Origin of the sequence: Frankia sp. AgB32 (assembly GCF_023243045.1) — a bacterium.
Classification (GTDB): domain Bacteria; phylum Actinomycetota; class Actinomycetes; order Frankiales; family Frankiaceae; genus Frankia.
This window is the reverse complement of sequence record NZ_JALKFX010000004.1, coordinates 57,672-115,342: the sequence shown is the minus strand read 5'-3', so window position 1 is coordinate 115,342 and position 57,671 is coordinate 57,672. Positions and strand designations below refer to the sequence as shown.

Annotated in this window: 36 protein-coding genes (2 of these 36 cut by a window edge); 22 read left to right on the top strand and 14 right to left on the bottom strand. The window is 71.1% G+C overall.

Annotated elements, in window-relative coordinates; translation table 11 throughout:
• From MXD60_RS02545 to MXD60_RS02530, 4 genes are all read left to right on the top strand, one after another.
• Positions 1-695, top strand: partial view of an AMP-binding protein gene (locus MXD60_RS02545; protein ID WP_283097642.1) — the 3' portion only. Its footprint begins 265 nt before the window's first position; only the last 695 of its 960 coding nucleotides appear in the window; the start codon falls outside the window, past its left edge; the stop codon is at positions 693-695.
• Between the two features lie 50 nt (positions 696-745).
• The gene (locus MXD60_RS28470) at positions 746-1,459 is read left to right on the top strand and encodes a class I adenylate-forming enzyme family protein (RefSeq protein ID WP_283097641.1); all 714 of its coding nucleotides are present in this window, start codon (positions 746-748) and stop codon (positions 1,457-1,459) included.
• A 128-nt stretch (positions 1,460-1,587) separates the two neighbouring features.
• Positions 1,588-2,067, top strand: a complete 480-nt coding sequence (locus MXD60_RS02535) for an LLM class flavin-dependent oxidoreductase (protein WP_248817251.1) — start codon at positions 1,588-1,590, stop codon at positions 2,065-2,067.
• The gene (locus MXD60_RS02530) at positions 2,064-2,447 is read left to right on the top strand and encodes an LLM class oxidoreductase (RefSeq protein WP_248817249.1); all 384 of its coding nucleotides are present in this window, start codon (positions 2,064-2,066) and stop codon (positions 2,445-2,447) included. The genes MXD60_RS02535 and MXD60_RS02530 overlap by 4 nt, the downstream gene beginning before the upstream one ends.
• 28 nt (positions 2,448-2,475) lie before the next feature.
• Here MXD60_RS02530 and MXD60_RS02525 read toward each other — a convergent pair whose 3' ends face one another.
• From MXD60_RS02525 to MXD60_RS02515, 3 genes are all read right to left on the bottom strand, one after another.
• Positions 2,476-3,192, bottom strand: coding sequence for a TetR/AcrR family transcriptional regulator (locus MXD60_RS02525; protein WP_248817247.1), 717 nt, complete (start codon positions 3,190-3,192; stop codon positions 2,476-2,478).
• Positions 3,193-3,407: 215 nt separating this feature from the next.
• On the bottom strand, positions 3,408-4,634 hold the full coding sequence (locus tag MXD60_RS02520; RefSeq protein ID WP_248817245.1) for an acetyl-CoA C-acetyltransferase: 1,227 nt from the start codon (positions 4,632-4,634) through the stop codon (positions 3,408-3,410).
• Between the two features lies 1 nt (position 4,635).
• On the bottom strand, positions 4,636-5,529 hold the full coding sequence (locus tag MXD60_RS02515; protein WP_248817243.1) for an SDR family oxidoreductase: 894 nt from the start codon (positions 5,527-5,529) through the stop codon (positions 4,636-4,638).
• Positions 5,530-5,585: 56 nt separating this feature from the next.
• Between MXD60_RS02515 and MXD60_RS02510 the strand changes: the two genes are divergently transcribed.
• Positions 5,586-6,881 (top strand): acyl-CoA dehydrogenase family protein, encoded by a 1,296-nt coding sequence (locus MXD60_RS02510; protein ID WP_248817241.1) that lies wholly within the window; start codon positions 5,586-5,588, stop codon positions 6,879-6,881.
• An 11-nt stretch (positions 6,882-6,892) separates the two neighbouring features.
• On the opposite strand, the gene MXD60_RS02505 is transcribed toward MXD60_RS02510, so the two are convergent.
• From MXD60_RS02505 to MXD60_RS02485, 5 genes are all read right to left on the bottom strand, one after another.
• Positions 6,893-7,873 (bottom strand): phosphotransferase family protein, encoded by a 981-nt coding sequence (locus MXD60_RS02505; RefSeq protein ID WP_248817240.1) that lies wholly within the window; start codon positions 7,871-7,873, stop codon positions 6,893-6,895.
• 199 nt (positions 7,874-8,072) lie between these two features.
• Positions 8,073-8,351, bottom strand: coding sequence for a hypothetical protein (locus tag MXD60_RS02500; RefSeq protein WP_248817238.1), 279 nt, complete (start codon positions 8,349-8,351; stop codon positions 8,073-8,075).
• Positions 8,330-9,457 (bottom strand): NAD(P)-dependent alcohol dehydrogenase, encoded by a 1,128-nt coding sequence (locus tag MXD60_RS02495; protein ID WP_248817236.1) that lies wholly within the window; start codon positions 9,455-9,457, stop codon positions 8,330-8,332. The genes MXD60_RS02500 and MXD60_RS02495 overlap by 22 nt, the downstream gene beginning before the upstream one ends.
• Before the next feature lie 132 nt (positions 9,458-9,589).
• Positions 9,590-11,038 (bottom strand): aldehyde dehydrogenase, encoded by a 1,449-nt coding sequence (locus tag MXD60_RS02490; RefSeq protein WP_248817234.1) that lies wholly within the window; start codon positions 11,036-11,038, stop codon positions 9,590-9,592.
• Between the two features lie 134 nt (positions 11,039-11,172).
• Positions 11,173-11,910, bottom strand: a complete 738-nt coding sequence (locus MXD60_RS02485; protein WP_248817232.1) for an SRPBCC family protein — start codon at positions 11,908-11,910, stop codon at positions 11,173-11,175.
• A 438-nt stretch (positions 11,911-12,348) separates the two neighbouring features.
• On the opposite strand from MXD60_RS02485, the gene MXD60_RS02480 reads away from it, so the two are divergent.
• The 3 genes from MXD60_RS02480 (at position 12,349) to MXD60_RS02470 (ending at position 16,042) form a co-directional block, all read left to right on the top strand.
• Positions 12,349-12,708 carry a N,N-dimethylformamidase alpha subunit family protein gene (locus MXD60_RS02480; protein WP_248817230.1) on the top strand — a complete coding sequence of 120 codons (360 nt, stop codon included), beginning with the start codon at positions 12,349-12,351 and terminating at the stop codon, positions 12,706-12,708.
• Between the two features lie 62 nt (positions 12,709-12,770).
• Positions 12,771-14,978 carry a N,N-dimethylformamidase beta subunit family domain-containing protein gene (locus MXD60_RS02475; RefSeq protein WP_248817227.1) on the top strand — a complete coding sequence of 736 codons (2,208 nt, stop codon included), beginning with the start codon at positions 12,771-12,773 and terminating at the stop codon, positions 14,976-14,978.
• A 353-nt stretch (positions 14,979-15,331) separates the two neighbouring features.
• Positions 15,332-16,042, top strand: coding sequence for a hypothetical protein (locus MXD60_RS02470; protein WP_248817226.1), 711 nt, complete (start codon positions 15,332-15,334; stop codon positions 16,040-16,042).
• A gap of 228 nt (positions 16,043-16,270) precedes the next feature.
• On the opposite strand, the gene MXD60_RS02465 is transcribed toward MXD60_RS02470, so the two are convergent.
• Both MXD60_RS02465 and MXD60_RS02460 read right to left on the bottom strand, forming a co-directional pair.
• The gene (locus MXD60_RS02465; RefSeq protein WP_248817224.1) at positions 16,271-16,984 is read right to left on the bottom strand and encodes a class I SAM-dependent methyltransferase; all 714 of its coding nucleotides are present in this window, start codon (positions 16,982-16,984) and stop codon (positions 16,271-16,273) included.
• 43 nt (positions 16,985-17,027) lie between these two features.
• On the bottom strand, positions 17,028-19,226 hold the full coding sequence (locus tag MXD60_RS02460; protein ID WP_248817222.1) for an MMPL family transporter: 2,199 nt from the start codon (positions 19,224-19,226) through the stop codon (positions 17,028-17,030).
• Between the two features lie 207 nt (positions 19,227-19,433).
• Here MXD60_RS02460 and MXD60_RS02455 point away from each other — a divergent pair, with 207 nt between their 5' ends.
• Both MXD60_RS02455 and MXD60_RS02450 read left to right on the top strand, forming a co-directional pair.
• Entirely contained in the window at positions 19,434-20,588 is a 1,155-nt protein-coding gene (locus MXD60_RS02455; protein WP_248817220.1) for a sensor histidine kinase, read from the top strand.
• A complete protein-coding gene (locus MXD60_RS02450; protein ID WP_308222341.1) occupies positions 20,585-21,286 on the top strand; it encodes a response regulator transcription factor in 702 nt (233 codons plus the stop codon). Before MXD60_RS02455 ends, MXD60_RS02450 begins: the two co-directional genes overlap by 4 nt.
• Positions 21,287-21,355: 69 nt before the next feature.
• Here MXD60_RS02450 and MXD60_RS02445 read toward each other — a convergent pair whose 3' ends face one another.
• Together MXD60_RS02445 and MXD60_RS02440 are read right to left on the bottom strand one after the other, a co-directional pair.
• Complete coding sequence (locus MXD60_RS02445; protein ID WP_248817218.1) at positions 21,356-22,051, bottom strand: class I SAM-dependent methyltransferase; 696 nt, start codon at positions 22,049-22,051, stop codon at positions 21,356-21,358.
• A gap of 13 nt (positions 22,052-22,064) precedes the next feature.
• Positions 22,065-24,140, bottom strand: coding sequence for an acyl-CoA dehydrogenase family protein (locus MXD60_RS02440; RefSeq protein ID WP_248817216.1), 2,076 nt, complete (start codon positions 24,138-24,140; stop codon positions 22,065-22,067).
• Positions 24,141-24,557: 417 nt separating this feature from the next.
• Here MXD60_RS02440 and MXD60_RS02435 point away from each other — a divergent pair, with 417 nt between their 5' ends.
• The 4 genes from MXD60_RS02435 to MXD60_RS02420 are packed head-to-tail and all read left to right on the top strand — an operon-like array spanning position 24,558 to position 28,839.
• The gene (locus tag MXD60_RS02435; protein WP_248817215.1) at positions 24,558-25,694 is read left to right on the top strand and encodes an acyl-CoA dehydrogenase family protein; all 1,137 of its coding nucleotides are present in this window, start codon (positions 24,558-24,560) and stop codon (positions 25,692-25,694) included.
• Positions 25,691-27,184, top strand: coding sequence for an amino acid adenylation domain-containing protein (locus MXD60_RS02430; protein WP_248817213.1), 1,494 nt, complete (start codon positions 25,691-25,693; stop codon positions 27,182-27,184). The genes MXD60_RS02435 and MXD60_RS02430 overlap by 4 nt, the downstream gene beginning before the upstream one ends.
• Positions 27,185-27,214: 30 nt before the next feature.
• The gene (locus tag MXD60_RS02425) at positions 27,215-27,487 is read left to right on the top strand and encodes a hypothetical protein (protein WP_248817212.1); all 273 of its coding nucleotides are present in this window, start codon (positions 27,215-27,217) and stop codon (positions 27,485-27,487) included.
• Between the two features lie 5 nt (positions 27,488-27,492).
• On the top strand, positions 27,493-28,839 hold the full coding sequence (locus tag MXD60_RS02420; RefSeq protein ID WP_248817210.1) for an NAD(P)/FAD-dependent oxidoreductase: 1,347 nt from the start codon (positions 27,493-27,495) through the stop codon (positions 28,837-28,839).
• A gap of 39 nt (positions 28,840-28,878) precedes the next feature.
• Here MXD60_RS02420 and MXD60_RS02415 read toward each other — a convergent pair whose 3' ends face one another.
• Positions 28,879-29,553 (bottom strand): 4'-phosphopantetheinyl transferase family protein, encoded by a 675-nt coding sequence (locus tag MXD60_RS02415; RefSeq protein WP_248817209.1) that lies wholly within the window; start codon positions 29,551-29,553, stop codon positions 28,879-28,881.
• 76 nt (positions 29,554-29,629) lie between these two features.
• On the opposite strand from MXD60_RS02415, the gene MXD60_RS28465 reads away from it, so the two are divergent.
• The 8 genes from MXD60_RS28465 (at position 29,630) to MXD60_RS02370 (ending at position 57,455) form a co-directional block, all read left to right on the top strand.
• On the top strand, positions 29,630-44,617 hold the full coding sequence (locus tag MXD60_RS28465; RefSeq protein ID WP_283097639.1) for a type I polyketide synthase: 14,988 nt from the start codon (positions 29,630-29,632) through the stop codon (positions 44,615-44,617).
• 8 nt (positions 44,618-44,625) lie between these two features.
• Positions 44,626-51,249, top strand: a complete 6,624-nt coding sequence (locus MXD60_RS02400) for a type I polyketide synthase (protein ID WP_248817207.1) — start codon at positions 44,626-44,628, stop codon at positions 51,247-51,249.
• Between the two features lie 215 nt (positions 51,250-51,464).
• Positions 51,465-52,412, top strand: a complete 948-nt coding sequence (locus tag MXD60_RS02395) for a chlorinating enzyme (RefSeq protein WP_248817205.1) — start codon at positions 51,465-51,467, stop codon at positions 52,410-52,412.
• A 12-nt stretch (positions 52,413-52,424) separates the two neighbouring features.
• Positions 52,425-52,700 carry a phosphopantetheine-binding protein gene (locus MXD60_RS02390; protein WP_248817203.1) on the top strand — a complete coding sequence of 92 codons (276 nt, stop codon included), beginning with the start codon at positions 52,425-52,427 and terminating at the stop codon, positions 52,698-52,700.
• A 10-nt stretch (positions 52,701-52,710) separates the two neighbouring features.
• Entirely contained in the window at positions 52,711-53,520 is an 810-nt protein-coding gene (locus tag MXD60_RS02385; protein ID WP_248817201.1) for a thioesterase II family protein, read from the top strand.
• Positions 53,459-55,039 (top strand): amino acid adenylation domain-containing protein, encoded by a 1,581-nt coding sequence (locus MXD60_RS02380; RefSeq protein WP_248817199.1) that lies wholly within the window; start codon positions 53,459-53,461, stop codon positions 55,037-55,039. The genes MXD60_RS02385 and MXD60_RS02380 overlap by 62 nt, the downstream gene beginning before the upstream one ends.
• Positions 55,040-55,120: 81 nt before the next feature.
• Positions 55,121-56,125 carry a ketoacyl-ACP synthase III family protein gene (locus MXD60_RS02375; RefSeq protein WP_248817198.1) on the top strand — a complete coding sequence of 335 codons (1,005 nt, stop codon included), beginning with the start codon at positions 55,121-55,123 and terminating at the stop codon, positions 56,123-56,125.
• A gap of 121 nt (positions 56,126-56,246) precedes the next feature.
• Positions 56,247-57,455 carry an aminotransferase family protein gene (locus MXD60_RS02370; RefSeq protein ID WP_248817196.1) on the top strand — a complete coding sequence of 403 codons (1,209 nt, stop codon included), beginning with the start codon at positions 56,247-56,249 and terminating at the stop codon, positions 57,453-57,455.
• Here MXD60_RS02370 and MXD60_RS02365 read toward each other — a convergent pair.
• Positions 57,435-57,671 carry the final stretch of a TetR/AcrR family transcriptional regulator gene (locus tag MXD60_RS02365; protein WP_248817194.1) on the bottom strand. Its footprint extends 390 nt past the window's final position, so 237 of the gene's 627 nt are visible here — the last part of the coding sequence; its start codon lies off the right edge, out of view — the gene reads right to left on this strand; it ends in the stop codon at positions 57,435-57,437. The genes MXD60_RS02370 and MXD60_RS02365 overlap by 21 nt on opposite strands.

The window sequence follows — 57,671 nt, the reverse complement described above, 5'->3', positions numbered from 1 at the left end:
GCGTCGCGATCGTGGCCGCCAACGACGCTGAGTACGCGATCCTGATGTGGGCGGTGGTCACCGTCGGCGCCGTCGTGACCAGCCTGAACGGGTGGTGGACCGCGCCGGAACTCGACTACGGCATCGCGCTCACCACGCCGAAGCTCGTCGCCGGCGACGCCCGCCGGCTCGCCCGCCTGGACGGCGCCTCGCTGCCGCAGGGGCTGCCGGTCAGGCTGTTCGGCGAGCTTCGCGCGGAGGCTGACGAGTACCGCGGTAGGACTCCCGCGCCGGTGGACCTCCCCGAGGACACCCCGGCCGTCATCGTGTTCACGAGCGGTACCACCGGGCGTGCCAAGGGCGCCACGTTGTCGCACCGCAACATCCTCAACCTCACTCTCGTGTCCCGGTTCCGCGCCGCGGCCGCCGCGGCGGCGGCAGTCCCCGCCACGGGCAGCCCCGGCACAGGCAGTCCCGTCGCTCAGCCGCAGGACGGCATGCTCGTCTCCAGCCCGCTGTTCCACGTCTCGGGTGTGGCCGGTGTGTTCGTCACCGCCGCCGCCACCAGCTCGAAACTGGTGTTTCCGCCGGCCGGTCCGTGGGATCCCGCCGTGACGATGCGGCTGACGGCCGAGCACCGGATCACGGCCTGGTCCGGCGTGCCCACCCAGTTCTGGTCCAGTGTCAAGAAACTCGTCGCCAACAACAGCAAATAAAGGAAACAGAATCACGCGACACTAGGATCGACTCCTACGATCTGGGATCGTTGCGGTCCGTCGGCTCCGGCGGGGCGGTCTTCGCACCGGAGTTGGTCCGTGCGCTCCACACCCGGTTCCCCGCCATCCAGCTGGGCAACGGCTACGGCATGAGCGAGACCATGGGCCTGGGGATCCAGATCGGCGGCGAGCTTTTCGTCCAGGTGCCCGAGTCCGTCGGCCCCGCCCAGCTCACGACGCGGATCGAGATCCGGGGCGATGACGGCGCGGTGCTGCCGGAAGGCGACATCGGCGAGATCTACCTGCACTCACCCTCTGTCTTTCTCGGCTACTGGGACGACCTGGCGGCGACCGCGGCCGCGCTGGACGAGGACCGCTGGTACCGCACTGGCGACTTCGGCTGGGTCTCGGCCGGAATGCTCTACTTGGAGAGCCGGCGCCGGGATCTGATTCGTCGGGGCGGCGAGAACATCTACCCCATCGAGATCGAGAATCGCCCCGTCGAGCATCCGGACATCGCCGACGCGGCGGTCGTCGGCGTCGACCATGCTGAGCTTGGGCAGGAGCCCAAGGCGTTCGTCGTCGTGCGCGACGGCGCTGTCCTGACGGCCGATCAGGTGCGTGCCTGGTGCACAGCGGCCCTCGCGTCCTTCAAGGTCCCGGCCTTTGTCGAGTTCCGGGAGGCGTTGCCCTACACGCGGACCGGCAAGCTCCTGAAAAGCGAACTGGAGCGCGCGGCGCGGGTCGACCGCCCCGGTCCGTGAGCGACGGCGGCGACGTCCGCGCGGTGGCGGCCGCGGCCGTTGCCGTTCGCCCCGGCGGAGGTTGTCCTGTCGGATCGGCTCGCGTCGCTCCTTGTCCCGCCGTGACGACTCTGGAAATCGGAGGAACTGTGCGGATCGATGCGTTCGGCGGCGGCTCGACCGTGGCCGGCATGAAGACCAGATCGCGCGGCGCCGAGGCCGCAGGGTTCGACGGGCTCTGGATACCCGAGGGCAGCGCGTCGGCGTTCTCCCTGGGCGCCGTGGCCGCCGCGACGACGGATCATCTCGCGCTCGGCACGGGAATAGCCGTGGCCTTCGGTCGCAGCCCGATGGTTACGGCGCAGGACGCCTGGATGCTGGCGGAGGCCACCGGGGGCAACTTTCACCTCGGCCTGGGTACGCAGGTGAAGGCTCATGTCGAACGCCGTTACTCCGCCGCCTTCCAGCCGCCCGGACCGCGAATCAAGGAATACGTGCTCGCGCTGCGCGAGATCTTCGCCGCGTTCGGCCGCCGCAAGAAGCTGTCTTTCCAGGGGTACTACTACTCGTTCTCGCTGCTGACGGACACCTGGAGCCCGCCGCCGCTGCTGTTCCCCGACCCGGGATGACGGCGGTCAGCGACGATGAGAGGTCGCTCGCGCGGCAACGGGAGCAGCTGCGCCAGCGCCTCGCGTTCTACGGGTCCACGCCGGGCTATGGCGTCGTGTTCGACAGCTCCGGCTGGCCCGGTGTCGGTGAGCGGCTGAACGAGCACATGCGCGCCGGTGAGGTCAACCGGATGTCCGAGCTCATCAGCGAGGAGATGCTGGACGCCTTCACGGTTACGGCGACCTGGTCGGGCCTGCCCAAGGCATTGGCGGAGAAGTACGGCGCCACGGCCTCCCGGATCGTCTGTTATTCGACGCTCGAGCAGTGGAGCCAGGAGCCGGAGTCCGTCGACCGGTGGACGGATGTCGTCACCGAGTTCAAGCGTCTGGTCGCGGGCTGATCCCTCGAACGCCCGTGATCCCCCCGACCTAGCGTCTGCCAGCCTGCTTCGGCGGCGGTGGCTCCTCACGGAGACCCAGCGCGTTCGCCCAGAGTATGGTCAGTTGTTCGACCGCTTCGTCGAACTCGTAGTTCCGGAAGTTCTGGACGAGCCACAGTTCGGCGAAGCGGGCGGTCATGGCGCCGAGGGCTTCGGCGGCGAACAGCGGGTCGATCCGCGGGTCGGCCGCGCCCGCCTTCTGCAGCCGCAGGATCGCGTGCTCGGCGCGGGTGACGAAATGCTTCATCGTGGCCATGCGGGCGGCGTTGACCGGCGGGTCGTACCGCGAGACCTGCTCGATCACGCCCATGATCGCCGCCTCGTCGCGGTAGCGAGCGAGGTAGAGGCGGTTGGACCGCCGAATGCGCTGCCAGATCGAATCGATGGCCGCGGCGTCGGTCGCCTCGGGGCCGGGCGGTGCGGTGAGTCGTTCCTCCTGGGCGCGGGCCACTTCGCGGAAGATCTCTTCCTTGGACTCGAAGTAGTGGTAGAAGGTGCCGGGCGCGATCCGAGCGGTCTCGGCGATATCGGTGATCCGCGCCTCCAGGAACCCGTCCCGTTCGAAGACGGACTTCGCCGCGTCGATCAGGCGCGCCCGCGTCCGCAGGCCCTTGGGGGAGAGCACGCGCAGCGAGGCGGCATCCGGGGCATTGGTCTCGGACGCTGGCTGCTCCGCGAGCGGTGCCCGCGGTACCAAGGAGGTCACGCGGCTCTCTCCTGACGGTCCACGTTTTCGAGGTCGACGTCGAATTCTACTTCAGTGCGCCGCAGCTCGGCTGCGGAAGACGTGGATGCGGATGCTACCCAGTCGGAAGGTTCGCGCCTGTCGACGGTAGACGGGATCGTACGGAAAGTGGCCGGAGTCGAGGCGCGCCGACAACACTGGTCGTGCCGACCCCGGTCCGCACGGCCAGCGTCGGGTCAGACTCGCTCGATCACGGTGGCGGTGCCCATGCCGCCGCCGGTGCACATGGTCACGAGACCGGTCGTCAGGTCCTGGCGTTCCAGCTCGTCGATGACCGTACCGAGCAGCATGGCCCCGGTCGCGCCGATCGGGTGGCCGAGGGCGATCGCACCGCCGTTGACGTTCACCCGGTCCGAGTCGAGGGCGAGGTCGGCGATCGTCGTCAGCGCGACCGCGGCGAACGCCTCGTTGATCTCCCACAGGTCGATGTCGCCGACCGCCATCCCGGCCTTCGCCAGGCAGCGCCGCGCGGCGGGCGCGGGCGCGGTGAGCATGATGATCGGCTCGGAACCGACGGCTGCGGTAGAGCGGATCCGGGCCCGCGGTGTGACCCCGTTCGCCTTCACCCATCCGTCGGACGCCACCAGCACGGCGGCGGCACCGTCAACGACCCCGGAGGAGTTGCCGGCGTGGTGGACGTGCTCGACGTGGTCGACGCTCGGGTAGCGCGACAGGGCGAGCTCGTCATAGGAGCGCGACTCGCCGTCCGCCCGGGCCGCGCCGGCGGCCGCGAAGGCCGGCCGCAGCCGGGCGAGCCCGTCCACGGTCGTTCCGGGCCGAGGGTGCTCGTCCTGCGCCAGGAGCACCTCGCCTGCCGCGTCGGTGACCGGGATGATGCTCCGGTCGAAACGCCCTTCGCTCGCGGCCCGGGCGGCACGCTCCTGGCTGGTGACGGCGAACGCGTCGACGTCCGCGCGCCCCAGTTTGGCGAGGGAGGCGATGAGGTCGGCCGAGACGCCCTGCGGCACGGTGGTAAACCGTTCGCGCAGCGCCGGGTTCTGGCCGTCGATGGTGACCGAGCCGGCGGCGAGGCCCCAGCGCGACATCGACTCGACCCCGCCGGCGACCACGAGGTCCTGGGCGCCGCTCGCGACGCCGGTCGCGGCGATGGTGACGGCCTGCTGGCCGGAGCCGCAGAAGCGGTTGAGTGTCAGGCCGGGCACCGACTCCGGCCAGCCGGCGAGCAGGACCGCCATCCGTGCGATGCAGTCGCCGTGGTCGCCGGTGAAGATGCCGTTGCCGGCGACGACGTCCTCAACCTCGACGGGGTCAAAGCCGACCCGGGCGGGCAGCGCACGCAGGCACTGCGCCAGCAGCTCCTGCGGGTGGACGTGGTGCAGCGCGCCGTCGGGCCGGCCCTTGCCGCGCGGGGTCCGCACGGCGTCGACGATCCAGGCGTCCACGTCAGCTCACCTCGTGGAACAGGGTGCGCGGGCGGGCGTCGGCGAGCAGCTCGCGGACCTTCTCGCCGACTTCGGTGGCGGTGGTGACGGGGGCGACGCTGGGGCCGCGATGCCAGCCCTCGGCGATGGCCAGCACGAGGCCGGACGACTCGATCACCTGGCCGGTCACGTCGCGGGAGTCGCCCGACGCGAGCCAGGCGACGACCGGGGCGACGGCGGCCGGCGAGAACGAGGTCCGCAGCTCGTCGGTCATCTCCAGGTTCTCGGTGAGGCGGGTGAGCGCGCCCGGTGCGACCGCGTTGACGGTCACGCCGTAGCGGCCCAGCTCCTGCGCCGCGATCTGGGTGAACGCGGCGATCCCGGCCTTCGCCGAGCCGTAGTTGCTCTGGCCGGGGTTGGCGTAGAGGCCCGAGACCGACGTAGTGTTGATGATGCGGGCGTCGTTGCTCTGGCCGGCCTTCGCACGCTCGCGCCAGTACGCGGCGGCGTGCCGGCTCGGGGCGAACGTACCTTTGAGGTGGACGGCGATGACCGCGTCCCACTCCTGCTCCGACATCGAGAACAGCATCCGGTCGCGCAGGATGCCGGCGTTGTTGACCAGCACGTCGAGGCCGCCGAACGTGTCGATCGCCTGCTGGACGAGCCGGGCGGCGCCGTCCCAGCTGCTGACGTCGTCGGAGTTCGCGACGGCCCGGCCGCCCTTGGCGACGATCTCGTCGACGACCTCGGTGGCGGGCCCATTGCTGACGCCCGTCCCGAACCTATCGCCACCGACGTCGTTGACGACGACGTTCGCGCCGTGCTCGGCCAGCAGGAGGGCGTACTCCCGGCCGAGACCGCGCCCGGCTCCGGTCACGATGCAGGTCCTGTCAGCACACGTGGTGGGTTCGCTCATGGTAGACAGTCAATATCGACGTCGATTTCGACGCAAGAGGTGAAGGGTAGGCGGACATGGCGTGGGACTTCTCGACCGATCCGGAGTACGCCGAGCTGCTGACCTGGGCCGATGCCTTCGTGCGCGCCGAGTGCGAGCCGCTGGACCTGGTCGTGCGCGAGTCCCACGATCTCGGTGACCCGGTGCGCCAGGCGCTGATCCCCCCGCTGCAGGCGGTGGTCAAGAAGAAGGGCCTGTGGGCGACCCACCTCGGCCCCGAGCTGGGCGGCCCGGGATACGGGCAGGTGAAGCTGGCCCTGCTCAACGAGATTATCGGCCGGTCGGTCTGCGCGCCCATCGTCTTCGGCTCGCAGGCGCCTGACTCGGGTAACAGCGAGATCCTCGCCCGCTTCGGCACACCGGAGCTCAAGAAGCGCTACCTGGAGCCGTTGCTCGACAACCGCATCGTGTCGTCGTTCTCGATGACCGAGCCGCAGGGCGGCGCTGACCCGAAGGTCTTCACCACAAAGGCCACGCTCGACGGCGACGAGTGGGTCATCAACGGCGAGAAGTGGTTCACGTCGTACGCCGCGCTCGCGTCCTTCCTGATCGTGATGACGGTGACCGATCCCGACGCGCCGACCTACCAGCAGCAGTCGATGTTCGTCGTCCCGGCGGACACGCCGGGCGTGCACATCCTGCGCACCGTCGGCATGGGCTACCAGCCGGTGGGCGAGGGGATCGAGGGCTACGTCCGGTACGAGAACGTCCGCGTCCCGGTCGAGAACATGCTGGGCCCGCGCGGCGGCGCCTTCATGGTCGCCCAGACCCGGCTGGGCGGCGGCCGCATCCACCACGCGATGCGCACGGTCGGGCTGGTCCGGCGGATCTTCGACATGATCTGCGAGCGCGCCGTGTCCCGGTTCACCCAGGGCGAGGTGCTGGCCCGCAAGCAGCTCGTCCAGGAGATGGTCGCCGACTCGTGGATGGAGATCGAGGCGTTCCGCCTCCTGACGCTGCAGACCGCCTGGAAGATCGACAAGCTCCAGGACTACAAGGCTGTCCGCGCGGACATCTCGGCGGTCAAGGCGATGATGCAGAAGGTGCTGCACGACGTGAGCTACCGGGCGTTGCAGCTGCACGGCTCGCTGGGGACGACCCACGAGATGCCCTTCGTCCACTACCTCGTGGAGTCGTTCGTGCTCGGCCTCGCCGACGGGCCGACCGAGGTCCACAAGGTGACCCTCGCGCGGGAGCTGCTGAAGGACTACCCACCCGCTGAGGGCCTGTTCCCGTCGGGCCACCTGGTCAGCCTGCGCGCCGAGGCCGAGGCGAAGTTCGCCGACCAACTCACCGGCATCCCACGGACCTGATCGCGCGGCTGTCAGCGCAACAGGTCCGCGGCCTGGGCGAGCAGCGCGGGCAGCAGGCCGGCCATCTCCTCGGCCAGCGGATCCGAGGTCGGCCGGCCTCGGGCGTGTTTGACGATGAGCGACCAGGTCGCCGCGGACTTGAAACAGGCGAGCGCCTGGAACCACTCCAGTGCCGCCACCGGTTGACCCAGGTGCGCGGAATAGGTCGCCGCGAGGTCGGGCGGCGAGGGGATCGCGTCGGCATAGCGGATCTCGCGGCGGTAGGTCGCGGGGTTCGCGTTGATGAGGAACCAGCCGAGGTCGACGCGTGGGTCGCCGAGCGACCAGATCTCCCAGTCGATGACCGCCGTCACGGTGGGTCCTTCGGCCAGCAGGTTGCCGAGGCGGAAGTCGCCGTGCACGACGGCGGGGGGCAGCGCCGCAGGCTCGGTGGCGAGCAGGGCCCGTGTCACGGTCTCCCAACCCGGCACGAGCGCCGCGTCGACCGTTCCCAGCGCCCGTTCCCAGCGGCGCACCTCGTCGGCCAGGCCAACCCGCGGCTCGTCGGCCAGCCCGAGTCCGGCCGGGTCGAGCCGGTGCAGCGTGGCGAGCGCCTGGGCCGCGGCCCGCATGCGCGCGGCCACGATGGCCGGCGGGTCCTCGCCGTCTCGGTCGAACAGTGGCTCGTAGGACGAGCCCGGCACGAATGCCATCACGAAGACCGGGGGCACGCCTGGCGGGTCGCCGGGGTCGTCCCACAGCACCTCTGGAACAGGCACCCCGGTCGGCGCCAACCGGCGCAGCAGCGCCGCCTGGCGCAGGACATCACGGTTGCGCACCGGTGCGAGGCCCGGGGGCGCCGCCTTCACGACGACCGGACGCGTCGTCCCCGCTATGGTCGCCATCGCGGCGTAGGACAGGCTGGACGCGCCGCCCGAAAGCCGGCGCAGGTCGGTCACCTCGATGCTCGCGAGCCGTGCGGCGAGCTCGCCCAGATCGATCTCTCGTCCCATCAGTCACCCGTCCTCGGGCCGGTCTCAACTCCTCCGGGTCGCCGCCTGGCGTCCACTCCGAGGTATCGAAACCGGCGTCGGATTCGATACTCTGCCGGCGGATGTCCGTCACCGCCCGTTACGGCGGCGAGGAATTCCTGGTCGCCATGCCGCGCACCGGCCGGGACGCCGCGGTCCGCACCGCGCGCGTGGGCGGCCCTCACGCGGAGGTCCGCCGTCCCGCGGCGATCTCCGGCCCGGCGGCCCTCCCCGCCGCACCTGGCGAGGTGGGCAGGCTGGATCTCGCCGAAAGCTCGCCGGCACCCGGGCCCACCCCGGCCCCGCGCAGCAGGCGGGCCGCCCGGTCGGCTCGCGCGTCCAGCTCCGCGTAGGTCAGGCGCACGTCCCCGGCCACGAGAAAAAGCTGCTCGGGCACCGCATCGGCAACGGACTCGAGGATGTCCGCGAAGTTGACCGTCAGGTCCTCGGTAGCGCCCATGATCCACTCGGGTGGTCGTGCATCAGCAGAACGGGCTTGATGGCGACACCGGCCGCGGCGTCCGCCTCGGCCTGGTTGATCTCGGCGAGCGGGTAGGTACGGATCAGCCGGTCGAACGGGAACAGACCGCGCTGCCACAGGTCGACGAGCCGCGGGATGAAGATCGACGGGATGCTTCCCCCTTCGAAGCCGTAGGTCACCGACCGGCCCGACAGGACCGTCGGATGCACCGTCAGCGTGTCGCGCCCGGCGCCCAGCAGCACGCAGGAACCCGGCCGATCCAGCACGTTCACGGCGGTGGCCATGACCGTGCCGACCCCGGTGGTGTCCAGGCTCGCGTCGAAGCGGCCCTGGGTGACGAGCAGGCGGGCGAGATCGGGGTCGGCGCCGTCGACGGCCCGGGTCGCACCGAGATCGAGGGCGAGCTCGCGGCGGGCCGGACTGAGGTCCACGGCGACGATCTCGCCGGCACCAGACAGCCGGGCGGCAAGCACCGCCGACAGGCCCACCGCCCCCACGCCGAAGATGACGACGGACTCGCCAGCTGCCAGGCGAAGCTGGTTCAGCACCGCGCCGGCACCGGTCTGCACGCCACACCCCAGCGGCCCGAGCAGCTCCAGCGGGGCACCCTTGTCGACCTTGGCCACGTTGCGGGCGGTCGCGAGGGCGAACTCGCTGAATGACGACTGCCCGAACCAGCGGCTTGTCAGCGGGTTCCCGTCGGCGTCCCGGGCACTGCCGGTACCGTCCGCGCGGGTCCCGGTCAGGTTGAGCAGCTCGAACGACGCGCAGCTGGTCGGCAGACCGCGCGCGCAGGCGCGGCACTGGCCGCACGAGTCGAAGCTCAGCACGACGTGGTCGCCGGGGACTACGGCGGTCACTGCCGAGCCGACCTGCTCGACCACGCCGGCGCCCTCGTGGCCGAGGATCGCGGGGAGGAACTTTGGGCCGAACATTCCCTTGCGGGCGAGCAGCTCGGTGTGGCAGAGGCCGGTCGCCACCACCCGGACCAGGACCTCGTCCGGGCGGGGAGCGTTGATCTCCACCGTCTCCAGAACGTAGGGCTGGTCGGCCCCGCGCAGAACCGCGCCGCGCGAACTCGTCATGGTCGGGCTCACATCCTGTCTGGACAGGTCGGCTCGGGCAGGCCAAGGCGCTCGGCCAGCATCACCACGACCGGGCCGACGTGGATCCAGAAGGCCCCGCTGATCCCGAAACCTGAGGGCATCATCGGCAACTCAGCCTACCGGCGGAATGATGGTCTGGGTCTCGAGAAACGCCTCGAGGCCCTCGCGGCCGAGCTCGCGGCCGAGCCCCGACTGCTTGAAACCGCCGAACGGGTTCAGGAGGTCGATGACCGCCCCCGAGTTGATCGCGAAGGTTCCGGTACGGATGCGCCTGCCCAGCGCGATGCCGTGCTCCAGGTCACCGGTCCAGACCGAGCCGGACAGCCCGTAGTCCGAGTCGTTGGCGATGCGGACGGCGTCGTCCTCACCGTCGTAGGGCAGCACGGCCAGCACCGGGCCGAACACCTCCTCGCGGGCGATGCGCATCTGGTTGTCGACGTCCGCGAACAGCGTCGGCTCGACATACCAGCCCCGCGGCAGGTTGGCCGGCCGGCCGCCGCCGCGGACCAAACGGGCACCCTCGCCGACGCCGGCCTCGATGAGGCCTTCCACCCGGGTGCGCTGCCGGTCGGCGACGAGCGGTCCGACAAACGTCTCCGGATCCGCGGGATCGCCGACCTTGAGGGTGGCGATCGCCGCTTCGAGAGCCGCCACCACCTCGTCGTGCCGGCGGCGGGGCACCAGCACCCGGGTCTGTGCGACGCACGCCTGCCCGCTGTTCATGAACGCGGCCGGCAGCAGGCCGGGGATGGCCGTGGCCAGGTCGGCGTCCTCGAGCAGGATCGATGCCGACTTGCCACCGAGCTCGAGCGTGCACCGCTTGAGCTGCTCGCCGCAGATGGCGCCGATCCGGCGGCCGACGGCGGTGCTGCCCGTGAACGACACCTTGTCGATCCCGGGGTGGCGGACCAGGACCTCGCTCGCCTCACGATCGGCGGTGATCACGCTGACGACCCCGGGAGGCAGACCGACCGAGTCGAGGATCTCGGCCAGGAGATAGCCGGTGAGCGGCGACTCGGGCGCCGATTTGATGACCATGGTGGCGCCGGCGGCCAGCGCGGCGCCGAGCTTCATCGCGACGATGAACAGCGGCACGTTCCACGGTGCGATGGCGGCCGTCACGCCGACCGGCTGCTTCAGCACGTGACAGATCCGTCCGCCGAAGCCCGGCCGTTCCTCCTCGAACGCGAAGTCGTCAAGCAGGGTGGCGAACCCGTCCAGCACGAGCGCGGAGGCGTACGCGTTGCCCGACAGGGCGAAGCTGCGCGGTGCCCCCATCTCGGCGGTCGTCGTGTCGGCGATCTCCTGCGCCCGCGCCTTGATGGCAGCGCTGACGGCGCGGATCACCTCGGCGCGGTCCTTGGGCGACGTGTGGGGCCACGGGCCCTCGTCGAAGGCCCGGCGGGCGGCGGCGACCGCGCGATCGACATCGCCGCTGTCGGCTTCCGGCACCGTGGCGAAAAGCTCCTCGGTATGCGGAGAAATGACATTGATCGTGCTGGAACCATGGGGTTTCACCCATTCGCCGCCGATATACAGAGTGTCTTTCGTGATGGTCATGCGTCCTCCTTCACCGAGCGCGTCGACGCCGACGCCGACGGTACGGTCGTCGAGGCCAGCGGGCCTCCACCCGTTGTGCCGTGCGGTCACGCCCGCCGTGACGGCGGGCCACTCACTCCTACCAGAGGGGCCGCCTACGCGAGAGCGGACTGGATCTGCCGGTGGATGTGCTGGCATCCCGGCTCGTTGCGGCCCAGCAGTGCGAACTCATGCGCCGCATCGCTGATGCCGCCACCCGAGGACGTGATCGCGGGCCCGTCCTCGTCGCGGATGATCGCCCTGATTGCCTTGAGGTACTCCTCGTTGGTGTGCGCGGCGACCAGCGCGGGGTCGATCTTGCTGAGGAAGGTGTGCCGGAGCACCGAACGACCCGGCGAGCCGGCGGGCCCGGCCTCGATCAGCTCACAGCCGAGCACGGTGTTCGCGATGACCAGGTTCGGGTAGACGAAGTAGAGGACGCTCATGTGCATGTCCGCGGGGACGGTGTCCTCCGCGAGGTTCTGCATCAGCACACCGGGTACGCCGAGCCGGGCGTGGGGACCGAAGGCGTCGAACGACACGATGTTTCCGATCGAGCCCTTCCCCACCATTGACGTGCCGTGCACGAACGGGAAGTGGTACGTCTCGAAGAACGCCTCGAGCAGGCACTTCCAGTTGGCCGGCAGCTCCACTTCCATCGCCGGGTTGGCCTCGAAGGAGGCGTAGTCGTAGCTCGCGAGCGGCTCGGCGAAACTGCCCAGGTGCGCCGTGACTCCTGGCGAGCCGGCCGGTACCAGCCAGATGAAGCCGAAGCTTTTCAGTGGGCCCGTGGCAACCCGCCTGATCGGCCGACGGCCACTGATCACGTTCGTGACCTTCGGTGAGCTCACCACGTGGACCGACCTGCGAGACTGGGGCAGTCGCCGACGTCAGGAACTCGCCGACTGGCTCTCCGGAATCCCTGTGCTGCCCGGCGACGAAGCAGTCGCCGCCACCTGGGGCAAACTTTCCGCGGCCGCCACCCGGGCCGGACAGCCCCGCCCAGGCGTGTCTGTGGGCGGTACGTTCGACCGACGGCCCAGTTGCCGACGTCAGCACAGAGCGGCCTCAGGCGGAGCACGGCTCCACGATCGCGGTCAACAGTGGCCGGACCTGGGAGCCTGTGGGGCCGCCACGGATGCCGCATCACGGCGGAAAGGGAGGCTCCCAGCAGCCGCGCGACCCGCCGGGTGCGAACCTGAGGACGACCACGCTGTAGCCGACCCACAAGCTCGTCGGGCCGCAGCGCCGGAGCCGGTTGGCCCGGAAGTCCTGACGGCGGGAGGAATCCGGTGCCACTGTCCAGCCAGGAGGCGCTCGACGGCGTGGTCGCCGCGCGCTTTCACGACCGCAGGCGCACCGACCTGCGACCCACCTTGACACCGGAGTTGATCGCCGAACATGAGCGCCAGCCGTTCGGCCAACACAGCGACGCGCTCCGCCGCGTACTGACCTATCTTGGGTCGTTCAGCATCGAAGGAAAGCTGGTCGTCGAGTACGACGGCGACGAGGGGTGGTACGTCTCCCGATTCACGACCACCCGGGCGGGTCTGCGCACCGAACGTGTCGCCGGTCCTCACCCGACCGTGGGCGCGGCGGCGCATGCGGTTTTCCTGAGCAGGGTTCGGCTGGTGTTCGGTGTGGCTGCGTGAGCACGGAAGGCTGTTCTGCAACGCCGCCGGTCTGGGCTCTCGGATACGCTGACGAAATCATTGTGCGGCCCGGGCAGGACCTGACCTTCCGGGTCAGCGGGCAGGGGGTCGACACGTTTCACGCCCACCTTGTCCGGTTGCGCCACGGCGACACCACTCCGGGTGGCCCGGGATTTCGCGAGACCGAGCTCGACTCCGAGGTCAACGGAGTTTATCCGCTGTTGGACCAGCCAGCGCAGGTCGGGTCGTTCGGCCGGATTCCCGGCGCCCGCGACATCCTGCGCTCGCCGGCCGGTTCACTGACCCTCTTCGCCTTCGTTCAGCCCACCGCCGACGGCACCCGGCAGCCGGTGCTCTCCGGCTGGGACGACGCGACCTCGACAGGCGTCGCGCTGGTTCTGACCGATGGTCTGCGTCCCGCTCTCGTGTTCGGCGCGGGCCAGGACTCCGCCTGCCTCACCGCGCCCACCGGCCTGCGGGCCGGCACCTGGTACGCGCTGGCGGCAAGCTGGGACGGCACGACCGGTCAGGCCAGTGTGACCGCGGTGCCAGTGGTGAACGCGTACAACAGCCGGTTCGGACGGGTGGTGCCCAACCCCGTGGTGGAGGTCACCGGCGCCCTTGCTGGCCCACCCGAGATCCCGGCCGTCGATCTGCTCCTCGGCGCTCTGGACACGACCGACGGCACTGTCGTACGAGGGGGATACAACGGCAAGATCGCGCTTCCAGCGGTCTACCGGCGGCCTCTGACCGGCGACGAGGTGCGCCAGTTGGCCGGCAGCGGTAAGGCGCCGGCGGTGATCGAAGGGCTCGGAGCCTGGTGGGACCTGTCCACCGGAATCGAGGGCACCGAGATCGCGCCCGGCGACCGCGGTGAAGGTGAACGCGTCGCCGGCAGTCTGGTGAACATGCCCACTCGCGCCGTGACCGCCCACAACTGGGACGGTTCCTCATACAACTGGACGGCCCATCCCGAGCTGTACGGCGCGGTGCACTTTCACACCGACGACGTCGACGACACCGGCTGGGCGCCGACCTGCACGCTGTCGGTGGGCGCCGAAATGCCATCGGGCGTATACGCACTGCGGCTACGGGCGGGCGGCTTCGAGGACCACGTGCCGTTCCTGGTCGGCGCCGCTCAGGGCGCGGAGAAATCGATCGCCCTGCTGCTGCCGACTGCGAGTTACCAGGCCTACGCCAACGAGCATCTGGGCAGTGGTTCACCGATCGGGCAGGCGGTCGGCGGGCACACGCCCCTGGTGCAGCCGCTGGACGTGCTCAAGCTCGAACACGGCGAGTTCGGACGCTCGACCTACGACCTGCATGTCGACGGCAGCGGCGTTGCCTACACCTCGCGGCGCCGGCCGATCCTGAACATGCGCCCGCGGTACCGGTTCACGCATCTGGGCACCTGGCAGTTCCCCGCGGACCTTTATCTCGTCGACTGGCTGACCGAGAAGGGATACGAGTTCGACGTCCTCTGCGACGAGGATGTCCACCGACGTGGCGTGGACGCGATGCGGCCCTATCGGGTGGTCATGACCGGCACCCATCCCGAATACACCTCAGAACGGATGCTCGATGCCTTCGAGGACTACGTCGTCGATGGCGGGCGCGTGATGTACATGGGTGGCAACGGATTCTACTGGGTCGCGTCCTTCCATCCGGAGAAGCCCTGGGTCATGGAGGTCCGCAAGGGTGAGGCTGGTTCGCGGGCCTGGCAGGCCGCGCCCGGGGAGACCCTCCACTCCACCACCGGCGAGAAGGGCGGCCTGTGGCGAAACCGTGGCCGCGCTCCGCAGAAGGTCTTCGGCACCGGGTTCACGGCGGAGGGGTTCAACGGGTCCTCGTACTACCGGCGGATGCCGGACAGCGCCGAGGCAGCGGTGTCCTGGGTCTTCTCCGGTGTCGGCGAGGAGGAACTGATCGGTGACTTCGGCCTGGAGGGCGCCGGCGCCGCCGGCCAGGAACTGGACCGCGCCGACGTCCGGCTGGGCACCCCACCGGGCACCTACCTGCTCGCCTCCTCGGAGTACCACGACGACTCCTACCTGCTGGTGGTGGAAGAGATCGGTTTCATGTACCCGGGGCTCGGCGGCAGCGAGCACCGAGACGTCCGCGCGGACATGACCCTGCTCGAGACCGAATCGGGCGGCGCTGTCTTTTCGACCTCGTCGATCGCCTGGGCGGGAAGCCTCTCTCACAACGACTACGACAACAACGTCGCGCGCATCACCGCCAACGTTCTCGATCGCTTCTCGACGCTGTGATCCCGACGGATCCCGACGGATCCAGACGGCACTCCTGGCGTCGAAGCATGCAGCCGCCAACCGAGACGGCGGGGTAGAACGACGTCGCGGTCCGCGTCGTGCACAGATCGATGACAGCGACACCGATGACAGCGACACGTCCATCCGGACTGGCCAGAGCAGACCATCGTCGGGCCGGGCGGCTCCAGCTGGTGGGTTTCCCGCGACTGAACCGCGGACAGTCCAGATCCCGGACGAGGTGGACTGCCCGGCGCATCGCGGAGACCGATGCCGCCGGGCAGCGGACTACCTTTGTGGCCACCGGACCAGTGGGCCAGGCCCGCCTCGACAGCTCGGAAGCCAGGTAGCCCGTCATGAGTAACGACAGCGACATCGACGCCACCTTCGTCCAGACCCGCGCGGCGTTGCACGCCGTCGCCGAGCACGTCCTCGCCGCCGCTCGCTACCAGTCCACCGGCCGCATCGGCCTGATCGTCACGCCCGGCGGGTTCGCCACGCCTGCGTTCGGCGACGACGCCCGAACCGTCGCCGTCGAGGGCACCGACCTCGTCGTGCGCGTCGGGACGGACGGCTCGGCGTCCGGCGAGGCGGTGACGCGCGCGCCACTGCGCACACTGCGCGCCGCCGCGACCCTGGCCGGCCTGAGCGCGCCGGGCGGCCCGACCGCAGTCTACCACCTGAACACGCCCTGCGACTCCGACGCCGCACTGGCCCTCGACGCCGAGGCTGCCCGGCGCATCGCCGACTGGTACGCGCTCGGCAGCACGGCACTGCACGAATGGCGAGCCGAGATCCCCGGGGACGACCCGAGTGAGGTCACCCTCTGGCCCGAACACGCTGACGTCGCCCTCCGGGCCGGCGACATCAACTACGGCGCGTCGCCCGGCGACGAGCAGATTTCGCAGCCCTACCTCTACGTCGGTCCCCCGTCACCGCCGCCGCCATCGTCGGACGGCTTCTGGAACGCGTCTTTCGGCGCCTACGTCACCTGGGACAACGTTCCCTCGGCCGCGGACGCCCTCGACTTCTTCCGCCGGGGCCGCCGGCAGGCTCACGGCGGATGATTCCGCGGTGATGTCGGCGCACGCGATCGAAGGAGCCGGCCAAGGGTCCTCGATTCCGATGCGGCGCAGTGGGCGGTCGGCGCCCGCGGCGCGGTGGGCGGTCGGCGCCGGCACCGGATCTCCACTCGGCCGCGTTCCTCGACTGGCGCCAGAGCACCGTGCCGTCTCACGGTGCTCTGGCAGCTTCTCTGTAGGTCCAGAGCGCGCTCTGGACCTACAGGTCTCCGGTCAGTTCTCCTTGACGGCGTGCAGCATCGTGACGCCGAGCCAGGGGCCGCCGTACCAGTACCCGGGCCCGAGCGGGCGCAGCGTGCCCTGGCCGATGTGCGCGGCGTACTTCCTGGCCATGGGCCAGGGATCGGCGATGACCAGCTGCCCGCCCGGGCGCAGCACCCGCATGGCCTCATCCACCGCGCGGTAGCGCCCCACCGGCGATGGGATGTTGTGGATCGCCAGCGCGCTCGTCACGATGTCGAAGGAGCTGTCCGCGAACGGCAGCGCGGTCATGTCGGCCGTGTGCACTTCCACCCGGTCGGCGACCCCGGCCGCCGCGGCGTTGGCGAGCGTGGCCGTGGGGGTGTTCCCGCTCTGATCCTTCGTCCACAGGTCCGCTCCGACGGCACGCCCTTTCGGTAGCCGCCTGGCCGCCGCGATCAGCACCGCGCCGCGGCCACAGCCCAGGTCCAGCAGTTGTTCGTCGCCCCGCAGGCCGGCGCGGTCCAGTTCCCGCTCCCAGATGCGCATCTTGCCGCGGAGTGTGGTGTGCAGGAAGAAGCCGGCCTTGGCCAGCAGTACCGATCCGGCCGCCGCCGTCGCGATCCGGCCTGGCCGCCGCTGGGCGGCGGTCAGCCAGCACGCCACCCCGGCGGCGCCGAGAACCGCCGGGATCGCCGGGGCGTCAACGCCGTAACGAGGCGATGGAAGGGCCGGAAGACGTGACATGTTCGGCTCCTTGAACATGAGGGATTCCTCTCCTGGCGTTGAGCTAGACGAGGGCGGGCCGGGGTTCCTGGGCGGGCTCCTCCTCCGCCGGCGGCTCGATGGCGAGGTGCGGGAGGCGGCGGTCCAGCCATCCGGGCAGCCACCAGTTGGCCCGGCCGCACAGGTGCATCACGGCCGGCACGAGCACCGTGCGCAGGACGAAGGCGTCGAGCGCCACGGCGGAGGCCAGTCCGATGCCGAACTGCGCGATGTTGACCTCGCCGACCAGCGCGAAGGTGAGGAACACGGCAATCATGATTGCTGCCGCAGCGGTGATCACCCGGGCCGTGTCGGTCTGGCCCACGAGCACCGCCCTCGCGTTGTCACGGGTGCGTGACCATTCCTCGGCCATCCTGCTGACCAGGAACACCTGGTAGTCCATGGACAGGCCGAACAAGATGGCCAGAACTATCCCAGGCAGGTAGCCCTCGACCGGCACGGACTCGCCGAGGCCGAAGGCCTTCATTCCCCAGCCCCACTGGAAGAAGGCGGTGAGCACGCCGAAGGTGGCGGCCGCCGACAGCAGGTTCAGTACCGCCGTGACCGCGGGAATCAGCAGGCTGCGGAAGGCGAGCATGAGGAGCACGAAGCTGAAGCCCGCTATCGCGGCGAGGAACCAGGGCAGCTTGGCGTCTGTCGACGCTGCGAAATCGACGAAGGTGGCCGTTACGCCGCCTACGTAGACCCGCAGGGTGGTGTTCTGCGTGTAACGCGGTATGACCGTGTTCCGCACCTGGCTGATCAGGGTGGCGGTGGCCCGGGCCTGCGGCGCCGTGGTGGGGAGGATCTGGGTGACCTCGATCGTCGGCCCGGCGGACGGCGTCGCCTGCGCGGGCCCGGTCTGCACGGCGGCCACCCCCGGGACGGCGGTGAGCGCGCGGTCGAGCCGGTCGAGCGCGGCGCGGTCGGCGGCGGAACTGACCTGGGAGACCAGGAGCAGCGGACCGTTGAAGCCCGGCCCGAAGCCGGCGGCGAGCATCTCGTACGCCTTGTAGCTGGTGCTGGACTTCGAGTCATTGGAATCGTCGGCGAAGCCGAGCCGCAGGGACAGCGCGGGAAGGGAGATCACGATGATCACCACGAGCCCCGCCGCGGCGAGCGGGACGGGGAAGCGGGGTATGACCCGCGACCAACGTGCCCACACGCCACTGGCGCTGTCCTCATGCTGCGGCCCGTCGGCCTGGAGCCTGCGGCGCTGCCGCCTGCTCAGCACGCGCAGGCGGAGCACCCCGAACAGCGCGGGCAGCAGCGTGATGGCCGCGAGCACGGTGCACGCCACGGTGATCACCGCCGCGTACGCCAGCCCGTTGAGGAAGCCCTGACCGAGGGTGAGCAGGCCGAGCAGGGCGACGCACACCGTGCCCCCCGCGAAGAGGACCGCGCGGCCCGACGTGTTGAGTGCGCGGACGGCCGACTCCTGTGGGTCCAGTCCCGACAGCAGGCCGTGGCGGTACCTGGTCACGATGAACAGGGCGTAGTCGACGCCGACGCCCAGGCCGATGAGTGCGCCGAGGATAGGGGCCAGTCCGGTCACGCTGGTCAGGTGGCTGAGCGGGGCCATGAGCATCAGACCGCTGCCGACGCCGGCCAACGCGGCCGCGATCGGCAGCGCCATCGCGAACAGCGATCCGAACGCGAAGAACAGGATGACCGCGGCGACGGCGATGCTGATCGCCGACATGTAGGACAGCGGCGCCTGCTGGGCGTGCGAGATGGCCTGCCCGCCGAGCTCGATCGAGAGACCCGGCTCCCGGGCGGCGCGCGCCACCGAGATGACCCGCTTGATGTTGGCCGAGTCCAGGTTGTCGGACGACTTGGTGAAGGTCACGGTGGCGTACGCGGTGCGCCCGTCCGGGCTTGTCTGGACCTTGCCGCCCGGCTGGTAGGGGCTGACCACGGAGCCCACCTCGGGCACGTCCGACACCCGCGCGAGCATGGGCAATATTCGCTGCTTGACGGCGGGATCGGTGACGCTGCCATTGCTCACCCGCCAGACGATCTGATCGGAGTCGCCCGCCTGGCCCGGCGCCGCCCGCTGGAGCAGTTCCTGGGCGGAGCCCGACCCGCTGCCGGTCAGCGTGAACGAGTTGTCATATGACGACTTCACCACCTGCGATATCACCGTCAGGCCGATGAGCAGGCCTATCCAGGCGGTGATCACCACGAAGCGGTGCCGATAGCACCAGCGTGCAAGAACTGACATGATCCTCCATTCCTTCCGGTTCGGCTCGTCATCGTCCGGCACCCGGCCCGCCCTGGTCGTCGGCCAGCCGCAGTGATTGCCCAGCCGCGACCGCGCCATCCGGCGCAGATTACGGTTTTGCCTACTGCGTTCGCAGTAGTTCCCTCGTGGATGGCGAGGTCGGGTGTTTACAGTTCAGCTATGTGGGCGAGTGCCTGGAGCAGGCTGATGGCCGGACAGCTCCTGCTGCTTTCGGCGATCACGTCGATGGTGCTGTTCGCGGTGGTGACGATCCCCGCGGACGTGCGCCAGGCACCGAGTTCCCACCAGCCGCTGAGCTGGGCGGTCTCCGCCGTGGTCTACGCGGTCCTGGTGGCGGCTCGGCGGTCTCCGATCGGCATCGTGGCGTGCGCCGTCGTCGGATCGGCGGTTCTGATGGCGGACGGGATGGCCTACCCGCTGACCCTGCCGGCGGTCTTCTACGCGCTGTACCTGGTCGCGCGGGGGGCCGGCCAGGGCCGGACGCTCGCGGTCGGCGTCGTCGTCAAGGCGGCGCTGCTCACCACTTCGCTCATCACCCATCCAGGCATCACGGGCTTCGTCATCCTGCTGTGGGCGGCCCTGGCGGTGACCACCGGCACGGCCACCCGCAGCCACCGCGCCTTCGTCGCCGAGGTCGAGGACCGCGCCAGGCGCGCCGAGCAGGCCAAGGAGGACGAGGCGAGCCGCCGCGTCGCCGATGAACGGCTGCGGATCGCCCGGGAGCTGCACGATGCCGTCGGGCACCACGTTGCCCTGATCAACGTGCAGGCCGGCGCGCTGGCCTGCCTGCTCGACGACGAGAACCTCACCCAGGCCAGGGAGTCGGTCGCGCACATCCAGCACGCGAGCGAGGAGGCCCTGGAGGAGCTACGGCTGACCGTCGGCCTGCTGCGCGAACCCGGTGCGTTCACCCCGGCGGAGCCGACGGAGCCAGTCCCGGGACTCGACCAGCTCGAGGAGTTGCTCTGCGCGTTCGCCGGTGCGGGCCTGCGGGTCACCCGCGAGGTGCGGGGCCAGGCCCGGCCGTTGCCCGAGGCGATGGAACTGACCGCCTACCGGGTCATTCAGGAGTCGCTGACCAACACCCGCAAGCACGCCGGCTGCGACACCGCCGTGGTGCGGCTCGGGTACGCCCCCGGTGCGTTCAGCCTGGCGGTCGAGGACGAGGGCGAGTTCGCGACCCAGGGCAGCCACATGACGTCAGAGGGACACGGCATCATGGGTATGCGAGAGCGGGTGGCCGCGTTGGGCGGACGGCTGTCGGCCGGGCCGCGGCCCGAGGGGGGGTACCGCGTCATCGCCGAGCTTCCGCTGCGAGTGGCCCGGACCGAGGGCTCGTGACCGGGACCGCGCCCGCCGCGGCGCCGACCCGCGTCGTTCTCGCCGACGACCAGGACCTGGTTCGCGCCGGCCTGCGGCTGATGATCGACCGCGCGCCGGGGCTGACGGTGGTGGGCGACGCGGCCAACGGCCACGACGCGGTCCGCCTCGCCCGCGAAGCACGGGCCGATGTCGTCCTGATGGACATCCGGATGCCGGGTCTGGATGGGCTGGCGGCGACGCGCCGGATCGCCGCTGATGACGGCCTCGCCGGGGTACGGGTGCTGATCCTGACGACGTTCGAGGTCGATGAGTACGTCTTCGAGGCGCTGCGGTCGGGGGCCAGCGGATTCCTCGGCAAGGGCGCGCGCCCGGACACCCTGATCGACGCGATCCGCACCGTCGCCCGCGGCGACGCGCTGCTTTCGCCGGCCGCCACCCGGGGCCTCATCGCCAGGTTCCTGACGCTGCACGACAGCGAGCCGGTCCGTGCGTCACCGTCTATTTCCACCCTCACCGACCGCGAGTGCGAGGTGACCACGCTGGTCGCCGACGGGATGTCCAACGCGGAGATCGCCGCTCAGCTCATGCTCAGCCCGCTGACCGTCAAGACCCACGTCAACCACGCAATGACCAAGATCGGTGCACGCGACCGCGCGCAGCTCGTCGTGCTCGCCTACCAGACCGGCCTGGCGCGGGTGCCACGTCCCCGGCCGTGAGTCCGTGCGGCGCCGCCGCGGGGACGATCCCCGCCGCGACCGCCGCGAGCGCGCTGGGTGCCGTGGCACCTAGGCGAGCAGAAGCAGGGTCGTTCCGCTGCGGGCGGGTGCGTGGGGATCCGCGGCACGCAGTCGTGCCAGGCCGCGTTCGTACTGGTCGTCGGTGAGGGCGCGGAGCTTGGAATCCGACGCGCGGTCCAGCCGGGTGGCGTACTCGGCCAGGGTCGGCGCCGCGGTGTGGTGGATCGTGCGCAGGTCCAGCCGGCTGAAGCCGGCGCCGGCGAAGGCATCCTCGACCTGGCGGACGGTCGGGTAGGCGTCGATGCACGCCGCGGTCTCGGGGAACCAGCGGACGCGGATGTCGGTGCCGCTGTGGCCGGGGAAGGCGTTGCGGAAGGCGACGCGGGCGCCCGGGCGCAGTGCCCGCCGGGTTTCGTGGGCGGCCGCCGCCAGGTCGTCGAGGTGGTGCAGGACGGAGCCGAACCACGCGAGGTCCGCGCACCCGTCCGGGACGGGGAGGTGCTCGGCCGTGCCGTCCAGGGCCAGGATCGCGGGTGGGATCAGCGCGCGGCGGGAGGCGTCCGGCTCGATCGCGAGGACACGCGCGCCGAACCAGCCGGTGAACGCCGCGGCGAAGCCGCCCGTTCCAGCTCCGACATCCAGGATCGTCGGGCGCTCCGGGAGATGCGGGGTCAGCGCGTCTCGCCAGCGCGTCAGGCTCTCGGGCGGCAGGTCTCGCGCGGCGCGGTACCTTTCGGCATCCACCGGAGTTGCCCGGTCAGCCAAGGCCGAGGCCGCGGGCGATCAGTCCGCGCTGCACGTCGTTGGTCCCACCGCCGAGGAAGGCAAGGATCGACAGGCGCAGACCCTGCTCGAAGATGCCGCCGCCGGGAATGTCCGGCCCGGCCAGGGCCGAGATGGGGCCGAGGATCTCCAGCGCGTCGCGGCTGACCAGCTCCGCCACCTCGGCGGCCAGCACGCCGGCCATCGAGGAGATGAGGCGCGCGGTGTGCGCGATGCCGGACTCGGTTCCCTCGGCCGCCTCGGCGAGCAGCAGGTTCACCGCCTGGACCTGGACGGCCAGGTCACTCAGCCTGGCTCGGCGGGCCGATCCGGCCGGGCCGGCCGTACCGTCCGGATCGGCGCGGACGGCCGCCAGCAGCTCGTCGAACTGCCGGCGGGACATGCCGGCGACCTCGCCGGCCAGCAGCAGTCGTTCGCCGGTGAGGGTGTCGGTGATGACCCGCCAGCCGCGGTTGACCGGGCCGACGCGCGCGGAGTCGCTCACCCTGACGTCGTCGAAGGTCACCGTGCAGCAGGTCTGCCCGGACAGGGCCCGGTGCGGCTCGGTCCTGATCCCCGCGGCCGCCATCGGCACCATGAACATGCTGATCCCGGCCAGCGGCAGCTTCGCGGTCGGGTCCGTGCGTACGGCGAGCCAGATGTACTCCGCGGCATGGGCGTTGCCGATCCAGGACTTCGTCCCGTTGATCACCCAGTCGTCGCCGTCCCGGACAGCACTCGTGGTCAGCGACGCGAGATCGGAGCCCGCTTCGGGCTCGCTGTAGCCCAGGCAGAAGTTCAGCTCGCCGGCCAGGATCCGGGGCAGGTACCGGGCCTTCTGCTCGGCCGTCCCGTACTTGACGAGGGGAGCGCCGACGACCGAGACGGCGGCCATCGCGATGGCGACCGGCAGTTGGTGGTAGGCGGTCTCGTCCTGCACCACGAGCTGCTCGGCGAGGGTGGCATCGCGGCCGCCGTCGGCGACGGGCCAGGACATGCCGAACCAGTTTCGCGCTGCCACCGCCGCCACCAGCGCGGGGTCGTCGCCCTTGGCGAACAGTCGCACCGGGCTGCGATGCTCGGAGCAGAAGGAGCGGGCCTGCGCCCGCATCGTGGCCGTCCGCGCGGTGGAATCCACGGCGGGCAGGCCGACCGCGCTCCTGATCAGGAGGTCGGCGACGGTCCCGCCCGGGGGCGGGCAGGTCGGCAGCAGCGCGAGGTCGGCATGGACCTGGCGGAAGAGCCAGGGGGCGTCATGCTCCTCGAAGTACCCGCCGGCACCGAGGTTGTGGTGCGCACTGGTCTGGACGCGCGACGCGCAGGCCGCCGCGTGGGACACCGCGAGCTCGGTGGCGAGGATCCGGTCCGGTGCGTCGGCGCCGTGTGTGCGGATGGCCTCCTCGATGAGGAGCTCACCCGCGACGAGTTCGATTTCTCGGGCCGCCGCGCGCTGCTGTACCGCGCCGAACCCACCGATCGCCCGGCCGAACTGCCGGCGGACCTTCGCGTGAGCGATGGACTGGTCGTGAGTCCGCCGCGCGGCCGCCATCACCCGTACCGCCAGGCCCAGCCTGAGCAGGGACAGCGCCTGGTCGGCCCGCTCCGGATCGATATCGACGACCGCCTCCGGTCCACCGAGGTGGAGCCGGGCCCAGGCGGGCGACGCCAGCCCGGGCCGCGGGACGGCGAACTCCACGGGTCGTACCGACGCGCGTCCGCCCGCCGGCGGCAGGACCAGGACGTGCGAGGCGGCCATCCCGCCGGCCATGAACGGCACCGTCTCGGTCGCCGGATCGGTCGCACACACCAGGATCCGGACGTCGCCGGCCGCGATGCCGGTCGTGATCCGCGGGGCCTTCGCCAGCAGCCCCGCGGCGACGAAGCCGTCCATGACGGGCAGTGGGCAGGCGGCCGCGCCCGTGGCTCGGACCAGCGCGAGGGCGGCGTCGAGGTCGGTGGAGTCGAACCAGCCCTGGGCGGCGGCCAGTCCCCACAGCCGAGCCAGAGCGGCCTCGTCAGCCAGGTCGGGGAAACGCCAGTTCCGGGTCAGTAGTTCGGTGACTTCATCCATTCCGAGCATTTCACCCGTCCCGCCCGCAGTGTCCGGTGTCACGCCGTTGATCCGAGCGTAGGGGGTGGTGTCAAAACCCGACAAGGTGGGTTCGAGGAAATAGGGGGCTGATAGGGGTTCGTTGCATCAGGGTGGCGGATGAGGTCGATTTCCGTCGGGTAATGGGATGGGTCGTGCGGCGCATTGGATATTTTCGACGCGCGTGATTCCTCTTGGTATTTCTGGGTGGCCTCTCGGGCGGACGGTACCTGCCATGCGCCCTGTCCGTCACCCCTGCCGTACCCCTAGTTGCGCATAAGGGTGCGGTAAGGGTTGGGGTCGGCTGGTCGGGAGCCTATTCTTGATGAATGTGCCAGGCTTGACCATTCGAGGTGAGATTGAAGTGCCAGCGCTCGAACGTGCATCGGGAAACAACTGATGGAATTCGATTGGTCGTCGAACCAGCGTGAGCTCTACGCAGGCATGAGTGCGGCCGTTGCCGAGCGATTCGCCGATTACGAGACCAGCGCCGACCCGGAACTGGTGCGGCTGGCCTGGAAGGACGCGGCCAGCATTGGCCTGACGGGGCTGTGCCTGCCCGCGGAGCACGGCGGGGCCGGTCTGGGGGCGCTGGACACAGCGCTGGGCCTCGAGGCGTTCGGCCACTCCTGTTCCGACATGGGGCTGGTGTTCGGCGTCGCGGCGCACCTGCTGTCGTGCGCCGTGCCCGTGGGGGAGTTCGGGACGGACGAGGCCAGGGAACTGCTGGCGGGCATGGCGGCGGGCGACCTGATCGCCGGCAACGCCATGACGGAGGACGAGGCGGGCTCGGATGTCGGGCGGATCCGGACCACCGCCACGCCCTCGGGCGAGGGATACCTGCTCAACGGGGAGAAGTCCTTCGTCAGTAATGCCCCGATCGCGGACGTCTTCGTGACCTATGCGGTCACGGATCCCACCGCAGGTTTTCTGGGCATTTCCGCGTTCGTCGTGCCGCGGGAGCTGGCCGGCGTCGTCGTGGGTCCGCCGCTGCCGAAGATGGGACTGAACGGCTGCCTGGCCGCGCGGGTGCGGTTCGAGGACTGCCTCGTACCGGCCGGGTACCGGCTCGGCGCCGAGGGCAGTGGCGGGGCGATCTTTCAGCATTCCATGGGGTGGGAACGCGGCTGCCTGTTCGCCGCCTACCTGGGCCTGATGGAGCGACAGCTCACCGAGTGCGTGGACCGGGTCGTCGGCAGGCGTCAGTTCGGGCGGAAGATCTCCGGGTTCCAGGCCGTCTCGCACCGGATCGCCCGCATGCGGCAGCGGCTGGAGGGCGCGCGGCTGCTTCTCTACCGCGCCTGCTGGCTGCTCGACCAGGGCCAGCCGGACGTCACCGCGATCGCCCTGGCGAAGACCGCGGTGTCCGAGGCCGCGATCGCCAACAGTCTCGACGCCATGCAGCTGTTCGGCTCGGCCGGCTACCTGGCCGGCACCGGGATCGAGGAGCAGCTGCGTGACTGCCTGCCCACCACCATCTTCTCCGGGACGACCGAGATCCAGCTGGAGCTCATCGCCAGGGGAGAAGGGTTGTGAGCCTGCACCAGCTCGTCATCGACGCCGCCGCGCGCCGGCCCGACGCGTTGGCCGCCAGCGGTCCGGCGGGCTCGCTCACCTACGGCGAGCTCGATGCCGCGGCTGACGCGATCGCGGCCACGCTCGGGCGCCAGGGCGTGCGGCGCGGAGATCGGGTTGTGGTCTGGGCGGCCAAGAGCCCGGAGACGGTGGCGGCGATGCAGGCCGTCCTGCGGCTCGGCGCCGCCTATGTGCCCGTCGACGGCGGCAGCCCGGTGGCCCGGGTCGCAGCCATCGCCCGGGACTGCGCGGCCCGCGTCGTCGTGACGGACCGCGCCCGGATTCCGCGGATCTCTGGCGAGCTGGGCCCGGACGTCCGCTGCGAGGAGCTCGACGCTCCCCGCGATCCGGCGCCGGCCGTCCATGTCGCCACGGCTCCCGACGATCTGGCGTACATCCTCTACACCTCGGGGTCGACCGGCGCGCCCAAGGGGGTGTGCCTGACCCACGAGAACGCGCGGGCGTTCGTCGACTGGGCACACGACCTGCTGATGCCGGGGGAGGACGACCGGTTCGCCAACCACGCGCCGTTCGCTTTCGACCTGTCGGTACTCGACCTGTACGTGGCCTTCCGCGCCGGAGCGTCGGTGCATCTCATCCCGCCGGAACTGTCCTTCGCGCCAGCGCGACTCGTCGAGTTCCTCCACGCCGAGCGGATCAGTATCTGGTACTCGGTGCCGTCCGCCCTCGCGGTCATGATGCGCTACGGCGGGCTCCTCGACCGTCCGGCGCCGCAGACGCTGCACACCGTGCTGTTCGCGGGTGAGCCGTTCCCCATCGCGGGGCTGCGGGACCTGGCCGGCTGGACAGGCGCGCGGATGATGAACCTCTACGGCCCGACCGAGACCAACGTGTGCACGTTCCACGAGGTCACGAAGGTGGACCTGGAACGCGACCGGCCGGTGCCGATCGGGATCGCGGCCAGCGGCGACCGGGTCTGGGCGCTGCGGGACGGCGGCGGGATCGCGGCCTCGGGTGAGGTGGGCGAACTCGTCGTGGACGGCCCCACGGTGATGCCCGGCTACTGGGGTCATCCGCCGCAGCGCGGTCCGTATCACACCGGCGACCTGGTTCGGGTCCTTCCCGACGGCGCGTTCGACTACCTCGGGCGCCGCGACCAGATGGTGAAGATCCGCGGCCACCGGGTCGAACTCGGTGAGGTCGAGGCCATCCTCGAGAACCACGTCGATGTCGCGGAGGCGGCCGCGGTGGCGGTGGGCGAAGGAGCCGACACCCGGCTGGTGGCGTTCGTTGCTCCGCGATCCGGCCGCGATCTCGGCGTCCTGGCCGTTCGCCGACACCTCGTTGCGCACCTGCCGCGCTACATGGTGGCGGACGAGGTGCGAATCGTCTCCCCGCTGCCCAGGAACGGCAACGGCAAGATCGACCGCCTGGCGTTGAAGGCGTGCGCCGACGGTGTGGAACGAACAGTCCACGAACCGGGTTCGTGACATCCACCTCCCGACGGAAAGGGCGGCGCAATGCCCCTCGAAGAGGTCACACCGCGGATCAGGACCTTCATCAGCGAGAGCTTTCTTGACGGTGATCCAGGAGGTGAGCTCACCGAGTCCACCCCGCTGCTCGAATGGGAGGTCCTCAACTCGATGAACAGTGCGCTCCTCCTGAACTTCCTGCGGGAGGAGCTGCGGGTCGACGTGCCGTTGTCGTCGATCACCGCGGCGAACTTTCGGGACATCGCCGCCATCAGCAAGCTCGTCTCCAGCCTGATGACCGTTCCTGCGGAAGGTGTCTGAGAACGATGAGTGTCGACTATGACGTCGTGATCGTCGGCGGTGGCCCGGCCGGCTCCAGCGCTGCTGCCTACCTCGCCATGGCCGGTCTGTCGGTGGCTGTGTTCGAGGGCGAGAACTTCCCCCGGCCGCATGTGGGCGAGTCGCTGGTTCCGGCCACCACGCGGGTGCTGGTGGAAATCGGGGTGATGGACAAGATCGAGGCGGCGGGATTCCCGCGCAAGTACGGCGCGGCCTGGACCTCGTCCCAGACGCGCAATGTCACCGCGGACCAGAGCAGTGCGTTCACCCATGAACTCGGCGTGGCCGACATCCTGTTCAGCGAACGCGACCAGCCGGGGGTCGACCGGGACTACACCTTCCACGTCGACCGCAGTCGGTTCGACCTCATCCTGCTCAAGCATGCCGAAAGCCTCGGCGCCAAGGTGTTCCAGGGGATCCGCGCGATGCGCGTGGACTTCGACGACCCCGCCAAGGTCACGCTGACCTGCAAGGTGGGGTCGAGCACGGTGGACGTCACCGCGAAGATGGTCATCGACGCCTCCGGCCGGCAGACCATGCTGGGCCGCCAGCTCGGAACCAAGGACGCGGACCCCGTCTTCAACCAGTACGCGATCCATGCCTGGTTCGAAGGTCTCGATCGCTCCTCGGTCGCCAACGACCCCGAAAAGGTCGACTACATCTACGTGCACTTCCTGCCGATCAGCGACACCTGGGTGTGGCAGATCCCCATCACCGACACCGTCACCAGCATCGGGGTCGTGACCCAGAAGCACCGGTTCGCCGAGGCGAACCTGGACCGCGAGAAGTTCTTCTGGAACTTCCTGGAGAGCCGGCCGGACCTGTGCGCGGCGCTGCGGAAGACGGAGCAGGTCACGCCCCTGAAGGTCGAGGGCGACTACAGCTACGCCATGCGGCAGATCTGCGGCGACCGGTACGTGCTGATCGGTGACGCCGCGCGCTTCGTCGACCCGATCTTCTCCAGCGGGGTCAGCGTCGCGTTGAACAGTGCGCGGCTGGCCTGCCACGACATCGTCGCGGCCGTCGAGGCCGACGACCTCTCGCAGGCCAGGTTCGCCACCTTCGAGAAGAAGATCCGCAACGGTGTCCGCAACTGGTACGAGTTCATCTCGGTCTACTACCGGCTGAACATCCTTTTCACCACGTTCGTGGCGGACCCGCGATACCGGCTGGACATCATCCGGCTGCTCCAGGGCGACCTCTACGACGAGGAGGAGCCGGAGGTCCTGCGGATCATGCGGGAGACCGTGACCGCCGTCGAGAACGACCCGTCCCACCTGTGGCACTCCTACCTTGGCACCCTCCGTGCCCCGATCCTGACCCCGGCCTTCTAGGTGGCTGGTGCCGATCGCGGCGCCGCCGCCCGGGCCGGTTCAACCCTCGTCCGCGGGGAGCGAAAGCGTCCGGTGCACGAACCGGACGCCCGGTGCCCGTACCGCGACGGAGGCGATCACACCGACCCGGTCGGGCAGATCGGCCAGCGACCACTCGGAGATGTCGCCGCACTGGTCCGGGAGCGACACCACGGCGCCGTCGGCGGTCGTCACGATGCCGCGCAGGTCGGTGGCGAGGCCGGTGCCGAGGGCCTTCGCCACGGCCTCCTTGCGGGTCCAGAAGCGGAGTGCCTGGGCGTCCCGGAGCACATCCGGCAGCTCGTCCACCGCCTGCCGCTCAGCCTCGGCCAGCGCCGTGCGGGCCAGCGCGCGACGGTCGGCCAGCGGCCGGAGCCGTTCGACATCGACGCCGACCGGGGCGTCCCAGGACAGGGCGGCCGCCACCACGGCCTCGGCATGGCTGAGGCTCACCTGGAGGCCCCCGGGCTCGACGACCAGCGGACGCCCCCGTCCGTCGCGCTCCCAGGCCTGGTGGTCCGGTGCCCATGACGTGTACGCCTCGACCAGTTGCCGGCCGAGCCGATGCGCGGCGGCACGTGCCCGGCGGTACCGCCGGGCACGCTGGTCCAGGCTGAGCGGCCCGCCTCCGGGCGCCGGACCCACCGCCAACCAGACGGCGACGTAACCAGTTCCCGCGAGCCGTGGCCCATTCACCGGTCACCTCTCCGGTACCCGCCGGGATACCGATGCCGAACTGCGGAAGCTCATTGTAGAGCGAGGGATATCTTCCATGGCAGAACGACTCCGGACGAGCTCGCCCGCCACGGCCATAGCCGTCGTCGGCATCGGCTGCCGATTTCCCGGCGGCGCCCGCGATCTCGATTCCTTCGGCGCGGCCCTCAGGTCCGCGACCACCGTTTTCGAGGACATTCCCGCGACCCGTTGGGACCGCGGGTTCGCCAGGCCGGGCGACTCCGGTCCGGGCACGGCCAGTCATGTCGGCGGCTTCCTGGCGGAGATCGACCGGTTCGACGCGTCCTACTTCGGGGTCTCGCCACGTGAGGCGAGCGCGATGGATCCCCAGCAGCGGCTGATGCTCGAGGTGGCCTGGGAGGCAATGAGCGATTCCGGGCGGCCCGCGGACGCCTGGCACGGCACCCGCACCGGGGCGTTCTTCGGGATGTTCACCCACGACTACGCGACGCTGCACACCAAGACCCTCGGAATCCAGGGCATCGGGCCGCACTACGCCAGCGGAAGCGAGTCCAGCTTCGTCGCGGGCCGGCTGGCCTACACCTTCGACCTGCACGGGCCCATGGTCTCCCTGACCACCGCCTGCTCCTCGTCCCTGTTCGCCGTGCATCTGGCGAGTCAGAGCCTGCGGTCCGGTGAGACCGACATCTGCCTGGCCGGCGGCGTCAACCTGCTGATCACGCCCGAGCTGAGCGTCTTCATGAGCAGGATCGGCGCGATCTCGCCGACCGGGCGATGCCGTCCGTTCGCGGCTGACGCCGACGGCATCCTGCGCGGTGAAGGCTGCGGCGTCGTCGTCCTCAAACGCCTGCCCGACGCCCTCGCCGACCGGGATCGGATCTACGGGGTCATCCGCGCATCGGCGGTCAACCATGACGGCCGCAGCCTCGGCATCACAGCGCCCAACGGCATCGCCCAGGTCGATCTGCTGCGCACCGCCCTCGGCAGCTCGGGGATCGACCCGTCGGACGTCGACTACGTGGAGGCCCACGGCACCGGGACCCCGCTCGGCGATCAGGTCGAACTCATGGCGCTGGACGAGGTCTACGCGAGGCGCCGGGCACCGGGCCGCCCGCCGCTCTACGTGGGCTCCAACAAGGCGGTGTTCGGGCACACCGACGCCGCGGCCGGCATCGCCGGTCTGCTCAAGGGCCTCTGGGTCGTCCACTCGCGAGAGGTTCCCGCCCAGCCCGATCCCGGTCGGCTCACCTCGGCGGTCTCCTGGGACCGCGGCACGATGGCGGTGCCGGTCAGCCCGGTCAGCCTCGCGGACACGAGTCGGCCGGTCCGTGTCGGGGTCAGCTCCTCCGGGCTCAGCGGCACGAACGTCCATGTGATCGCCGAAGGCGTCGAGCCCGTCGGGGCCGCGCCCGAGAGCAGTCGACCCGCCGGTCCCTACGTGCTGCTCGCCTCGGCGTTCCACCAGGCGGGCCTGGCCGACCAGGTTGCCGGGATGGGGGATCGGGTGATCGCCGGCGCCGGAGCCGGAGCCGGCGACCTCGACGACCTGGTCGCGTCCGCGGCGACCCGGCGGACGCAGGAACGGCATCGGTTCGCCGCCGTCGCGGCGGGACCAGCGGAGCTGGCGGCGGCACTGGCCGAGGTCGAGGAGGCGCCGGAAGGTACCTACCTCGGCGTCGTGGATCCCGAGGGCGTTCCCGAGCCCGTGTTCGTGTACTCCGGTCAGGGCGCGCAGTGGGCGGGCATGGCGGTGGACCTGTACGACGCCTCGCCCGTGGTCCGCGAAGCACTCGACGAGTGCGACACGCTGATCCGGCGGGATGTGTCCTGGTCGTTGATCGACGAGCTGCGGCGCGGCGAGGACAGCCGGCTCGACCGGACCGACCACGCCCAGCCGGCCCTCCTCGCCGTGCAGGTGGCGTTGACGAGCTGGCTGGCCGAGTGCGGCGTGCGGCCGCGGGCCGTGGTCGGGCACAGCGTCGGGGAGATCGCCGCCGCGCACGTGGCGGGCGCGATCTCCCGTGCCGACGCCGTACGGCTGGCAGTTCGGCGAGGCCAGCTCCTTCAGGAGACAGCGGGCCGAGGTGCCATGCTGGCGGTCCGCGCGGACCGGGACCCGGTCCTGGCGGCACTGGCCGACACCGGCCTGCCGGTGGTCGTCGCCGCGGTCAACGGACCGGGCGCGGTCGTGCTCAGCGGCCCACCGGACGCCGTCGACTCGGCCGCCACGGCGATCGAGGCCCGCGGTCTGCGGTGCCGGCGGCTGTCCGGTGACTACGCGTTCCACAGCCCGGTGGTGGCTGACCGTGGCCCGCGGCTGCGGGAGGCGCTGGCCGATCTCACCGTCACCGCCACCTCGACGCGGTTGCTGTCCAGCGTGCTACCGGACGACGAGGACGTCCGCTTCGACGCCGGCTACTGGGCCCGCAACCTCACCGACCCCGTGCTCCTGTGGCCCGTGGTCGACCGGCTGCTCGCCGAAGGCGACCGGGCGTTCGTCGAGATCGGCCCGCACCCCACGCTGATCCGCTCACTCGCCGACGCGGTCCGCCGTCGGGAGCGCCGGGGGCCGGTGACGGCCACTCTGCGCCGCGGCGAACCGGGGCTGCTGTCGTTGCACCGGACGGTCGCTCAGCTCCATGTCATCGGCGTCGACGTGGACTGGGCGAGGATCGCCGGAACACCGGCCCGGTACCGGACGCTGCCGGTGCCCTCCTGGGGCGGGGAGAAGTTCTGGCTGCCCGGGGTCAGGCCCGGCGAGCAGGGGCGCACTCCGGCGGGCGCGGTGCCGGCACAGCTACGCCTCGGCGTGCTCGACGCCGACGGCCGGGTGATCAGTGAACTGGTCTCGCGTCCGGTGGATGACAGGGCTCCGACCGACCCCGGCAAGCCCGCCGGGCCGGCCCCCGCGGTGGCTCCCCGGCCCGCACCCGCGAGCAGGCCGCAGATGCGCGGCGGTCCGCTGGCGCGCGTCGAGGCGCTGGTCGCGGCCGTTCTCGGTCTACCCGATGACCAGCGGCCGGCGAGGCGACGCGGTCTGTTCGACCAGGGCCTCGACTCGCTCACCGCCGTCGAGCTGCGGGACCGCCTGGCCGCCGAGTTCGGCCTGGAACTGCCCGCGACGATCGTCTTCGAGAATCCGACGATCGAGGCGCTCAGCGCGTTCCTGGCGGAGGCCGCCCCGGCGGCCGGCACCCGGACGACCACGCCGGCCGACGATCGGGCGGGTGACGATCGGGCGGGTGACGGTGAGCCGTCGGACGACGCCATCGCGGTGATCGGCATGTCGTGCCGCCTGCCCGGCGCGAGGTCGCCGGAGGAGTTCTGGTCGCTGCTCACCGAGGGCCGCCTCGCGGTCCGCGACCTGCCGGCCGACCGCGTGGCCGATCCGATCTGGGCGCAGGCCGGGGCCGACGTCCCGAGGCGCGGCGGCTACCTCGACGACGTGACGGGCTTCGACGCGGAGTTCTTCCGCGTCTCGCCGCGCGAGGCGAGGTCACTGGACCCGCAGCACCGCCTGCTTCTCGAAGTCGCCTGGGAGGCGCTGGAGGACGCTGGCCAGCCGGTGTCGGACGGCCGTTCCGCGGGTGTCTACTTCGGCCTCAACACCGCCGACTACCAGCAGCTGCTCGCCCGTGACCTGGCCGACGTCGACCACTTCTACGGAACCGGCACGACGTTCGCCGCCGCGGTCGGGCGGCTGTCGTACTTCCTCGGACTGAGCGGCCCCAGTATCGCCGTCGACACCGCGTGCTCATCGTCCCTCACCGCGGTCCACCTGGCGTGTCAGGGCCTGCGCGCGGGCGATTGCGAGATCGCTGTCGTGGGCGGGGCCAACGTGATCGTCGCCCCCACGGTGTCGGTCTCCATGTCCTCGGCCGGCGCCCTGGCACGGGACGGGCGCTGCAAGACCTTCGACGACGCGGCCGACGGCTACGGCCGGGGCGAGGGTGCGGCGGTGGTCGTCCTCAAACCGCTGGGTGCGGCGAAGCGGGACGGTGACCGGGTCTACGCGGTCATCCGGGGTACCGCGGTCAACCAGGACGGCGCCAGCGGCGGCATGACGGTGCCCAGCGCGTCCGCCCAGGTCGCGGTGATCAGACGGGCGGTCGAGGCCGCCGGCTGGGCGCCGCGCGAGGTCGACTACGTCGAGGCCCACGGCACCGGCACGCCCCTCGGCGATCCGATCGAGGTCCGCGCGCTCGCCGAGGCGCTGGGAGCCGGGCGCGCGGCGGACGCGGCGCTGCTCATCGGCGCGGCCAAGGTCGCCATCGGGCACCTGGAGGCCGCGGCCGGCGTCGTCGGGCTGCTCAAGGTGGTCCTCGCGCTCCACCACGGAGAGCTTCCGCCGCATCCGTTGAACCGGCCGTCGACGCGCATCGACTGGGAGACGCTTCCGGTCTCGGTGGTGACCGAGCGGCGGCAGTGGCCGCGGCGGGATCACCCGCGGCGGGCCGGCGTGAGCTCGTTCGGGTTCAGCGGCAGCAACGCGCACGTCGTCGTCGAACAGCCGCCCGAGGTTCCCGAACCGGCGGTGGTCGCGCCCCGCGGGGCCGCCAGGGTCCTGATGGTCACCGCGGCGTCGCGGCCGGCGCTGCGACAGGCCGCCGGACGCCTCGCCGCCCGGCTCCGCGAGGCGCCGGCCGAACTCGACGCCATCGTCCACACCGCGGCCTACCGCCGTACCTGGTTGAGCCACCGGCTCGCCGTCACCGGCCACGACGCCACCGCGATGGCGGCGGCGCTGGAAGCGGCCGCCCAGGGGAACAGCGGGTCGACCGCCCGGACCGGGCAGGCGACCGAGGGGGTCGACCACACCGTCGGTTTCTGGTTCGGAGCCGAACCGCCGTCCGCCGCCCTGCGCGAACGGCTGACCGCGCTGCCGGAGTACGTCGCCGCGCTGCGCTCCTGCGCCGAGCGACTCACCGCGCTGACCGGAACGGTCGTCGACCCGTTCGCCGCGCCACCGGCCGACCTGCCGGCGGCCTACCTGCTGTGTCATCACGTGGCGGCGACCGAGCTGTGGGCTGCCGTCGGACTGGCGCCGCAGGTCGTGATCGGTGCGGGCGCGGGCCAGCTGGGTGCCGCCTGGGCGGCGGGACGGCTGGAGCTCGAGGACGGGCTGCGCCTGGCCGCCGGGCAGACGTCGGGCGTCGCACTGCGACCCGGCCGCATCTCCGAGCTGTCGGCGGACGGCGAAGGACTCGCCAGGTCGTCCGACGGCCTGGCGAGTCGGGCGCGGCGCGGACTGCCGGCCGGCTGGCCGGCGGGCCTCGCCGACGACATCGCGGACGAGGGCGTGGACGCGCTCCTCGACGTCCTGCCCCAGGACCTGCCCGCCGCGCTGGCCGGCCGGTTCGGGGTGGCGACCGAAACCCACGATCCGGTGGATCGCGTCGCCGCCACCGCGGCGGCCCTGTTCGTGGCCGGCGCCGTTCCCGCGCCGGCCAGGACGTCGCGCCGGCCCGTCCGGCTGCCCGCCTATCCCTGGCAGCATCGCCGTCACTGGTACCGCGAGGCCGCCGACGTCCCCGGCGACCTGCCCGTGATTCCGTGGGTGATGTCCGCCGCCAGCACCATCGGACTGCGGGCACGCGCCGCCGCGGTACGGGACCTCACGGTGGGGAGCCAGCGACCCGGTCCGCTCGGGGTGGGATCGGCCCTGGTCGCGCTGCCGCACTCGGCGGCGCATCGCGCCGTCGTGCTGGCCGGCGGTGCGGGGGCCTTCGGTGACGGGCTGAGCGCGCTCGCGGCCGGCGGGTCCGCGGCGAACCTGGTCCAGGGCCAGGCGGGTAGCGACCCGCGGATCGCTCTGGTGTTCCCGGGCCAGGGCGCTCAGTGGCCGGGAATGGCCGTGGACCTCATGGCGGCCGAGCCGGTCTTCGCCGAGCGGATGCGCGCGTGCGCGGAGGTTCTCGCCGAGTTCACCGACTGGTCGCTCGGCGCGGTGATCGGCGGCGAGCCGGGCGCCGCGTCGCTCGACCGGGTCGACGTCGTGCAGCCCACCCTCTTCGCGGTGATGGTCTCGCTGGCCGCGCTCTGGCGCTCCTACGGGATCGTTCCCGTGGCCGTCGTCGGTCACTCGCAGGGCGAGATCGCCGCCGCCCACGTCGCCGGCGCGTTGTCGCTGCGTGACGCGGCCCGGGTCGTGGCACTGCGCAGCGCCGAACTCGCGCACCTGTCCGGCCAGGGCGCCATGGCCTCGCTCGCGCTCGACGCGCGGACGGTCACCGGCCTGCTGGGGCGTTTCGCCGGCCGGCTGTCGATCGCCGCGGTCAACGGCCCGGACAGCGTGGTGGTGGCGGGTGACGTCGGCGCCCTCGAGGAGCTGGCCGGCAGCTGTGACGCCGACGGGATCCGGTTCAGACGGGTCGACGTGGACTACGCCTCGCACTCGCCGCACGTGGAGCGGATCCGTGAGCGGCTGCGCCAGGTGCTGGTGGGGATCACGCCCCGCAGGGGGGAGGTGCCGTTCTACTCCTCGGCCACCGGAGGGCTGCTGGACACCTCCGAACTCGGGCCCGACTACTGGTACTACAGCCTCCGCCAGTGCGTGCGGTTCGAGGACGCGGTCCGCGCGCTGCTCGCGGCTGGCCACGGCCTGTTCATCGAGGCGAGCCCGCACCCTGTGCTCACGCCGGCGATCGAGGGAACGATCGAACAGACGGGGAGCGACGCGCGGGCACTGGGCACGCTGCGCAGGAACGACGGCGGCCCCGGTCGCCTGCTGACCTCGCTCGCCGAGGCGTACGTCCAGGGCGCCGAGGTCGACTGGCAGCCTGTCTTCGCCCACCACGACGCGGAGCCCGCCGTCATTCCGGATGTCGTCGGCCACGAGCTCGACGCCTGGCGCTACCGCGTCGACTGGCAGCCCGCCGGCGAGGTCGCCCAGCCGCGGCTGAGTGGAAGGTGGCTGGTCCTGGTGCCCGGCACCGGACCGGGACAGGACTGCGCGGCGGCGGTGTGCCAGGCCCTCGCCGCACATGGCGTGGACGCCCGGCGGCTCACTCTGGACCCGGCGCGCGACGGCCGGGAGCACCTCGCCGGCCTGCTTCGGAACGCGGAGGCGACGGCGGCGGCCGGTGTGCTGTCGCTGCTGGCGATGGACGAGCGCCCACACGAGGCGTTCCCGGACCTCCCGGCGGGGACGGCGGGCACCCTGGCCCTCGTACAGGCGCTCGGCGACGTCGGGGCCGACATCCCGATGTGGCTGGTGACCACCGGCGCGGTCGGCGCGGACGGCGGTGATCTGACCTCGCCCACCCAGGCTCAGGTCTGGGGCCTGGGGCGGGTGGCGGGTCTGGAACTCCCGCAGCGCTGGGGTGGCCTGGTCGACCTGCCCGGCTCACCCGGCGAGGACGCACTGCGGTGGCTGTGCGTGGTGCTGGGCGGTGGCCTGGGAGTGGACGACCAGGTGGCGGTGCGGGACGGCGGTCTGAAGGTGCGCCGGCTGGTGCGTGATCCGGTGGCGGACCGGCCCGTGGCGAGGACCTGGCAGCCGGGCGGCAGCGTGCTGGTCACCGGCGGCACCGGCCGGCTCGGCCGACGCCTCGCCCGGTGGCTGGCGGCCGCCGGCGCCGAGCACGTCATCGTCGCCGGCCGGCGGGGTCGGCACGCACCGGGTGCGGCCGAGCTGGCGGCGGAACTCGGCCAGGCCGGTACCTCGGTCACGATGGCGGCCTGCGACGTGGCCGACCGCGCGGCGATGGAGGGTCTGCTGGGCGAGGCGCGATCCGCGGGACGGCCGGTCCGCACCGTCGTGCACGCGGCGGTCGTCCCGGACCCCGGCCCGCTGACCGGGACGACGCTGGCAGGGCTCGCCGGCACGCTGCGCGCCAAGGTCACCGGCGCGCGGGTCCTGGACGAGCTGCTCGGCGCGGAGTCCGTGGATGCCTTCGTCCTGTTCGCCTCCGTCGCGGGTGTCTGGGGCGCCGCCGAGAACGGCGTCTTCGCGGCCGCCGACGCACACCTGGACGCCCTGGCCGTCCAGCGTCGTGCCCGGGGTCAGGCGGCCACCACCATCGCCTGGAGCTTCTGGAACGCGTTCGGGGAGGACAGCGACGACGCCGCCGTGCGGGACATGTTCACCAGCCAGTCGCAGCGGCAGGGCCTCCCGCTGCTGGACCCCGGGCAGGCGCTGCGGGCCCTGCGGCAGGTGCTCGACCGGGACGAGACGTCCGTCGTCGTCGCCGACGTGGCGTGGGAGCGGTTCGCCCAGCTCTACTCGGCGGCCCGCCCCCGGCCGTTCCTCGACGAACTGGCGGAGGTCCAGGGTCTCGCGGGCGGGGCATCGGGTGACGGCGAGCAGGAGGCCGAGGAGAGCGCACTGGCCGGGCTCCTGAGGCGGACGCCCGAGTCCGAGCGCGAGTGGGTGGCCCTCGACCTCGTCCGGACCGAGGCCGCGGCCGTACTCGGCTACCGCCGTGCCCACGACGTGGACCCCGACCTGCCCTTCACCGAGATGGGGTCCGACTCCGTCACCGCGGTCGAGTTCCGGACCCGGCTGAACGCGGCCACCGGGCTGCGCCTGCCGGCGTCCCTCGCGTTCGACTATCCGACCGCGACGGCCGTAGCCGGCTGCCTGCTCACGCTCACGCTCGCCCTCGGTGAATCGGACGCGTCGACGGCGTCCACCCCGACGGTGACGGACGAGAACACGATCGCCGTCGACGAACCGATGGCGATCGTGGGGATGGCGTGTCGGCTGCCGGGGGGTGTGACGTCGCCGGAGGAGTTCTGGGGGCTGCTCGTCGAGGGTCGGGATGCGGTGGGCGGGTTTCCGGCGGATCGGGGGTGGGATCTGGCGGGGTTGTTCGATCCGGATCCGGATCGGCCGGGCACCTCGTATGTCCGCGAGAGCGGGTTCGTGAACGACGTGGCGGGATTCGACGCGGAGTTCTTCGGTATTTCCCCGCGTGAGGCGCTGACCATGGATCCTCGGCAGCGGCTGCTGCTGGAAACGTCGTGGGAGCTGTTCGAGAACGCCGGGATCGATCCGCTGAGTCTGCGGGGGAGCCGGACGGGGGTGTTCGTCGGCGCTGGTCCGACGGACTACGTGACCGGGGCCCCGCTGGCACCGCACAGCGCCGAGGGCTACGCGGTGACGGGCAGCACCCCAGCCGTGATATCGGGGCGGGTGTCGTACGTGTTCGGGCTGGAAGGCCCGGCGATAACGGTCGACACGGCGTGCTCGTCGTCGTTGGTGGCGCTGCATCTGGCGGGTCAGGCACTGCGGGCCGGTGAGTGCTCGATGGCGTTGGTCGGTGGGGTGGCGGTGATGTCCAGCCCGAAGGTGTTCGTCGAGTTCAGCCGGCAGCGCGGGCTCTCGGCGGACGGGCGGTGCAAGGCGTTCGCCGACGCCGCGGACGGAACCGGGTTCGCCGAGGGCGTCAGTCTGCTGCTGGTCGAACCGCTGTCGGAGGCCCAGCGCCGGGGGCACGAGGTTCTCGCGGTCATCCGGGGTTCGGCACTGAACCAGGACGGTGCGTCGAACGGGCTGACGGCCCCGAACGGGCCGTCCCAGCAGCGCGTGATTCGCCAGGCGGCGGCGAACGCCGGTCTGTCGCTGCGCGAGGTGGACGTGGTGGAGGCGCACGGGACGGGGACGACGCTGGGCGATCCGATCGAGGCGCAGGCACTGCTGGCGACCTATGGGCAGGACCGACCGGCCGGCCGGCCGCTTCTGCTGGGGTCGGCGAAGTCGAACATCGGCCACACCCAGGCGGCGGCGGGCGCGGTCGGGGTGATGAAGATGGTGCTGGCGATGCGGCACGGGGTGGTGCCCGCGACGTTGCACGTTGATCGGCCGAGTCGTCAGGTGGACTGGTCGGCGGGCGAGGTCGCGCTGGCGGTGGCGGCGGTGCCGTGGCCCGATGGCGGGCATCCGCGGCGGGCGGGAGTGTCCTCCTTCGGAGTCAGCGGCACCAACGCCCATCTCATCCTCGAACAGCCGGCGGCTCAGCAGCCGGAGCGGGCGGACGACCCCGATCCTGGCTCGATGGCCGCGCCGGTCCCCTGGCCCGTCTCCGCGGCGTCCTCGGCCTCGCTGCGCCAGCAGGCCGGCAGGCTGCGTCGGCTGGCCGCGGGCGAGTCCGGTCCGCGACCGCGCGACATCGGCTGGAGTCTGGCCTCCTCGCGGGCGGCGCTGCCGCATCGCGCGGTGGTGCTGGGCGGCGACCGGGCCGACCGACTGCGCCGGCTCACGCTGCTGGCCGACGACGAGCCGGACCCCGGGCTGGTGCGCGGCACCGCGCAGCGCAAGCCACGGGTCGTCTTCGTGTTCCCCGGGCAGGGTTCCCAGTGGCCGGGGATGGCCGCGGACCTGCTCGGGAGCTGCCCGGAGTTCGCGGGCTACCTCGACGAGTGCGAGCAGGCGCTGGCCGCGCACATCGACTGGTCGCCGACCGCGGTGCTCCGGCAGGCGGACGGAGCGCCCGGACTGGACCGGGTCGACGTGGTGCAACCGATGCTGTTCGCCGTGATGGTGTCGCTGGCTCGCCTCTGGCAGCACTACGGCGTGAGTCCCGCGGCGGTGGTCGGGCACTCCCAGGGCGAGATCGCCGCCGCCTACGTGGCCGGCGCGCTGTCCCTGGCGGACGCCGCCAGGGTGGTGGCCGTGCGGGCGGCGGAACTGGCCCGGCTGACCGGCACCGCGGGCATGGCATCGGTGCGGGCGGACGAGCAGCAGGTGGCCAAGCTGCTCGACCCGTGGGAGGGGCGGCTGACGATCGCGACCGTCAACAGTCCCGCGCAGGTCGTCGTGGCCGGTGACACCGAGGCGCTGGACGACCTGATCGCCGAGTGCGAACGGCAGGGGATCCGGAGCCGGCGGATCGAGGTCGACTACGCGTCGCACTCACCACAGGTCGAGCCGATGCGCGCCGACCTCCTGACGAAGCTGGCCGGGATCGCCCCCCAGCGCTCGCGCATACCGTTCTATTCCGCGGTGACCGGGGAGCCGGTCGACACCAGTGGGCTGAATGCGGAGTACTGGTACCGGAACCTGCGGGAACCGGTGCGGTTCGAGCACGCGACCCGGGCGCTGCTCGACCACGGCTTCACCATGTTCGTCGAGGTGAGCCCGCACCCCGTGCTGACCGCCGCGGTGCTGGACACCGCCACCGCGGTGGACGACTGCCCGGAGCCGCTGATCGTGGGCTCGCTGCGCCGCGACGAGGGCGGCTCGGCCCGGTTCACGGCTTCGCTGGCCGAGGCGTGGGCGAACGGGGCGGACCTGGACTGGGCCAGGCTGATCCCCGACGCCCACCGGGTCCCGCTGCCTACCTACGCCTTTGACCAGCGGCGTTTCTGGATGGACGACGAGAGCGCTGCCGCGGATCCGGCGGCTCTCGGCGTGACGGCGCCGGACCATCCGCTCCTCGGTGCCGCGGTCGAACTGGCGGACAGCGGTGGCCTCGTGCTCACCGGGCGGCTCTCGGCCGCGACCCGGCCGTGGCTGGCCGATCACGCGGTCAACGGAGTGTGCCTGCTACCGGGGACGGGGTTCGCCGAGCTGGCACTGCGCGCCGGCGCCGAGGCACGGTGCCCACGGGTCGAGGAGCTGACCCTGGAAGCGCCGTTGCTGCTGCGCGGCGATGAGGCGGTCCGCCTCCAACTGGTGGTGGGCCCGCCCGACGACGCGGGGCATCGGCACCTGGCCGTCTACTCCCGGCCAGACGGGGAGAACGGCCAGGACGGTGACTGGACGCGGCACGCGTCGGCTCTCCTGACGGCGGCCGGCGGCCCCGCGGCGGCCTCGCTGGCCGCCTGGCCGCCGCCCGGCTCCGAGCCGGTGCCGTTGGACCCGGACGCCTTCTACGCGGCGGGAGCGGAGGCCGGCTACACCTATGGGCCGTCGTTCCAGGGCCTGACGCGGGCGTGGCGCACCGGCACCGAGGTCTACGCCGAGGTGGCGCTGCCCGCCCGGGTGCGGGATGAGGCACCCCGGTACGGCATGCACCCCGCGCTGCTCGACGCGGCGCTGCACGCGATGGTGCTCGCTCCGTCCGTCGGCCAGGGCGACGGCAGTGACGCCGCCGTGCGGCTGCCGTTCAGCCTCGCTGGCGTGTCGCTGTTCGCGCCCGGTTCGCGAGCCCTGCGCGTGCGCATCTCGCCAGCCGGACCTGACGCGGTGGCGCTGACCGCGGCGGATGAGACCGGTGACCCGGTTCTGGTGATCGAACGCCTGGTGACCCGACCGGTCCCGGTCGAGCAGCTCACCGCGGCCGCGGGCCCGGCCAACCGGTCCCTGTTCCGCCTGGACTGGGTTCCGCTGGCGACGCCGAGGTCCCGCGTCGACGGCGAGTGGGCCGTCCTCGGCGAGGACATCCCCGTCCTGGTCGACGCCCTGTCGGCGGCGGGAGTCCCCGTGCGTCCCCATCCCGACGTGACCGCGTTTCTCGGCGCGCTGGCCGACGGTGCGCCGTCCCCCCGGATCGCGGTGCTGCCAGCGGCGAGCGTGGCCGGAGCCGGGTTGCCCGGTTCGGCCGTCGACCTGATCAGCACGGTGCTGCACGATGTCCAGGCCTGGCTGGCCGACGACCGGACGGCCGACACGCGGCTGGTCGTGCTCACCCGCCGCGCGCTCGCGGTCGGGCAGCCGGCCGACGTGCACGACCTCGCCGCGGCGCCGGTGTGGGGGCTGCTCCGCTCGGCGCAGGCCGAGAACCCGGGCCGGATCGTCCTCGTGGACCTGGACGCGGAGGCCGGCGCCGCCGTGCTCATGGACGTGCTGGCGGGTGACGAGCCGCAGATCGCGATCCGGCGGGGCGAGCCGCTGATCCCCAGGCTGGTCGCGGCGGGCACGCCGGCGGGCAGGCTGACGCCGCCGCTCGGCGGCCGGTGGCGGCTCGAACCGGACCCGTCCGGCGTCCTCGACGCGCTGTCCCTGGTGCCCTGCCCGGAGACCGGAGAGCCGCTGGCCCCGGACCAGGTGCGGGTGCGGGTCCGGGCGGCCGGGATCAGCTTCCACGATCTCCTGGTCGCGCTGGGGCTGCCACCGGACGACGGCCTGTTCATCGGTGGTGAGGGAGCCGGCGTGGTCCAGGCGACCGGTCCCGGAGTGCGCGGGCTCAGGCCCGGGGACAGGGTCCTGGGGCTGATGCCCCGCGCGTTCGGCACCGAAGCGGTCACCGACCATCGCTGGCTGGTGCCGATCCCCGCGGACTGGTCGTTCGAGCAGGCGGCCTCGGTCCCGTCCGCCTTTCTGACCGCCCACCTGGCGCTGCACGAGACAGCGGGCCTGCGCGCCGGGCAGCGAGTCCTCGTGCACGCGGCAGCCGGCGGAGTCGGTACGGCGGCGGTCGCGCTCGCCCGCGAGCTGGGCGCCGAGGTGTTCGCCACGGCCAGCCCCGCGAAGCACGACGCGCTCCGGCGGATGGGCCTGGACGACGCCCACATCTCCTCATCACGGGACGCCGCCTTCGCCGACCGGGTGCTCGCCGCCACCGACGGCGCGGGTGTCGACGTGGTCGTCAACTCACTCGCCGGCGAACTCATCGATGCCTCGTTGCGCGTGCTGCCGGGCGGAGGACGTTTCATCGAGCTCGGCAAGACCGACCGCCGGGACCCGGAGCAGGTCGCCGCCGCCTGGCCGGGGGTGGTGTACCGACCGGTGGACCTGGTCTCGGACGCCGGCCCGGAGTCGATCCAGACCATGCTGACGGAGGTCGTCCGGCTGCTGCGGGACGGCGCCGTGCGGCCGCTGCCCGTCCGCACCTGGGACGTCCGGGACGCATCCGCGGCATTCCGGCACATGGCTCAGGCCAGGCACGTCGGCAAGCTCGTGCTGACGGTTCCGCCCACTCCCGATCCCGCCGGCACCGTACTGATCACGGGCGGCACCGGGACGCTGGGCGCACTGGTGGCGAAGCACCTGGCCGGCCCCTGGGGGATGCGCCACATCCTGCTGGCGAGCCGGCAGGGTGACACCGCGCCGGGCGCCGAGGAACTGCGGGCGGAACTCGCCGGGCTGGGCGCCGACGTGCGCCTGGCCGCCTGCGACATCGCCGACCGCGACGCCCTGGCGGCCCTGCTGGCCGGGATCGCGGCGGACCACCCCCTCACCGCGGTGGTCCACACCGCGGGGGTGTTGGACGACACGGTGTTCTCCTCCCTCACCAGCGCGCGCCTGACGCCCGTCCTGCGTCCCAAGGTCGATGCCGCCGTGCACCTCGATCAGCTCACCACCGGCCTCGACCTCGGCATGTTCGTCCTGTACTCGTCGGCCGCCGGGTTGCTCGGCAATCCCGGGCAGGCCAACTACGGTGCCGCCAACGTCTTCCTCGACACGCTCGCCGCGGTCAGGAGCGCACGCGGGCAGGCCGCCACGTCGATCGCCTGGGGTCTGTGGGCACCCGACAGCGCACTCACAGGTCAGATGAACGTCCTGGACCGCGATCGGCTCTCCCGCGCCGGTGCACAGGCCATGTCCGCCGCGGAAGCCCTGGCCCTGTTCGATGACGGCGTCCAGGCCGGGGAACCACTGGTCGTGGCAGCGCACATCGACCGCGCGGCGCTGCGCATCCAGGAGAGCCAGGGGCGCATCCCTCCCGTGCTGCGCCTGCTGGCACCGCGCCGCACCGTCGCGGAGCCTCGTCCAGGCGAGCGCGGCGCCGCCGCGGGAGCGGTCGACCAGCTCGCCGGGATGTCCGCCGCCGAGCGGCGGCAGGCGCTCGTGCACCTGGTCAGGAAGCAGGCCGCCGCGGTGCTGGGCCACGGTTCGGCGGCCGCGCTGGACGTCGACCGCGGCTTCCTCGAAATGGGATTCGACTCGCTGACAGCCGTCGAGCTGCGTAACCGGCTGGCGACGGCGACCGGTCTGCGGCTGCCCGCGACCGTGATTTTCGACTGCCCGACGCCCGCGGCGCTCGCCCGCCACCTCAGTGATCGGTTCAGTCCGGTGGCGGACGCCCCGAACGCGGCGGACGACGGCGACGACGGCCGGGACCACGACAACCACCGGGACCACGACGACGAGCTCGACACGGTCGACGACATGGACCTGGACGAACTGATCCGCGCTGGGCTCGGCGCCGACGGCCACGAGCGGAACTCTGGAGAGTGAGGGCCTCGATGACGGCAACGGTCGAAGAGATCACCAGCGCGCTACGGGCATCGGTCAAGGAGACCCGGCGGCTGCGTTCGCGCAACGACGAGCTCGAAGCCGCGCTGCGGGAGCCGGTGGCGATCGTGGGGATGGCGTGTCGGCTGCCGGGGGGTGTGACGTCGCCGGAGGAGTTCTGGGGGCTGCTCGTCGAGGGTCGGGATGCGGTGGGCGGGTTTCCGGCGGATCGGGGGTGGGATCTGGCGGGGTTGTTCGATCCGGATCCGGATCGGCCGGGCACCTCGTATGTCCGCGACGGCGGATTCCTCGCGGAGGTGGCGGGGTTCGACGCGGAGTTCTTCGGTATTTCCCCGCGTGAGGCGCTGGCCATGGATCCTCGGCAGCGGCTGCTGCTGGAAACGTCGTGGGAGCTGTTCGAGAACGCCGGGATCGATCCGCTGAGTCTGCGGGGGAGCCGGACGGGGGTGTTCGTCGGCGCCGGACCCAGCGACTACCCGCACGGCGTGGAGGGGTATGCGGTCGCCGGGACCACCCCGAGTGTGCTGTCGGGGCGGGTGTCGTACGTGTTCGGGCTGGAAGGCCCGGCGATAACGGTCGACACGGCGTGCTCGTCGTCGTTGGTGGCGCTGCATCTGGCGGGTCAGGCACTGCGGGCCGGTGAGTGCTCGATGGCGTTGGTCGGTGGGGTGGCGGTGATGTCCAGCCCGAAGGTGTTCGTCGAGTTCAGCCGGCAGCGTGCGTTGTCGACCGACGGGCGGTGCAAGGCGTTCGCGTCCACCGCGGACGGGTTCGGCTTCGCGGAAGGTGTCGGCCTGATGCTCGTCGAGACCCTGTCGCAGGCGCGGCGCCGCGGACACCGGGTCCTCGCCGTCATCAGGGGCTCGGCGACGAACCAGGACGGCGCGTCGAGTGGGTTGACCGCGCCCAACGGCCCGTCGCAGCAGCGGGTGATCCAGTCCGCGCTGGCGGGTGCGGGTCTGGCGGCCGCGGACGTGGATGTCGTGGAGGCGCACGGGACCGGGACGTCGCTGGGCGATCCGATCGAGGCACAGGCGCTGCTGGCGACCTACGGCCGCGGTCGGCCCGTGGATCGGCCGGTGCTGCTCGGGTCGGTGAAGTCGAACATCGGCCACACCCAGGCCGCCGGGGGCGTGGCGAGTGTGATGAAGCTGGTGCTCGCGATGCACCACGGGGTGGTGCCGGCGACGCTGCATGTGGCGGAGCCAAGTCCGCATGTGGACTGGTCGGCGGGCGCGGTGCGGCTGGCGGTGGAGGCGGTGCCGTGGCCCGACAACGGGCATCCGCGGCGGGCCGCCGTGTCCTCCTTCGGTATCAGCGGCACCAACGCCCACCTCATCCTGGAGCAGGCACCCGAGCCGAAGCCGGCGTCACCCGTGGACGTGGTCGCGGGTGACGAGACGGGGTCGGCCGCGGCGGTGCCGTGGGTGCTGTCGAGCCGGGGGGCGCGGGGACTGCGCGCTCAGGCCGATCGGCTGAGCGAGTTCCTGGAGGCCCGGCCCGACCTGGATCCACGGGATGTCGCGAGTTCGCTGGTCCGCCGGTCGGCACTGTCCCACCGGGCCGTCGTGCTCGGCGACACCCGGACCGGGCTGCTCGCCGGGCTCCGTGCGCTGGCCGCGGACCGACCTGCCGCGGGGCTGGTCCAGGGGGTGGCACGCAGCCGTTCCGGTGAGGCGGTCCTGGTGTTCCCCGGGCAGGGTGCCCAGTGGCGGGGGATGGCGCTCGGGTTGCTGCGGACAGCTCCGGTGTTCCGCGACCGGCTCGCCGAATGCGATCAGGCGCTGGCACCGTTCACCGGCTGGTCGGTCCGCGACGTGCTCCACGGTGCGCCCGGCACCCCGGACCTGGACCGGGTGGACGTCGTGCAGCCGGCGCTGTTCGCGGTCATGGTGTCGCTGGCCGCCCTGTGGCAGCACGCGGGAATCAGGCCTGCCGCGGTGGCCGGGCACTCCCAGGGCGAGATCGCCGCCGCCTGCGTGGCGGGCGGGCTGACCCTGGAGGACGCGGCACGCGTGGTGGCACTGCGCAGCCGTGCCCTGGCGTCGCTGTCCGGGCAGGGCGCGATGGCGTCGTTGGGCCTGGGACGCGCGCAGGCCGAGGCCCTGATCTCCCGGTGGGACGGCCGGCTCGCGGTCGCCGTCGTGAACGCGCCCGGGTCGGTGGTGGTGTCGGGCGACAGCGCCGCGATGGCCGAGCTGGTGGCCGAGTACCGGGACTCCGATGTCCGGGTACGGCCTCTCGCGGTCGACTACGCCTCGCACTCGCCGCACGTCGAGCGGATTCGGGATGAACTGCTCGTGGCGCTGAAGGGCATCACCCCCGGCCCCGCGCGCATCCCGTTCTACTCGGCGGTCACCGGTGGGCAGCTGGACACCGTGTCGCTCGACGCGGACTACTGGTACCGCAATCTCCGGCAGCCGGTGCGCTTCGACGAGGTCACCCGGACCCTGCTCGAGCGCGGTTACGAGCTGTTCGTGGAGGCGAGCCCGCACCCGGTCCTGACGATGGGCCTGGAGCAGACGATCGCCGACGCGGATGCCTCCGCGGTCGTCCTCGCCACCCTGCATCGCGACCGCGGTGGCCCGGACGACTTTCTCGGCTCGGTCGCGCAGGCCTACGTCGGCGGCGTGCCGGTCGTCTGGGAGAGCCTGCTCGACTACCGCGGTACCAGCCGCGTCGACCTCCCGTTGTACGCCTTCCAACGCGAACGCTACTGGCAGGAGCAGGTGGCGCCGGCCGGGGACGCTCTCGGCAGGGCCGGACTGCGCGCTGGTGAGCATCCCATGCTCGGTGCCGCGATAGACGTCGCCGGAAGCGACGCCGTCGTGCTGTCCGGCCGCCTGTCGTCGCGGACCCAGGGGTGGCTGGCTGATCACGCGGTCGGTGACCAGGTGCTGCTTCCCGGCACGGCCTTCGTGGAACTGGCTCTGCGCGCCGCGACCGAAACGGGCTGCGCCGGCATCGAGGAACTGACCCTGGAATCCCCCCTCGTGCTCCCGGCGGGCGCGGTCCAGGTCCAGGTGGTGGCTGGGGCCCCGGACGACTCGGGCAGGCGCCAGGTGACCGTGTACTCCAGGCCGGAGGAAACCTCCCTTGACGGCGAATGGACGACGAACGCCGTCGGCGAGCTCACCGGCTCGCCCTTCGCGGCGGACTTCGGTGACCTCGTGGTCTGGCCGCCGGCGGGCGCGGAGCCGCTGCCCACCGACGGGCTCTACGAGAGCCTCGCGGAGCGCGGCTACGGGTACGGGTCGGCCTTTCGCGGGATACGCCGGGCCTGGCGGGTCGGTGACGACATCTGTGCCGAGGTCGGGCTGCCGCCCCAACAGCGCGGTGAAGCCGGGCGGTTCGGCGTCCATCCCGCACTGCTGGACGCGGCGGCGCAGGCAGCCGGCCTCCTTGCCGCGGGCGAGGGGGCGGGAACGGACGAGGGGATCCGGCTTCCGTTCGTGTTCAGCGACGTGCTCCTGGCGACACCCGGCGCGACCGACCTGCGGGTCAGGGTCCGGCGGATCGGCCCGGACCGGATGGCGCTGACGGCTGCGGACCTCGACGGACGACCCGTGGTCGCGGTGGGCTCCATCGCTGTGCGGCCGGGATCGTCCGGGCCGGGGCGCGCGACGACCACGGGCCCGCTGCGTGACGCGCTGTTCCGTCTCGACTGGGTGAACGTCACCCCGTCCGGGTCCGGACCGAGCGTGGCCGCGTCCCGTTGGGCGGTGCTCGACGCTGAGGGGACGGGACTCGCGCGGCGGCTGGGCGACACCGGCGCGGTCGTTGGCGCGTACCGCGACCTGGCCGGGCTCCGCGCGGCGATCGCCGCCGGAACTCCCGCGCCCGACCTGGTGATGTGGAGCGTTCCCGAACCTGTCGGCGGCCGCGACGCGGCCGCGTTGGCGGCTCGCGTCCGGACGGTCACCGTGGCCGCGTTGAGCGTGCTGCAGGACTGGCTGGCGGACGACGACCTCGGCGCAGGTCGGCTGCTGATCAGGACGTCGGGTGCGGTCGTGGCACAGGACGGAGACGCCGTCGCGGACCTCGCCTCGGCCGCCGTGTGGGGACTGGTGCGCACGGCGCAGACAGAGCATCCCGGCCGGTTCGTCCTGGTAGACGACGCCGGCACGGTCGACGACGCCGGCACGGTCGACGACGCCGGCACGGTCGACGACGCCGGCACGGGGGAGGTCTGGGCGGCGGCCGCGGCCGTAGCGGTCGCCGGGGAGGCACAGCTCGCCCTCCGGTCCGGCGCACTGCTGGCGCCGCGGCTCGCCCGGGTCGACGGCGGCGAAAGCCTGACGCCGCCGCTCCGGGCGGCCGCCTGGCGCCTGGAATGCGCCGGCACCCGGACTCTGGAGGGACTCACCCTGGCGGAACGCCCCCTGCCGACCGGGCCGCTGGGCCCGCGTGAGGTGCGGGTGGCAGTGCGTGCCGCCGGGCTGAACTTCCATGACGTGGTCGTCGCGCTGGGGCTGATCCCCGAGGAGACGGACCTTGGCGGTGAGGGCGCGGGAACGGTGCTCGCCGTCGGCGACGACGTCACCGGCCTGGTCCCAGGGGACCGCGTTCTGGGCCTGCTGACCAGCGCGTTCGGCCCGGTCGCGGTGACCGATGACCGGCTGTTGGCCAAGATCCCCGCGGAATGGTCGTACGAGCAGGCCGCGTCGGTGCCGGTGGCCTTCCTCACCGCGTACTACGGGCTTGCCCACCTGGCCGGACTGCGCGCCGGCGAGACCGTGCTCGTGCACGCGGGTGCCGGCGGGGTCGGCACGGCCGCGATCCAGCTGGCCAGGTACCGCGGCGCCGAGGTGTTCGCGACCGCCAGCCAGGCCAAGTGGCCGGTCCTGAGGTCGGCCGGACTGGACGACACCCACATCGCGTCCAGCCGCACGCTCGACTTCGAGCGGCGCTTCGTCGACGCGACCGCCGGGCAGGGCGTCGACGTCGTGCTCAACTCGCTGGCCGGGGACTTCACCGACGCCTCACTGCGGCTGCTGCGGCCCGGCGGACGCTTCATCGAGATGGGGAAGACCGACGTCCGCGACGGCGATGACCTCTCCCGCCGCCATCCCGGGACCAGCTACCGGGCCTTCGAGCTGAACGAGGCGGGACCGGACCGCATCGGGGAGATGCTGTCCGAGATCATGGCCCTGTTCCGTCGCGGTGCGCTGGAGCTGCCGCGGGTGACCGCCTGGGACGTCCGGCACGCGATACCGGCGTTTCGCTTCATGAGCCAGGCCCGGCACGTCGGCAAGATCGTGCTGACCGTTCCGGCGGCGCCGGACCCCGACGGGACGGTGCTCGTCACCGGCGGCACCGGCACGCTGGGCGCTCTGGTGGCGCGTCATCTCGCCGAGCGGGGGGCCAGGCACATCATGCTGGTCAGCCGCCGGGGTCCCGAAGCACCCGGTGCGGAGACGGTTCGCGCCGAACTCACCGGGCTGGGTGCCCGGGTGGAGATCGTCGCCTGCGACCTCGCCGATCGGGCGGCCCTCGCCCGGACGTTGGCCGCGGTTCCGGCCGATCACCCGCTGACCTCGGTGGTGCACGCCGCCGGTGTCCTCGACGACGGAATCCTGCCCTCGCTCACCCCAGACAAGATCGACACGGTCATGCGGCCCAAGGTCGACGCGGCGCTGAACCTGCACGAGCTCACCGCGGACGCCGATCTCGCCGAGTTCGTGATGTTCTCCTCCGGCGCCGGGCTGACCGGTGCTCCGGGACAGGGCAACTATGCGGCCGCGAACGTGTTCCTCGACGCGTTCGCCGGCCATCGGAAGGCGATGGGCCTGCCCGCGACGTCGATAGCGTGGGGCCTGTGGGCGGAGACCAGCGGACTGACCGCCGGCATCACCGGTTCCCACCGGGCGCGCATCACCGGGTACTTCACCCCGCTGTCCACGGAGCAGGCGCTGACGCTTTTCGACGCCGCGCGGGTGTCCGTCGAACCCGTTCTGCTGGCGTCGACGATCCGCGCGAACCGACTCCGGTCCCTTGCCCGGGACGGTTCGCTTCCGGCGCTCTGGCACGGACTGATCAACGCGCCGGTCCGGCCCCGGGCCGCCGAGACCGACCCCGCCGTCGGGCTGACGACGCAGCTCGCCTCGCTGGGTGAGGCCGGGCAGAAGCAGTTCCTGCTCGACCTCGTGCGGTCGCATGCCGCCATCGCGCTGGGCTCGGCCGATGCGCAGGCACTCGATCCGGACACCCCGTTCCGTGATCTCGGGTTCGACTCCCTGACCGCTGTCGACGTTCGTAACAGGCTGACCGGGGTGACCGGCTGCCGATTCCCGGCAACACTGGTCTTCGACCACCCCACTCCGGCCGAACTCGCCGGCTACCTGCGCACCAGGCTCACCGCCGAGGCGGCGCCACGGTCAACGCCGGTGCTTGTCGAGATCGACAACCTTGAGCGGGCCCTCCTGCGGACCCAACCGGAGGAGGAGCTGCGGGGCAGGATCGCCGGGCGCCTGCGGACGCTGCTGAACCGATGGGACGACGCCTACCCGGAGCCCGGAATGCCGTCCGACGACGCGGCGGAACTCCTGCTCGATTCCGCCACGGACGACGAGCTCTTCGCGCTCATCGACGGAGATCGCCCCGAAGCCACCTGACCCGTGCCTGACCTGCGGAAACTCTCGCCGGATAGGGGTTCCCGGCCGTCCGATAGGGGTTGTTGGTAGGGGCGATCCATAGCTAACGTCCTTTCTCGGTTCTCCGTTTCGTTTTCCGCTTCCCGGGCCGACGAGCCGCTGTCCACTGCGGTGCCCAGCCGGCCTTGTTTCGCCCAGGTGACGTCTTCGAGCACGATGAGGATCAAGGGGAAGTCATGGCTCCAACGAAAACGTTCGCACTGAGCGCCGAAGAGCTGGAGCAGTTCGCTCGTGACGGCTATATCGGCCCGTTCGACCTGTACACCGAAGAGGAGATGGAATCCCATCTCAAGCGGATCAGACCGAAACTGCTCAGGACCAGATCGGCCATCTACAGTGAAGGCCAGACGGAATCCGGTAACACGAATCTGGCGGCCAGCTACGATCGTCATATCGACGTCGACTTCCTCGCCGAGCACGTTACTCGGCCGGAGATCGTGGACCGGGTGTCGAGCATCCTCGGGCCCGACACGCTCTGCTGGCGAACCGAGCTCTTTCCGAAGTACCCGGGGGACGAGGGGACCGACTGGCACCAGGCGGACAACTTCTCCAGCGTCGATGGTTCGAAGCACCCGCACATCGTGTGGCCGGAGGACTCGGAGTTCGGGGGCACCATAACGGCCTGGACCGCCTTCACGGAGGCGACGGTCCAGAACGGCTGCCTGCAGTTCATTCCGGGTACTCAGTCGACGATGCACTACGACGAGTCGAAGATAATGGAATATGACGCTGACAAGATCAACCAGGTGGACAAGGGTGGTGTGAGGCGCGGGCTCTTCGGCTACGACTTCCGGCAGCTGCAGAAGGACCCGGACTGGAGTCCTGACGAGTCCAGGGCCGTCTCCCAGGTCATGCGCCAAGGGCAGTTTATTCTCTTCTGGTCGACGCTCATGCATGCCTCTCATCCGCACAGCGGCGAAACCGATCGGATGCGGCTCGGATTCGCGTCGCGCTATCTGCCGACCGAGGTCCGAGTCTACCCGTACTCCGACGAGCTCCAGGAGTTCGGGGCGCGGGCCAGCCTCGAGAAGTATGGCTGCGTGCTGGTGTCCGGCCAGGATCGATACGACCACAATCGTTTTATCGAGAGCACTGTCAACGGCTTTCGGTTCCAGACCCGCTAGGAGCGTCGGCACATGAGCGAGAAGGAGAATCCAATGGTACCGGAAGCACTGCTGGCCTGGGTTGTCGACGAGTGCCGGAAACTCGGCCTCCGGGTGTCTGGCGGCGAGGATGACTTCTTCGAGGCCGGCGGTACGTCACTCACCGCGGTGAAACTGATCGACCGGGCCGAACGAGACTTCGGCGACGACTCGCTTCCGCCGGATGAGCTGTTCACGGAGAGCCGGATCGCGGAGATCGTGGCCAGCATCCAGCGGAACAGCAAGCGCGCCGGCGCGGTGGCGGACTAGCCGGGCAGCCATGGCAGCAACGGTCGACAAGTGGGTGATGACCCTCAAGGCGGTGGCGGAGCCTGCCAGCACACTTCTCTGCTTTCCCTACGCGGGCGGGAGCCCTGAGACGTTCCGGGCCTGGTGCGGCGGCATCGCGGATGACGTCGAGGTGCTGTGCGTGATACTGCCCGGCCGGGGCCGCCGGCTCAGAGAACCGCGCTACGAGCGGTGGCAGCCCCTGGTGGAGGACGTCTTCGAGGCGTTGTCGCCGCACCTGAACCGTCGGCATGCTTTCTACGGTCACAGTTTCGGTGGGCGGCTGGCATACGAGCTGGCCCGGCTCGCCTCGGCCGAGTACCCGGGAATGACGCGCAGACTGTTCGTTTCCGGTTGCCGCAGCCCGGATATGCCGCAACGGCGTCCGTACATGTACCAGATGACCGAGAGTGACTTCCGGGGCGCGGTGGGAAAGATGGGCGGTACGCCGGCGGAGCTGTTCGAACATGAGCGGCTGCTGCGCCTGCTCCTGCCGACGGTCCGTAGCGAGATCCGACTCGCGGAGATATGGAATCACCGGCACGCCGCCGCGGTAGATGTTCCCATCACTGCCCTCTACAGCCCGGATGACCCGATCGAAAGCCAGCAAACGATGCGCGGCTGGCGGAGGTTCACCAAGCGGCACTGCGAGCTGCTCGAAGTTCCTGGCGGTCATTTCTTCGTGGACAGTCACCCAGAGTACGTAACGGAAATCGTCAACACACGCCTGGGGAGTTTTAATGGAGATGATCGCTCTTTCGGAAGCGGCTCTGGCGGTTCACCGGAAGATCAACGGGACTGACGGCAGTTACCCGGCGGAGAGCCTGAAGGAACTCTTCGAGCGTGCCGCCGGCCGGCGTCCGGAGGCCGTTGCGGTCATCCATCAGGAGCGTAAACTCGCCTACCGCGAGCTCAACGGCCTGGCGAACAGCCTGGCAGCCCGGCTCCGCGCGGCCGGAGTGACTCCCGGCGACGTCGTCGGACTGAGCGTCAGGCGCTCTCCGGGAATGATCGTCGCGATGCTGGCGATCATAAAATGCGGCGCGACGTACCTCCCCTTTGATCGCACGTGGCCGGACGAGCGTCTGAACGGGATCTTCGGCCAGGCGGACTGCGCGGTGCTGCTGGCCGACGAGGCCACTGGAGTGACCGGCCGTTTCGAGAACATGCAGGTCCTTCTGGTCGATCTGGCCGTGCTGGACGCGACCGCGGAAAATCCTGACCTGCGGGTCCGGCCGGACGCCCTCGCCTACATCGTCTTCACGTCGGGGTCGACGGGATCCCCCAAGGGTGTCCCGATCCGGCACGAGGGCGTCGTCCGGCTGGTTTTCAACGCCCGTTACGTCAACCTCGACGAGAATGCCGTCATTCCGCAGCTCGCGTCGTTGTCGTTTGACGCCGCGGTTTTCGAGATCTGGGGAGCACTTCTCAACGGCGGAACCTGCGTGCTCTATCCGGCGGACTTCCTCCGACTCTCGGAGCTCAGACAGCTCCTGCGGCGGACCGGTGCCACCGCGGTGTTCCTGACGACGGCGCTCTTCAACGTGATAGTAGACGAGGACCCCGGCATCCTGGACGGCGTGCAAACAGTCCTCACCGGCGGTGAGGCTCATTCGCTGCGGCACGTCGAGAGGGCCCGGAAACACTACGGTAACGGCAAGGTCGTGAGCGTCTACGGGCCGACCGAGTGCTCGGTCTTCGCCACCTTCTACCCGGTTCTGGACTCCGTGCTGGGCGAGTCCGCGCTGCCCATTGGACTGCCCATTCAGAACACCTCTCTGTACATTGTCCGGGACGGTGCCCTGTGTGCCGCGGGCGAAGTCGGAGAAGTGTGCCTGGCGGGTCCCGGGCTGTCGCCAGGTTATCTGGGAATGCAGGAGATGACGAGCCGGAAGTTCGTCGAATACGACATCGACGGTAAAATGGTAAGGCTTTACCATACTGGTGACCGCGGATACTGTCGGGAAGATGGAAATGTTGTCTTCCAGGGTCGACTGGACGACCAGGTGAAGGTCAACGGATTCCGCATCGAGCTGGGCGAGATCGCGCACTTCATGAACGAGGTGCCGCACGTCAGGCAAAGCTATGTGACCACCAGCGAGAAGGACTCCGGTGAGAAGGTGGTGGTGGCCTTCGTCGTGCCTGCCGACAAGGCCTGCACACCCCAGGCGTGCCACGACCACCTGGTCGCGAAGATTCCCGGCTACATGCTGCCCGGGGAGATCCATCTGTGCGACAGCCTGCCGCTGACGGGTTCGGGCAAGGTGGACCGGCGGGCGCTTCTGTCGCAACGGCGCTATCAGGATGCTCCCACCCGATAGCGATCCGCGTTCGATGGCCAGATGCACGTGACCGGGCGATGGGACGCCTCAGTGAGGACGAGGGAAGGGCGAGGAAGCGCGATGAATGAACTGGGTGTCAAGGCGGCGACCCTCTGGCTTCCGCCGGACCGGGAAAGCGCTCCGGACGGCGAACTCAGCGCGGCTGATGTGGAACGTATCGGCGTAACGGAACTGTATGTCTCCCAGGGCGACCTCGCGCCACCCCAGATGGCCGTTCGGGCGGCGGAAAGCACGCTGGAGAAGAGCAGGTTCGAGCCGGCCGACATTGGCCTCCTGGCTCATTCATTCAGCTACCACCAGGGCTTTGACATGTGGTCACCGGCGCACTACGTCGCGCATCAGGCCGGTATTCCCGACGCGCTTCCCGTCAATATTCAGCAACTCTGCAACGGCGGTGCTGTGGCGCTGCATCTCGCTGCCAAGTGGCTGGCCGCCACCCCAGCTTCGAGTGCGGCTCTCATCACGACCGCGGACCGGTTCTGCGCGCCGGGATTCAACCGCTGGGCGAGTGACGACGATGCGGCCTACTCGGACTCGGCGACCGCGGTCCTGCTCGGCCGGCCGGGCGAGGGGGACGATTTTCTCCGGCTGCTCTCGCTCGAGATGGTGACGGACTCCGAATGGGAAGCCCAGATGCGTGGGCTCGACGAGTTCACCACCGTCCCGCTGGGGCACGGTGCTCCGATCGACCTCCGGCGCGCCAACAAGGTCTTCAGGGAGTCCGGTGAGGCGGCGCGGTTGGTCAAGCTCGGCCTTCCCAAACTGCACGAACTTGTCCTGCGGGCGCTGGGTGCGGCCGAGATCGGACCCGCGGACCTGAGCCGCATCGCACTGCCGCGGCTTACCCGGACGATGCGGGAGGGAATGTTCAAGCCGGCCATCAGTGAAATCGTCGGCGGAAATCCTCGGTACCTGGAGTGCGGCACGGGCTGCCTGGGCGCCGGCGACTTCCTGGCGAATCTGGTGGACATCGAGGCGAGCCTTGAGCCGGGCGAGTTCGGAATGATCGTCCAGGGTACCGGCGGATTCACCTTCACGTGCGCGGTGGTCCAGCGGCCGGAGTAGTAGCGCGGAGACCGGAGGGAACACGGCTGTGACGGCGAGCACCTGGGATCGCGAAAACTATGCCCTGTGGCATGGGACCATACCCACGTCAACGATCCTCGACCAGAGCGGTCCCGGGGACATGTGGGTCAGAGGTGAGGGTTCCTGGCTGATCGACGCCGCCGGGAACCGCGCCCTCGACGCCCGGGCGGGCGTGGGCAACATGATGCTGGGCTACGGCAGAAGTGATGTCGTGGAGGCGATGTGCCGGCAGGCACGCGAGCTGCCCTATGTCTGCATGGTGCGGTGGGAACTGCCGGCTCCGGTGGTCGTGGAACTGGCGCGGGCCCTGACCGACCTCGCCCCCGCCGGCCTGAGCCGGGTGCGGTTCTGCCACACGGGCGGCGCGGCGGTTGAGAGCGCGGTGCTGATGGCCCGCGCCTATCATCGAAACCAGGGTCGGCGGCAGAAGCGTGTCATCGTGGGTCTCCAGGACAGCTACCACGGCAGCCCGATGGCGGCGATGGCTGCGAGCGGGCAGCGGGTCATGCACTGGCAGTTCGGGCCCATGCCGGACGGGTTCCGCCACCTTCCGGAGCCGACGGACGACTCCGCGGCCGGGTTCGTCGAGGGTGTGGACGCGCTGGGGCCGGAGCGCGTCGCGGCGGTCATCGTCGAGCCGGTGAAGGGGCGAAACGGCCAGCCTCTTCCCGACCAGTACCTGCGGGCCGTGCGTGAGTACTGCACACGGCACGACATCCTGCTGATCTTCGACGAGGCATTCACGGGTTTCGGCCGGATGGGTGAGATGTTCGCGGCCGATATCTCCGGGGTCGCACCGGACATCATGTGCCTCGCGAAGGGCATCACCGCGGGCTACGCGCCGCTTGGTGCTGTCCTGGTGACCGACCAGATCTTCCAGGCGTTCGACACCAACGGCACGGTCTTCGCGCACGCGTCGACCACGGACGGCCACCCGGTCTCCTGCGCCGCGGCGCTTGCCGCGATCCGTGCGTACACGTCCGAGGATCTGGTGGCCAATGGTCGGGCACTCGGCCGGTTGCTGTGCGATCGGCTGAGCGGCCTGCTCGCCGGTGCCGCCACGTTCGGCGGTGTCCGTGCGGTCGGCGCCCATGTGGCGATCGACCTGGTGGACGACGACGGCAGTCCGCTCTCGATGCTGGACCGACGCCACCTGGAGACGGCGTGCCGACGGCAGGGCCTGCTCGTCCACTACACGCCCGACACCGTCGTGCTGATGCCGCCGCTGACGATGACCATGGAGGAAGCGGAGTTCGCGGCGCAGAGATTCGCGAAGGTGGTGTCCGGTCTACGGCCGGTCATGGCCTAGCGGCCGAGCCACCTCGCAGCCGCAGAGGCGCCGGGTGCTTTCCAGGCACAGCGCCTTCGCCTCGCCGGCGGTGGCCCGGCCGGCCGCGACCTGTGCCGCCGCGGCGTGCTGAAGTCCGATGACGGCCTCGGCGAGCCAGGTGGCGGGCAGCGGCACGTCGAAGTCGCCCGTGTGCTGGCCTCGCTTGATGAGCCGTTCGAGCCGCAGGGGCACCAC

Coding starts and splice junctions, on each gene's coding strand:
- MXD60_RS02395 (WP_248817205.1), top strand. CDS start 51,465: ATGGCTCCAACGAAAACGTTCGCACTGAGCGCCGAAGAGCTGGAGCAG.
- MXD60_RS02390 (WP_248817203.1), top strand. CDS start 52,425: ATGAGCGAGAAGGAGAATCCAATGGTACCGGAAGCACTGCTGGCCTGG.
- MXD60_RS02505 (WP_248817240.1), bottom strand. CDS start 7,873: ATGGGACGAGAGATCGATCTGGGCGAGCTCGCCGCACGGCTCGCGAGC.
- MXD60_RS02375 (WP_248817198.1), top strand. CDS start 55,121: ATGAATGAACTGGGTGTCAAGGCGGCGACCCTCTGGCTTCCGCCGGAC.
- MXD60_RS02440 (WP_248817216.1), bottom strand. CDS start 24,140: ATGGATGAAGTCACCGAACTACTGACCCGGAACTGGCGTTTCCCCGAC.
- MXD60_RS02455 (WP_248817220.1), top strand. CDS start 19,434: ATGGCCGGACAGCTCCTGCTGCTTTCGGCGATCACGTCGATGGTGCTG.
- MXD60_RS02515 (WP_248817243.1), bottom strand. CDS start 5,529: ATGAGCGAACCCACCACGTGTGCTGACAGGACCTGCATCGTGACCGGA.
- MXD60_RS02490 (WP_248817234.1), bottom strand. CDS start 11,038: ATGACCATCACGAAAGACACTCTGTATATCGGCGGCGAATGGGTGAAA.
- MXD60_RS02465 (WP_248817224.1), bottom strand. CDS start 16,984: ATGTCACGTCTTCCGGCCCTTCCATCGCCTCGTTACGGCGTTGACGCC.
- MXD60_RS02385 (WP_248817201.1), top strand. CDS start 52,711: ATGGCAGCAACGGTCGACAAGTGGGTGATGACCCTCAAGGCGGTGGCG.
- MXD60_RS02425 (WP_248817212.1), top strand. CDS start 27,215: ATGCCCCTCGAAGAGGTCACACCGCGGATCAGGACCTTCATCAGCGAG.
- MXD60_RS02400 (WP_248817207.1), top strand. CDS start 44,626: ATGACGGCAACGGTCGAAGAGATCACCAGCGCGCTACGGGCATCGGTC.
- MXD60_RS02370 (WP_248817196.1), top strand. CDS start 56,247: ATGTGGGTCAGAGGTGAGGGTTCCTGGCTGATCGACGCCGCCGGGAAC.
- MXD60_RS02510 (WP_248817241.1), top strand. CDS start 5,586: ATGGCGTGGGACTTCTCGACCGATCCGGAGTACGCCGAGCTGCTGACC.
- MXD60_RS02380 (WP_248817199.1), top strand. CDS start 53,459: ATGGAGATGATCGCTCTTTCGGAAGCGGCTCTGGCGGTTCACCGGAAG.
- MXD60_RS02460 (WP_248817222.1), bottom strand. CDS start 19,226: ATGTCAGTTCTTGCACGCTGGTGCTATCGGCACCGCTTCGTGGTGATC.
- MXD60_RS02420 (WP_248817210.1), top strand. CDS start 27,493: ATGAGTGTCGACTATGACGTCGTGATCGTCGGCGGTGGCCCGGCCGGC.
- MXD60_RS02500 (WP_248817238.1), bottom strand. CDS start 8,351: ATGGGCGCTACCGAGGACCTGACGGTCAACTTCGCGGACATCCTCGAG.
- MXD60_RS02495 (WP_248817236.1), bottom strand. CDS start 9,457: ATGACGAGTTCGCGCGGCGCGGTTCTGCGCGGGGCCGACCAGCCCTAC.
- MXD60_RS02435 (WP_248817215.1), top strand. CDS start 24,558: ATGGAATTCGATTGGTCGTCGAACCAGCGTGAGCTCTACGCAGGCATG.
- MXD60_RS02530 (WP_248817249.1), top strand. CDS start 2,064: ATGACGGCGGTCAGCGACGATGAGAGGTCGCTCGCGCGGCAACGGGAG.
- MXD60_RS28465 (WP_283097639.1), top strand. CDS start 29,630: ATGGCAGAACGACTCCGGACGAGCTCGCCCGCCACGGCCATAGCCGTC.
- MXD60_RS02470 (WP_248817226.1), top strand. CDS start 15,332: ATGAGTAACGACAGCGACATCGACGCCACCTTCGTCCAGACCCGCGCG.